43 protein-coding genes are annotated in these 41,353 nt (G+C 67.6%); 21 read left to right on the top strand and 22 right to left on the bottom strand.

Features of this window, described 5'->3' with window-relative positions; genetic code table 11:
* The 4 genes from ACYQ1H_RS09930 to ACYQ1H_RS09915 all read left to right on the top strand — a co-directional run.
* On the top strand, positions 1–970 hold a 970-nt coding region (locus tag ACYQ1H_RS09930), incomplete at its 5' end, for a hypothetical protein (protein WP_460027894.1).
* 52 nt (positions 971–1,022) lie between these two features.
* Positions 1,023–2,441, top strand: coding sequence for a phosphatidylinositol-specific phospholipase C (locus ACYQ1H_RS09925; RefSeq protein ID WP_460027893.1), 1,419 nt, complete (start codon positions 1,023–1,025; stop codon positions 2,439–2,441).
* A 228-nt stretch (positions 2,442–2,669) separates the two neighbouring features.
* The gene (locus ACYQ1H_RS09920; protein ID WP_460027892.1) at positions 2,670–4,535 is read left to right on the top strand and encodes an MAC/perforin domain-containing protein; all 1,866 of its coding nucleotides are present in this window, start codon (positions 2,670–2,672) and stop codon (positions 4,533–4,535) included.
* A 98-nt stretch (positions 4,536–4,633) separates the two neighbouring features.
* On the top strand, positions 4,634–6,070 hold the full coding sequence (locus ACYQ1H_RS09915) for a metallophosphoesterase (RefSeq protein ID WP_460027891.1): 1,437 nt from the start codon (positions 4,634–4,636) through the stop codon (positions 6,068–6,070).
* 127 nt (positions 6,071–6,197) lie between these two features.
* On the opposite strand, the gene ACYQ1H_RS09910 is transcribed toward ACYQ1H_RS09915, so the two are convergent.
* Together ACYQ1H_RS09910 and ACYQ1H_RS09905 are read right to left on the bottom strand one after the other, a co-directional pair.
* Positions 6,198–7,217 (bottom strand): NAD(P)/FAD-dependent oxidoreductase, encoded by a 1,020-nt coding sequence (locus ACYQ1H_RS09910; RefSeq protein ID WP_460027890.1) that lies wholly within the window; start codon positions 7,215–7,217, stop codon positions 6,198–6,200.
* A gap of 9 nt (positions 7,218–7,226) precedes the next feature.
* Positions 7,227–8,240, bottom strand: a complete 1,014-nt coding sequence (locus ACYQ1H_RS09905) for a tryptophan--tRNA ligase (protein WP_460027889.1) — start codon at positions 8,238–8,240, stop codon at positions 7,227–7,229.
* Positions 8,241–8,451: 211 nt separating this feature from the next.
* Between ACYQ1H_RS09905 and ACYQ1H_RS09900 the strand changes: the two genes are divergently transcribed.
* The 3 genes from ACYQ1H_RS09900 to ACYQ1H_RS09890 are packed head-to-tail and all read left to right on the top strand — an operon-like array spanning position 8,452 to position 9,668.
* On the top strand, positions 8,452–8,748 hold the full coding sequence (locus ACYQ1H_RS09900) for a hypothetical protein (RefSeq protein WP_460027888.1): 297 nt from the start codon (positions 8,452–8,454) through the stop codon (positions 8,746–8,748).
* Between the two features lie 41 nt (positions 8,749–8,789).
* Entirely contained in the window at positions 8,790–9,194 is a 405-nt protein-coding gene (locus tag ACYQ1H_RS09895; RefSeq protein ID WP_460027887.1) for a 6-pyruvoyl trahydropterin synthase family protein, read from the top strand.
* A 9-nt stretch (positions 9,195–9,203) separates the two neighbouring features.
* Complete coding sequence (locus ACYQ1H_RS09890; RefSeq protein ID WP_460027886.1) at positions 9,204–9,668, top strand: DUF1249 domain-containing protein; 465 nt, start codon at positions 9,204–9,206, stop codon at positions 9,666–9,668.
* A 48-nt stretch (positions 9,669–9,716) separates the two neighbouring features.
* Here the strand turns inward: ACYQ1H_RS09890 and ACYQ1H_RS09885 are convergent, their stop codons facing one another.
* Genes ACYQ1H_RS09885 through ACYQ1H_RS09870 form a run of 4 tightly spaced genes read right to left on the bottom strand, consistent with a single transcriptional unit; the run spans position 9,717 to position 11,924 of the window.
* The gene (locus ACYQ1H_RS09885) at positions 9,717–10,295 is read right to left on the bottom strand and encodes a CPBP family intramembrane glutamic endopeptidase (RefSeq protein WP_460027885.1); all 579 of its coding nucleotides are present in this window, start codon (positions 10,293–10,295) and stop codon (positions 9,717–9,719) included.
* Positions 10,286–10,792: a CYTH domain-containing protein gene (locus ACYQ1H_RS09880; protein WP_460027884.1), complete on the bottom strand. Its 507-nt coding sequence runs from the start codon at positions 10,790–10,792 to the stop codon at positions 10,286–10,288. The genes ACYQ1H_RS09885 and ACYQ1H_RS09880 overlap by 10 nt, the downstream gene beginning before the upstream one ends.
* On the bottom strand, positions 10,789–10,974 hold the full coding sequence (locus ACYQ1H_RS09875; RefSeq protein WP_460027883.1) for a hypothetical protein: 186 nt from the start codon (positions 10,972–10,974) through the stop codon (positions 10,789–10,791). The genes ACYQ1H_RS09880 and ACYQ1H_RS09875 overlap by 4 nt, the downstream gene beginning before the upstream one ends.
* A 17-nt stretch (positions 10,975–10,991) precedes the next feature.
* Positions 10,992–11,924 (bottom strand): substrate binding domain-containing protein, encoded by a 933-nt coding sequence (locus tag ACYQ1H_RS09870; protein WP_460027882.1) that lies wholly within the window; start codon positions 11,922–11,924, stop codon positions 10,992–10,994.
* Between the two features lie 126 nt (positions 11,925–12,050).
* Between ACYQ1H_RS09870 and ACYQ1H_RS09865 the strand changes: the two genes are divergently transcribed.
* From ACYQ1H_RS09865 to ACYQ1H_RS09845, 5 genes are all read left to right on the top strand, one after another.
* Complete coding sequence (locus ACYQ1H_RS09865) at positions 12,051–12,515, top strand: YybH family protein (RefSeq protein WP_460027881.1); 465 nt, start codon at positions 12,051–12,053, stop codon at positions 12,513–12,515.
* 358 nt (positions 12,516–12,873) lie between these two features.
* On the top strand, positions 12,874–13,455 hold the full coding sequence (locus ACYQ1H_RS09860; RefSeq protein WP_460027880.1) for a superoxide dismutase: 582 nt from the start codon (positions 12,874–12,876) through the stop codon (positions 13,453–13,455).
* A gap of 191 nt (positions 13,456–13,646) precedes the next feature.
* Entirely contained in the window at positions 13,647–14,066 is a 420-nt protein-coding gene (locus ACYQ1H_RS09855; RefSeq protein WP_460027879.1) for an exosortase system-associated protein, TIGR04073 family, read from the top strand.
* Positions 14,067–14,087: 21 nt separating this feature from the next.
* The gene (locus tag ACYQ1H_RS09850) at positions 14,088–16,700 is read left to right on the top strand and encodes a PAS domain S-box protein (protein ID WP_460027878.1); all 2,613 of its coding nucleotides are present in this window, start codon (positions 14,088–14,090) and stop codon (positions 16,698–16,700) included.
* A 70-nt stretch (positions 16,701–16,770) separates the two neighbouring features.
* The gene (locus ACYQ1H_RS09845) at positions 16,771–17,112 is read left to right on the top strand and encodes a c-type cytochrome (protein WP_460027877.1); all 342 of its coding nucleotides are present in this window, start codon (positions 16,771–16,773) and stop codon (positions 17,110–17,112) included.
* A gap of 24 nt (positions 17,113–17,136) precedes the next feature.
* On the opposite strand, the gene nth is transcribed toward ACYQ1H_RS09845, so the two are convergent.
* Genes nth through dksA form a run of 9 tightly spaced genes read right to left on the bottom strand, consistent with a single transcriptional unit; the run spans position 17,137 to position 24,173 of the window.
* Positions 17,137–17,784 carry an endonuclease III gene (nth, locus tag ACYQ1H_RS09840; protein WP_460027876.1) on the bottom strand — a complete coding sequence of 216 codons (648 nt, stop codon included), beginning with the start codon at positions 17,782–17,784 and terminating at the stop codon, positions 17,137–17,139.
* Positions 17,781–18,494, bottom strand: coding sequence for an electron transport complex subunit E (locus ACYQ1H_RS09835; protein WP_460027875.1), 714 nt, complete (start codon positions 18,492–18,494; stop codon positions 17,781–17,783). The genes nth and ACYQ1H_RS09835 overlap by 4 nt, the downstream gene beginning before the upstream one ends.
* Positions 18,491–19,147 carry an electron transport complex subunit RsxG gene (rsxG, locus tag ACYQ1H_RS09830; protein WP_460027874.1) on the bottom strand — a complete coding sequence of 219 codons (657 nt, stop codon included), beginning with the start codon at positions 19,145–19,147 and terminating at the stop codon, positions 18,491–18,493. Before rsxG ends, ACYQ1H_RS09835 begins: the two co-directional genes overlap by 4 nt.
* Positions 19,144–20,154 carry an RnfABCDGE type electron transport complex subunit D gene (locus ACYQ1H_RS09825; protein ID WP_460027873.1) on the bottom strand — a complete coding sequence of 337 codons (1,011 nt, stop codon included), beginning with the start codon at positions 20,152–20,154 and terminating at the stop codon, positions 19,144–19,146. The genes rsxG and ACYQ1H_RS09825 overlap by 4 nt, the downstream gene beginning before the upstream one ends.
* The gene (gene rsxC / locus ACYQ1H_RS09820) at positions 20,141–21,691 is read right to left on the bottom strand and encodes an electron transport complex subunit RsxC (RefSeq protein WP_460027872.1); all 1,551 of its coding nucleotides are present in this window, start codon (positions 21,689–21,691) and stop codon (positions 20,141–20,143) included. The genes ACYQ1H_RS09825 and rsxC overlap by 14 nt, the downstream gene beginning before the upstream one ends.
* Complete coding sequence (rsxB, locus tag ACYQ1H_RS09815; protein WP_460027871.1) at positions 21,688–22,215, bottom strand: electron transport complex subunit RsxB; 528 nt, start codon at positions 22,213–22,215, stop codon at positions 21,688–21,690. The genes rsxC and rsxB overlap by 4 nt, the downstream gene beginning before the upstream one ends.
* 5 nt (positions 22,216–22,220) lie before the next feature.
* Positions 22,221–22,802 (bottom strand): electron transport complex subunit RsxA, encoded by a 582-nt coding sequence (rsxA, locus tag ACYQ1H_RS09810; RefSeq protein ID WP_460027870.1) that lies wholly within the window; start codon positions 22,800–22,802, stop codon positions 22,221–22,223.
* A complete protein-coding gene (gene gluQRS, locus ACYQ1H_RS09805; protein ID WP_460027869.1) occupies positions 22,799–23,722 on the bottom strand; it encodes a tRNA glutamyl-Q(34) synthetase GluQRS in 924 nt (307 codons plus the stop codon). The genes rsxA and gluQRS overlap by 4 nt, the downstream gene beginning before the upstream one ends.
* A 10-nt stretch (positions 23,723–23,732) precedes the next feature.
* The gene (gene dksA, locus ACYQ1H_RS09800; protein WP_460027868.1) at positions 23,733–24,173 is read right to left on the bottom strand and encodes an RNA polymerase-binding protein DksA; all 441 of its coding nucleotides are present in this window, start codon (positions 24,171–24,173) and stop codon (positions 23,733–23,735) included.
* A 61-nt stretch (positions 24,174–24,234) separates the two neighbouring features.
* On the opposite strand from dksA, the gene ACYQ1H_RS09795 reads away from it, so the two are divergent.
* The 3 genes from ACYQ1H_RS09795 to ACYQ1H_RS09785 all read left to right on the top strand — a co-directional run bounded on the left by ACYQ1H_RS09795 (position 24,235) and on the right by ACYQ1H_RS09785 (position 26,198).
* Entirely contained in the window at positions 24,235–25,476 is a 1,242-nt protein-coding gene (locus ACYQ1H_RS09795; protein WP_460027867.1) for an aminotransferase class I/II-fold pyridoxal phosphate-dependent enzyme, read from the top strand.
* A gap of 84 nt (positions 25,477–25,560) precedes the next feature.
* Complete coding sequence (locus ACYQ1H_RS09790) at positions 25,561–25,692, top strand: hypothetical protein (protein WP_460027866.1); 132 nt, start codon at positions 25,561–25,563, stop codon at positions 25,690–25,692.
* On the top strand, positions 25,689–26,198 hold the full coding sequence (locus tag ACYQ1H_RS09785) for an FKBP-type peptidyl-prolyl cis-trans isomerase (RefSeq protein ID WP_460027865.1): 510 nt from the start codon (positions 25,689–25,691) through the stop codon (positions 26,196–26,198). The genes ACYQ1H_RS09790 and ACYQ1H_RS09785 overlap by 4 nt, the downstream gene beginning before the upstream one ends.
* Positions 26,199–26,264: 66 nt before the next feature.
* Here ACYQ1H_RS09785 and ACYQ1H_RS09780 read toward each other — a convergent pair whose 3' ends face one another.
* Genes ACYQ1H_RS09780 through ACYQ1H_RS09770 form a run of 3 tightly spaced genes read right to left on the bottom strand, consistent with a single transcriptional unit; the run spans position 26,265 to position 30,063 of the window.
* Complete coding sequence (locus tag ACYQ1H_RS09780) at positions 26,265–26,666, bottom strand: hypothetical protein (protein WP_460027864.1); 402 nt, start codon at positions 26,664–26,666, stop codon at positions 26,265–26,267.
* 32 nt (positions 26,667–26,698) lie between these two features.
* Complete coding sequence (gene lplT, locus ACYQ1H_RS09775; protein WP_460027863.1) at positions 26,699–27,910, bottom strand: lysophospholipid transporter LplT; 1,212 nt, start codon at positions 27,908–27,910, stop codon at positions 26,699–26,701.
* The gene (locus ACYQ1H_RS09770; RefSeq protein ID WP_460027862.1) at positions 27,907–30,063 is read right to left on the bottom strand and encodes an AMP-binding protein; all 2,157 of its coding nucleotides are present in this window, start codon (positions 30,061–30,063) and stop codon (positions 27,907–27,909) included. The genes lplT and ACYQ1H_RS09770 overlap by 4 nt, the downstream gene beginning before the upstream one ends.
* A gap of 55 nt (positions 30,064–30,118) precedes the next feature.
* On the opposite strand from ACYQ1H_RS09770, the gene ACYQ1H_RS09765 reads away from it, so the two are divergent.
* A complete protein-coding gene (locus tag ACYQ1H_RS09765) occupies positions 30,119–31,114 on the top strand; it encodes an alpha/beta hydrolase (RefSeq protein WP_460027861.1) in 996 nt (331 codons plus the stop codon).
* Between the two features lie 69 nt (positions 31,115–31,183).
* Here the strand turns inward: ACYQ1H_RS09765 and ACYQ1H_RS09760 are convergent, their stop codons facing one another.
* The 4 genes from ACYQ1H_RS09760 to ACYQ1H_RS09745 form a co-directional block, all read right to left on the bottom strand.
* Positions 31,184–31,378 (bottom strand): hypothetical protein, encoded by a 195-nt coding sequence (locus ACYQ1H_RS09760; RefSeq protein WP_460027860.1) that lies wholly within the window; start codon positions 31,376–31,378, stop codon positions 31,184–31,186.
* A gap of 162 nt (positions 31,379–31,540) precedes the next feature.
* Positions 31,541–32,215: an HvfX family Cu-binding RiPP maturation protein gene (locus ACYQ1H_RS09755; RefSeq protein ID WP_460027859.1), complete on the bottom strand. Its 675-nt coding sequence runs from the start codon at positions 32,213–32,215 to the stop codon at positions 31,541–31,543.
* Positions 32,216–32,372: 157 nt separating this feature from the next.
* On the bottom strand, positions 32,373–32,795 hold the full coding sequence (locus tag ACYQ1H_RS09750; protein ID WP_460027858.1) for an RDD family protein: 423 nt from the start codon (positions 32,793–32,795) through the stop codon (positions 32,373–32,375).
* Between the two features lie 146 nt (positions 32,796–32,941).
* Positions 32,942–33,880 carry a LysR family transcriptional regulator gene (locus ACYQ1H_RS09745; RefSeq protein ID WP_460027857.1) on the bottom strand — a complete coding sequence of 313 codons (939 nt, stop codon included), beginning with the start codon at positions 33,878–33,880 and terminating at the stop codon, positions 32,942–32,944.
* 173 nt (positions 33,881–34,053) lie between these two features.
* On the opposite strand from ACYQ1H_RS09745, the gene ACYQ1H_RS09740 reads away from it, so the two are divergent.
* From ACYQ1H_RS09740 to ACYQ1H_RS09720, 5 genes are read left to right on the top strand one after another with little or no spacing between them, the layout of a single operon-like run.
* Positions 34,054–35,652, top strand: a complete 1,599-nt coding sequence (locus tag ACYQ1H_RS09740; RefSeq protein ID WP_460027856.1) for a proton-conducting transporter transmembrane domain-containing protein — start codon at positions 34,054–34,056, stop codon at positions 35,650–35,652.
* A gap of 15 nt (positions 35,653–35,667) precedes the next feature.
* Positions 35,668–38,268, top strand: coding sequence for a YbcC family protein (locus tag ACYQ1H_RS09735; RefSeq protein WP_460027855.1), 2,601 nt, complete (start codon positions 35,668–35,670; stop codon positions 38,266–38,268).
* Positions 38,269–38,280: 12 nt separating this feature from the next.
* Positions 38,281–39,234 carry a sulfate adenylyltransferase subunit CysD gene (gene cysD, locus ACYQ1H_RS09730; RefSeq protein WP_460027854.1) on the top strand — a complete coding sequence of 318 codons (954 nt, stop codon included), beginning with the start codon at positions 38,281–38,283 and terminating at the stop codon, positions 39,232–39,234.
* Positions 39,234–40,607, top strand: a complete 1,374-nt coding sequence (locus ACYQ1H_RS09725) for a sulfate adenylyltransferase subunit 1 (RefSeq protein WP_460027853.1) — start codon at positions 39,234–39,236, stop codon at positions 40,605–40,607. The genes cysD and ACYQ1H_RS09725 overlap by 1 nt, the downstream gene beginning before the upstream one ends.
* Before the next feature lie 37 nt (positions 40,608–40,644).
* Positions 40,645–40,995, top strand: a complete 351-nt coding sequence (locus ACYQ1H_RS09720) for a hypothetical protein (protein WP_460027852.1) — start codon at positions 40,645–40,647, stop codon at positions 40,993–40,995.
* Positions 40,996–41,353 lie beyond the last annotated feature (358 nt).

The following is a 41,353-nucleotide window of genomic DNA, read 5'->3' as shown; positions in this document are numbered from 1 at the left end:
CTTGCAGGATTTCTACTCGCATAGCAATTATGCGGATCTCAACATGAATTGGCCGCTCTCCTGGGAAAGCATTCCAGGCCTTGGCCTGGAAAAAACCCCCGAGTTCTGGAATCTTGGCCTGGATACCCCGGACTTGCCCGTGCTTCCGGATGAACGCTTGTCCAGTGGTTGCTACCCGGATGGTTCATGCGCCAAGCAAAGCCGATCGAATCATGAGCAGAACAACAAGGACAAGTCCGATATCAATCTCATCACCGGCAAGGTAACCAATCCCAGGACGCCCCGTGGCCAGCTGGAGTATTTCGGCATCAGCAACGCCCAGCGCGCCGTCGACCTGGCCATACAGCAGACACGCATCGCCTGGGCCAATCTGCAGGCGGAGATCATCCGCAAGGAAGGTGCCGAGCGGGGCGCCAGGATCATCTGCGCGATCGCCAGTGATCGCCCAAACGATTGTGGAAAAACCCGGGCCCAGCTCAACTCGGCTATGCCGGTCGCGCAGCCCGAGTCGCCTTCGGAGGTCGAGAAGCCGTTTGAATGGGTGATCAAGGCTTATCAGGAAGCGGCCTCGCAGCTGGAGCAGAGCCGGCAAACGGGTGCGCCGGTGGCCGAGTACACGCCAAGCATCGCCACGACCGCCGAGTCGGCCAAGGCGAACTGGAAGAGTTGTGGGACGCTCGTCGTCGATCCACGCCCCGTGGAGGTCGGTGACGACACGGATCCCCGTCTGGTGGTGACCAACTTGCGGGTGAGGGGCAGCAGCTGCCAAGCGGCAGCCCGCATGGTCAAGACCAAGCGTCTGTCCAATACCCAGCTGGGCAAGGGCATCAAGTCACCCCTGCAATGTATTGCCATCCCGGATGTGGAAACCCCGCCGAGTGAAGATGCGCTGGTTGTGTGCAGGAACAGAAAGGAAACCATTGAAATCATGTTCACCCCGGATTGTCCCGACGGTGAGTGTGGGCTTTGAGCACAGCTGATTGCCGCTATTGGAAAACCGGATTTGCCTGATTAGTAAGATAATGATGAAGAAAAAAACTTTGGCCCTGGCACTGGTCATGCTCTCGATGTCGGAACTGGCCTTGGGTGCATCCCAGAAAACTATCCTCTGCGTGCGCAACCGAACGGCCCAGGCTCATGAGCTGGATGTGACCGGTATCGACAATTTCGATTGGGATGGCACATCGCGCCCCGACAACAACTTCAGGGGACAGCGCATCGATCCCGGCGAGACGCGCTGTAACCGCGAAGAAGTCAATGCCTACAGCAACCCTGCCTTCACCTTCCTGGTCGATGGGGATCCCACCCGCATGATGCTCTTGGGGCGTGCGTGGTTTGCCTTTCAATCGAGCAATAATCCCAATGCCCTGTACGGCGACAGGATGACCGATACGCACCCGCAGATTCTCCTCGAGGGTTACGCCTGCAATAACGACCCTGCCTGTCGGCTCTTCGAGATCCGGCAGGATGTGGCACCCAGCACCGCCTGGATGGGACAGCTGCCGGATGCCACCCGCCTGAACCAGATCACCATCCCCGGAACACACGATTCGGCTGCCTACCAGGGCAACGATTGGGCCGGCTGGCCGTTCTATATCGCCCAGTACATGGGCCTGGGTGATCGTTCCAGCCAGAGGTCCGATGATTTCAGGGGCGCACCGCAAATGTCGATTTACGAGCAGCTGATGGCGGGTGTGCGCTTCCTCGATCTGCGGGGGCGACGCGTCAAGGGGGGATGCGCCCTGCATCATGGCGCTTACTATCTCAATCAGGGTTGCGGGGAATTCCTGGATACCGTCTACGGATTCTTGCGCACTCATCCAACCGAAACGGTCGTGATTTCCGTCAAGGAAGAAGATACCCCGATGGATGAGAGTTTGCCTTTCGAAGAGACGATCAAGCGCTATATCGACCAGAATCCGGAGTATTGGTATGTCGGCAACGGGATTCCTTCCCTGGGCGTCAACACAACCCGCACACGGCTGGCGGTGGAGGACGGTAACACCAACGTTCGCGGTCGCATCGTGCTGATTCGCCGTTATGATGCGCCGCTCACCCAGTACGGGATCGATGCGTTCCGTGGCTGGCCGGACAATGGCGTCGGCATTACCCGAAGTGGACACTTCTATGTCCAGGACGGTTACAAGAATTATCTGGCAAACGACAAGTGGGGGCTGTTTGCAAGTGCTTCCGAGTCGGCAAGGGTTGCCGATGTCAAGGATGCCTCGGCTCCCTGGTACCTGAATTTCTCAAGCGGCTATTTTGGCATCCCGAATCCCTATAATTTCTCGAAAAACCTCAACTTCAGGGTCAGGGACTTTTACACCATCAACCACAGAACGGGCCACTTCGGCACGGTCATCATGGACTTCATGACACCGGAACTGGCCAGGACGCTGTATTCCACCAATTTTGCGCCCGGCTGGGGCAGGCGCAATTGAGTGGCCGGGGTGCCTGGCAAGTGCCGGAGCCATCGCGGTCAGGATGACATGAGGGGACATCAAGTACCTGTTCTCCTGATGTTGCCGGGAACGATAAAGTGCCGTCAGGCATTCCTGGTTCGGCAGGCGAGCTCTCGGCGGGACTCTTTCGAGGCACCCCTTTCTCACCGGCAGCCCGCTCAGGGGGGCTGCCGGTACCTCTACCCACATTCCTGAGGGGGCGGACTCATGCGATTCGTCAGCCGGTTTGCGACGGTGGCAGGGCTTTCAGTCATTCTGACGGCGCAAGCCGCCGCGGTGGCTCCGCCTTGCCCGGAGGGGCTCTGTCCCGGCCTCGGCAAGGCGTTTTATCTCCCCGTGACCAATCTCCTGGATGCCAAGGCCAACAGTGGCGGTCGAGCGGTCTTCAAGGACACCCGTATCGGCAGCTGTGCTACCCAGGTCGATCATCAGGAGGGCTTTCGCAGCTTTCGCACCCATGAGAGCGCCAGCCAGCTGACCGAGTCGCTGAACAACACTGTCGAGATCAAGGCCGGTTTCCCGGTGCAGCAGGTGAATATCGGTGGCACGGTCAATGCCACCACCGGACATCAATCGGTGCAGACCGAGGATTTCAAGTCGGTGGTTCTGGACATTGCCTCGGTCAACCTGCTGATTGATTTCGATCAATCCAGCCGCTGTCTGTTTCCGGACAATCTCGACCCCAACTTTCAGGCGGCTTTCGAGGCGCTGGCCCTGCCCAGCCCGGAACAGGCTGGCGAATCCTTCACCTGGGCCGGCTATACGCAATTTCTGCAGAACTGGGGTTCGCATGTGCAGGTGCAGCAGCAGATCGGCAGCCGGGTGCAGCAATGGGTGAGCAGCAAGACCGGCAGCACCGTCTCGACCGATACGCTCAAGGCGAAGGCCTGTTTCGATCTGGAGGGTTTCACGGGCGGCTGGAGCGCCAGGCCCTGCGCCATCATCGATGCCGGCAAGCGCTATGAAGCCTCGACCCAGGACACCAACAATCAGCGTTATATCGCCGGCGGCACGGCCGCGACCCGCACGGCGCTGCTGAGAGATTTCAACGAGAAAAATCTGCAGGATTTCATCGATGCCGCCCACCTGGGCGATCAGCCCGTCGCTTACCGCTACCTGCCGCTCTGGTCGGTGCTGCAGGAGGTGTATCGGGCGCCCTGCGGCCAGGCCGGCAAGGATTCGGCTGCTTGCAAGAACCTGCAGCGGGCGGTGGCGTTGCAAGCGGCCTACGAGGGTTTTGGCGCCTACGCCTGCAACAGGCAGGTCGACGGCCGCAATGCCATCATTCAAACGCTACGCGCACAGGGTCCGGACAGCCTGGGCATCTATTATTTCGCCTGCCATCAATCCAAGGCCGGCTGCCGGGAGAACAGCGATTGCAAGGTGTATCCCGGCGAACTCGCCTTTCAGTGCTACTGTGAGGGGCCCGGCTGCATCGACGCCAGCGCCATCAGCGGAATCCTCCAACGCCGCAATTTCGTGCGCGGCGAGGCGGAATACGACTATTGGGATTCCGACAAGGGCGTGAATGCCTCTTGCCAGGACAAGATCCTCAGCTGCAACTGCGACGAGGGCTGGTCCGGCGGTCCGCTGGCCCGCGACATCTGGGATCAGGCGCTGAGCGGCACCGGCGCGAGGGTTGCCTCAGGCCGCACCGCGGCATCGGCAAGCACGGCAAGTGCCATCCAGCCGGCGGAGGTCGAGCCGTCCGAGCCGAACTTCTACACACTGCATGTCGACGTCGGCACCCAGGAAATCCTCACGCCCGCGGAGGCGCGCCGGGCTGAAAAGGCGGCGCAACGGGCCGAAGCGCTGGGCGATACCAGACATAACCGGGTCTGGAGCGAACCGGCGGGTATCGACTGCCCGGGCCTGTGCGAGGCGGCTTTCCCCAGGGGCATCACGATCACCCTGCGCTACGAGGAAAACCTCGACCATCAATTCGTCGAGTGGACCGGCACGGCTTGCTATAAACGCACCAACCAGCAAGCCACCCGCGGCAAGACCTGCCTGATCGAAAGCATGGGCGAGGAAAAGCGCGTGGGCGCGGTGTTCAGGATCGCACCGAAATGAAGAGCTGGTTCGCACGGCGCCAACCGTTTTCGTCTCTCCCTAACGCCTGGCTGTCCCGGGCAATATCGCCCCAAGAAACACCACCCGCAGAGCCGCATATGTCCACCGTCCTGGAACGCATGACTCGAATCTCCCTGTTCACGATCGCCGCTATCGTGTTGGCCCCACAGGGCACAGCGACCGCCGATGCGCGGGTCGATAACGTCTTTGTTGCCTATACGCTGGTAGCGCCAGTGGCGCAGGTGCCCTCCGGCTTGCTGGCCAGGGCGGTCGTTCCTGCCGGGGGCACCTGTCCTGTCTTGCGGGTGAAAAAAGGCAGCGGTGGGAGCACGGCCTGGTTCAAGGTGCCGATGTCCGAGCGCAGGCCGCCCGATACCACCTATCCCGCCTTTTCCGCCGTACGGGTCTGCGAGGCGGCCATACCGAGACACTCGCTGGCAGCAAGGGTGTTGGGCCGGGATATCCCTGCGCACATGCCGTCTCGCATCAGGCGGCTGGCGGTACTGGGCGACACCGGTTGTCGGGTGGGGCAGCAGGATTGCAGCAATCCCGACAGGTGGCCATTGGCCAGGACGGCCGAACGTATTGCCGAGGGCAAGCCACATGTGGTCCTGTTCCTGGGGGACTTCTTCTACCGTGAGAAACCATGCCCGGCCGATCAGTGGCAATGGTGCGGTTCGACGCCGGAACCGATCGAAGGACCGGCGCCTGATTTCTTCAAGTTCTCTGATACGGATTACAGCTGGCTGGCCGACGTCTTCATACCGATGCGCCCATTGCTTGCGGCGGCCCCTCTGGTGGTGGTGCGCGGCAATCATGAGGCGTGCAGCCGTGGCGGCAACGGTTATTTCCTCTTCTTCGACCCGCGCCGGGATACGGCCAATGTCTGCGCGCCGAGCGTCACCGGCGGTCCCGTGCCGGTCAACAGCATTACGCCCAGCTGGTCTGCCGACCTGAAGATTCGTCCCGACTGGCGGCTGCGCCTGGCAATCGTCGATTCCGCCAGCCCGGAAAAGCGTGGTGATTATGATGTCGTTTCCTATGGCATCAACTGGGCCGAGGCCTACCGTCCCTTCTTCGCCCAGGCAGCCGGCTTCACGGCACCGCAAGCGGATGTCGAGTCCTGGTTGCTGACCCACCGGCCGGTCTTCGGCATCGCTCATGAAACCGCGCCCGATCTCTGTCTTGGCGCGGCATCCTGCACCCTTTGGACGTCCGTCCCCAACCAGTCGGCCGCCTATGGGCTGCTGGACAACTACAGCCTGATACTGTCCAGTCATATTCATCTTGCGCAAAGCACGCAAATACCCGGACAGCCGCCTCAGCTGGTGCTTGGGAATGGCGGTACCCACCTTGAAGCGGAGGTCGATTATTCGCTCCCGCTGGCGGGCGGGCCGCTGACGGGGGTCAAGGATCTGCCGGCCTGGGTGACGCAGCCTTATCCCACGGCTACCTCGAGCTGGACGGACGTCCGCTTCGGTTACGCCATGCTCCATCCCGGCAAGCGCAGGGGGAATGGCGATGGCAGCACATGACCCCGGAGGGCAGTGTATTCGCCCAATGCGAGCAGGCCGGGAGATCGCTCGACTGCGCTTCCCAGGTGGCCCATCCGGAACCGTGGGGTGTTTGGCGGGGGCGGCCGATCAGGCTGCTGACGACTCCCTAGAAGATATAGGGATGCGCCGCGCTGAAGCCATGGACCTTGGCGCGCGGCTGGAAGACCGGTGGCTGCCAGGGATCGGCGGTCTGGCCGCTGAGGAACCGGGCCAGCCAGAGGGCCTGCTGGCGGATGGGCATGACGTAGGCATAGATGCGGCCATCGGCGCATTCGGCGGCGTCGCCGAGGGCGTGGATGGCCGGGTCCGTGGTGCGCAGGTAGCCGTCGACGCGGATGCCGCGCCCGATCGCGAGGCCGGCGGCCTCGGCCAGCGCCGTGCGCGGCTTGAAGCCGGTGGCGACGAGGATGCCGTCGAATTCGCCCATGTGCTCATCGGCCAGCCGGATGGCCAACTGGTCGCCGTCCGCCTCGAAGGCTTCGGCACCGGCATTCAGGCGTACCTCGATGCCCAGGCCTTGCAGCACCGTCAGCAGGGTGGCGGAATCCTCCTCCACCAGCTGGCGTTCCATGAGGCGTGGCAGGGCATGGAACAGCACCACCTGGTCGCCGGCCTTGGCGAGATCGGAGCCGACCTCGCAGCCGATCAGCCCGCCGCCGATGACGGCCCAGCGTGGCGTCCTGCCGCCGGCCAGGATGCCCGCGCGCTCCCGGCGCAGGGCGATGAGGTCGTCCAGGCTGTTGATGACCCGGAAATGCTGTTCGGACCCGCGAAACGGCGGCGGCACGAAGGCGTCCGAACCGGGCGCCAGCACCAGTCGGTCATAGCCGATGGATGCTGGCTGGCCATCCTGGCGGCAGGCGACCGATCTGGACGCCCGGTCGATGGACAGGACCTCGATGCCGGCACGCACCTCGATGCCCTCGGCCCGGAGGGCGTCGAAGGATTTCAGGACAATCCTGGTTTCCACATCGTCCCGTGAAAAGCCGTGGGAAAGCATGGGGCGCGAATAGTAGCCATGCGTTTCCCGGGTCAGCACGGTCAGCCGGGTGTCGGGGGACAGCTTGTGCAGTTCCTCGGCCAGGAGAATGCCGGCCATGCCGGAGCCGATGATGACGATGTGCATGCGGGTGCCTCAGCCGAGTGGACGAATGCCGATGCTGGCGCGGATTTCCTTCATGAACGGACCGCTGTAGGCGCGGGCCTTGGCCGCACCTTCCTGCAGCACCTCCTCGATTTTCCCGGGCGCTTCCAGCAGCGCCTCGTAGCGCTCGCGAGCGGCCTTGAGATGGTCGTTGAGGTATTCGAACAGGATGCCCTTCATCTCGCCCCAGCCGATGCCCTCGGCATAGCGGACGCGGATGGCGGCGGTTTCCTCGGGCCGGGCGAAGGCCTTGTAGAGGCTGAACAGGGTGCAGCTATCGGGATCCTTGGGCTCACCCGGCTCCTGCGAGTTGGTCTTGATCTTGTTGATGAGCTTGCGGAACTTCTTCTCCTCCAGGAACAGCGGAATGGTGTTGTCGTAGCTCTTGCTCATCTTGCGTCCATCCAGGCCGAGCAGGGTGGCGGTGTCCTCGCTGATGACGGCCTCGGGGATGACGAAGTGCTCGCCATAGATATGGTTGAAGCGGCCGGCGATGTCGCGCGCCATCTCGATGTGCTGGACCTGATCGCGGCCGACCGGCACCCGGTGGGCGTTGAACATCAGGATGTCGGCGGCCATCAACACCGGATAATTGAACAGGCCCATGGTGACGCCCTTGTCCGGGTCGCTCTCGCCGCTGTCCTGGTTCGCCTGTACGGCGGCCTTGTAGGCATGGGCGCGGTTCATCAGGCCCTTGGCGGTGACGCAGTTGAGTAGCCAGGCCAGTTCGGCAATTTCCGGCACGTCGGACTGGCGGTAGAAAACGGCGTTGGCGGTATCCAGTCCCAGGGCCAGCCAGGTGGCGGCGATTTCCAGCGTCGATTGCCGCACCCGCTCGGGGTCCTGGCACTTGATGAGGGCGTGATAATCGGCCAGGAAATAGAAGGGCAGCACATCATGCCGATGGCTGGCCTCGATGGCCGGGCGGATGGCGCCGACGTAGTTGCCAAGGTGGGGCGTACCGGTGGTGGTGATGCCGGTCAGGACATGCAGTTTGCTGCTCATGAATGCGATGGTCTGGACGTGAGCGATGGGTGAATCGTCAGGGGAACGGTCGGTCCCCGGCCAGCGTCGAACAATAGCACAGGGCCTGTTGCGGGCGAAGAGCGCGGGTTGCGGTCTGGCGCCAGAGGCAAGTCTGGTCCGCCCCAGGCGGAGACCCGGCGCCGGGTCTGCATTACAATTGAGCGCTTTGATGTCCGTCCGGAGAACCCCTGTGAACCATGAGTTCCCCGCCAGTCCGGGGGAAATGCCCCTGAACAGCGAGGTGACCTACCGTCCCATTGCCGAAGCCGCTGCCAGCAGTGGCCAGGGCATCGCCCTCAGTGGCGACGGCATCCGCTTCCGTGGCCCCCGGGCACTGAAGCCGGGCACGGCGGCCGAAGTGCGTATCGCCCCCGTCCGCGGTCTGTCGCCGCCGCTCACGGCCTATATCGAGGTCAGCCGCTGCGATGCCGAGCCCGGCGGCGAATTCCGGATCGCCGGGGTCATCAAGGGCATTCGCAGCGAGTGACGCCCGTCCTGCCCGGATCTTCCTCCAGTTTGTCTTTTCCCATGTACACCATCACCAAGGACGTCTATTTCTGCTACGGGCACCGTCTCATGGCGCATCCCGGCAAATGCCGCCATCTGCATGGCCACAGCGTGAAGGCGGCGATCACCGTGGCCGCGCCGGCGCTGAACGAACAGGGCATGGTGTGCGATTTCGCCGACATCAGCGCCGTGGCGCACCGCTACATCGATACCGTGCTGGATCACAACCTGTTGCTGCATCGCGACGATCCGCTGGTGCCGGCGCTGGAACAGGCCGGCGAGCGCTTCCTGCTGCTGGAAGAACACCCGACGGCGGAATGCCTTGCCCGCATGATCTACGAGGAAGTGAAGGCGCAGGGCCTGAATGTGCAGCGGGTCTCCCTGTGGGAGACGACCAGCGCCTGTGCCAGCTACGCCGAGCCCTGACGCCGGTCCATGAGCGTTTTCAATCCGGTCGAGAAATCCCTGTGCCTGCATCAGCTGTGCGAAGCGAACTACGCCCGCCTGTGCCGCCTGGTGCCGGATCTCGCGCGGCGCGAGCGGGCGGCCGTCGCCACCGCGCAGGGCAAGCCGGCCCTCTACCTGCGGGTGGTGGAACGTTCGCCCTTCACGCTGGTGGTGGAACTGACCCATGACTTTGCCGCGGGTTACGAGGCCGGGATGGAGCCGGCCGTGCGGCTGCGTGTCTGCCTCGACGCGCGGACCGTGGAGATGCTCAACGACGCCGCCCGGCCGCGGGTCCATGAGGCGCTCAGCGGCGATCCGCTGCCGGAGGCGGTACTGGACTACAAGTGGTCGCTGAATTACTTCCTGTCCCGCTGGCTCGACCATTGCTTGACCAGCCGTTACCGCTTCGGCAGCGAAGTCCGGGAAACCGAGGCGCGGCTGGCCTCGGCCTGACGGTCATCGCCGGGGCAGGGACTGGCTCCGCCGCCTGACCGGCGGGACTTATGCCGCTCGCTGCCGCCGCCAGGCGCTGGCCACGGCGACGAAGGCCAGAAAGTCGTAGAGGGCGTGGATCAGGATGGGGGTCAGCAGGTTGCGTTCCGGTCCGACGTCCAGCATCAGGCCCAGGTAGAGTCCGCACACCCCGGCCAGCAGCGCGTAGACCGGCGTGATCCAGTGGACCAGGGCGAAGGCAAGGTTGCTGAAGACGAGCCCGCCCAGCCAGCCCCAGTCGAGCTCCAGCCAGGGTTGCAGCAGCCCGCGGAACAGGATTTCCTCGGTGATGCCGGCCAGGAGTCCCAGGTAGAGCAGTTCCGGTCCGCTGCACGCAGCCAGCAAGGGTCCCATCTTGTCGATCAGGAAACGCCGGATCTCGCGGGTGGCATCCAGCCGGTCGGACAGCAGGAACAGACCATAGAGCGGCAATGTGCCGAGGGCGCCCCAGAACAGACCGGTCGCGTCGACGCGCAGCGCCGCCACGGGGTCGATGTCCAGCAACCCGCCGAGCGCGTAGGCCAGCACCACCAGGCCCAGTTCGAAGACGCTGGCCAGCCAGAGGAACTGTCCCCGGGTCAGTCGCATGCGGATGGCGGGTCGCGCCAGTCGCGATAGGGATGGGAGGCCAAGCAGGTGTTGTAGTAGCGCGGGTCGTGGGTAACTTCCTCGCCGACCCAGGCGGGTTTCTCGAAGGGCTCGTCAGGATCGTCCAGCTCGATTTCGGCGACCACGAGGCCGGCGTTAGCACCTTCGAAAACGTCCACCTCCCAGGTATGCCCGCCCACATCGACCAGATGCCGGGTTTTTTCGATCAGCGGCTTGCAGGTGAGGGTATCGAGCATGCGGTGCGCATCCGCCAGCGGGATGGGGTAGTCGAACTCGAGCCGCTGCGCGCCGATGGTGACGCCCTTGAGGTTCAGCCAGGCGCTGTCTCCGGCGATGCGCACACGCACCGAGCAGTGCTGCTCGTGGTTGAGATAGCCCTGGCGCATGCGGGTGGCGCATCTGGCCTCGGTCCGCCAGGCCTCCGAGCGCACCAGGAACTTGCGCTCGATTTCCAGATGGGAGCGGTTACCGTTCACCAGCCCAGCAGTTTCCGCCGCAGACGGCTGATCGGGGCCTCGAAATAGAGCAGGCCGGCGATGCTGAGGATGACCACCGCCGCCAGGTAGCGTCCGGCGACCAGGGTGCCCATGCCGGCCAGCAGGGCGAACAGTGTCAGCATTTCCTTGAAGGCGAGCAGCAAGGCGTCTCTCTCGTTCATCGCGCCATTCTCCGGCATCAGGCTTCTTGCAACTGGTCCTGGGCCCACTCTTCCCAGTAGGGCTTCGGGTGGAAGCGTTCATGCAGGAAATCCACGAAGGTCCGCACCTTGGCCGACAGGTGCTTGCGGTGCGGATAGACGGCGTGGATTTCCAGCGGGGCGGGCACGTATTCCGTCAGCACCGCCTGCAGGCGGTTCCTGCGGATGTCCTGCCCGACCATGTAGGTCGGCAGTATGACCAGTCCCAGACCGCTGAGTGCCGCGATACGCAGGGCATCGGCGACGTTGGCCTGCATGGTGCCGCCGACCTTGATCACGGTGGTCTCGCCGCCGGGAATGTTGAACTGCCAGTGATCGCGCGGCGCCATGCTCATGTTGATCAGGCAGTTGTGCTGGCGCAGTTCCTCCGGCGTCCTCGGCACCCCATGCCGGCTGAAATAGGCCGGCGATCCGCAGACCACCCGCTGCGAGGTGCCGAGCGAGCGCGCGATCAGGCTGGAATCCTGCAACTCGTCGAGCTGGATGGCCAGGTCGTAGCCCTCCTCGATCAGGTCGATGCTGCCGGTCTGCAGGCTCAGCTCCACGTGCACGTCGGGGTAGACCTCCATGTAGGCGCCGATGGCGGGGGCCAGGTGATAGGAGCCGAAAAAGGGGGTGGCGCAGACCTTGAGCAGGCCGCGTGGCTCGGTCTGCAAGCGGGTGACGGCGAGCTCCATCTCTTCCATGTCGTCGAGAATTTGCCGGCAGCGCTCCAGGTAGACCGCGCCCACTTCCGTGAGGTTGAGGTTGCGGGTGGTGCGGTTCAGCAGCCGGATGCCCAGGCCGTTTTCCAGCTGCATGACGTGTTTTGTCGCCATGGCGCGCGACAGGCCCAGTTCCTTGGCCGCGGCGGCAAAGCTGCCGGCCTTGGCAACCTTGCTGAAGACCAGCATGCTTGTCAGTTTATCCATCTCGACAGGTCAGACTATTGTTGTTGTTTATAGAAACAATCAGCAATCTTTATTGGATATTGTAAACCGATAGTGTTGTCATGTACCACGACCTCGACCCGAGGTCGACACCGATGGAGGTTTACCATGCAGCGTACTTTAGGACTATTACTTGCTTTAGTCACTATCGCAGGGGCTGCCCGGGCCGAGACCGAGCCGGCCGCCCGCCAGATCGCGGAGGCGGCGGCGGCGCAGTGGAATGCGGCATTCGCGCAGGGCCGTGTCGAGGATGTGCTGTCCCTGTATGCCGACGATGCCCTGCTGTTGCAGCCCAACGGCACGGTTGCCCACGGGGCCGGCCAGATCCGCGATTTCTGGCAGCAGCTCATGCGGCAGGGCGCCTATGCCATGGACGTGCTCGACGTCCGGCGCGAGCTCGACGACACGATCGTCACCCGGATCCGGTTCTCGGATGTCAAGAGCATGCCGAGTGTCCGCCCGCAGACGATGAAGTACCGCTACGGCGGCGTCATCTACAGCGTGCTCAGGCAACAGTCCGATGGCCGCTGGAAGGCCGAGGTGCAGCGCTGGGACCGCGACCGCAATATCTGAGGTCACTCCCCGCTGTGTATTCGACACGTCCGATCATGATGGATGAGCCATGAACGACCGACGGATTGCGGCCCTTGGTCGCCGACGAGACGAGAGCTTCCCCTGGAAGCTCTTTTTTTGCCCGGCGGTCCGGTGTCGCGGCGCCATGCGCGCGGGCCCGGGATCGGCGCCAGCTTCCCGGCCCGCGGCCCGCGGCCCGATGTCCGGGGCGTCCGGCCCGGTAACCGTCATGCTGCCCGACTTTGCCCGTCCGGCCACGGATGGTAGACTGATTCCATAGCAATTCACTAGGGATTGCGTCATCAACCCTGCCGGCGATCGCCGGCGGTATTCAATCGACGATCGAGATGGAGTTTGCATGAAGCACGAGCTGCCCCCCTTGCCCTACGAGAAAACCGCACTGGAGCCTTTCATCACCGCGGAGACGCTGGAATACCACTACGGCAAGCACCACCAGGCCTACGTCACCAACCTCAACAACCTGATTGTCGGTACCGAGTTCGAGGATCTCCCGCTCGAGGAGATTGTCCGCAAGTCCTCCGGCGGTATCTTCAACAACGCCGCCCAGGTCTGGAACCACACCTTCTACTGGAGCTGCATGAAGCCGAACGGTGGCGGTCAGCCGACCGGCGCGCTGGCCGAGGCCATCGACAAGGCCTTCGGCTCCTTCGATGCGTTCAAGGAAGCGTTCACCAAGTGCGCCGTCACCACCTTCGGTTCCGGCTGGGCCTGGCTGGTCAGGAATGCCGACGGCAGTCTGGCGCTGGTGAGCACCGGCAACGCCGGCTGCCCGCTGACCAGTGGCCAGACGCCGCTGCTGACCTGCGATGTCTGGGAGCACGCCTACTACATCGTCTACCGCAACGCGCGTCCCAAGTACGTGGAGGATTTCTTCGGCGTCATCAACTGGGACTTCGTCGCTGCCAATTTCGCTGGCTGAGCCGGCGTCCGCGGACGCTCGCAAAGCCGCCGGGCGCCCTGCGTGCCCGGCGGCTTTTTTCTGTGCCGCGATCGGGCGTCCGGCCCCTTCCGCCGGCCGGGTTTCGAGATTCGTCCCGATATCAAGCATAATTGCCCGCCGGCGTATCCCCGTGTTGCGCCTTTCCCGTCCACCACCATGGAGTCGACCGCGTGCGCACCTGGATTTCCCGTTTGCCCCTGCTGCTGGCCCTGGGCATGGGCCAGCCCGCCCTGGCCGAGGAGGCCACCTATGGCGAGATGGTCCGCACCAAGCTGGCCTCGGGCATTACCAACATGGCTTTCGGGCTGGCCGAATTGCCCAAGAACGTCATCAACACCTCGAACGAGGTGAACGTGCTGCTGGGTGCCACCGGCGGGGTCCTCAAGGGCACCTTGCACACCCTCGGCCGTCTCCTGGCCGGAACCCTGGATTTCATCACCTTCCCGGTACCGTCGCAGCCGATCACCCATCCCGCCTACCCGTGGCAGCAGTTCGGCACCGATACCACCTACGGACCCTTCTTCGACATGAGCCGCAAGCTGCCCGAGGAGCGGACCCGCCTGCCGGCGGCAGCGCCGAGGGCGCCCTGACCGGCGGGCGGTAACCGTCCCATGGCGCAGGTCTCGGCCCCTCCGGCGGCCGTCGGGCTGGATGCACTGACCCGGGCGCTGCTGTCCATCAGCGACACGCTGCTGTTCGTGCTCGACGAGCAGGGTCGTCTGCTGGCCGCCAGCAGCAGCGCATGCCAGCGACTGGGCCTGGCGGATCACCCGGTGCCGGGCGAAGACCTGCTGGGGCGGCTGGGCTTCGCGGCCCAACGGCTGGCCGCCGAACATTTCGACGCCGCCGGGCCCCGCTGCCTGGGCGAGATCGAACTGACCCTGCCCGACGGCGAGCGCGCCAGGTTCCAGGCCCGTCTGGCGCGCAACGCCGGCCCCGGCGCCTGGCGCTGGCTGCTGGCGCTGGAGGACGAGGATGCCCAGTTCTGCGATGTGGAAGCGCATTTCCGCGCCATTGTCGACACCATCACCGACAGCGTCATCGTCATCGACGAGCACGGCATCATCCAGCTCGTCAACCCGGCCGTTACCCAGTTGTTCGGCTACCGTCGCGAGGAACTGATCGGCCACAGCATCAACATGCTCATGCCGTCGCCGGAGCATGACCGTCACGACGGCTACCTGCGCCGCTATTGCGCCACCGGCGAGCCGCACATCATCGGCGAAGGCCGCGAGGTTGTCGCCCTGCGCAAGGATGGCCGGCGGTTGCCCATCTATCTGGCGGTCGGCGAACTCGGCCACGATGGCCCGCACCGTTTCGTCGGCATCATCCACGACCTGAGCCCGCGCCGGCAGGCCGAGGAACGCCTGATCCTTTTGTCCAGCGCGGTGGAGCAGGCGCCGGCCGGCATTCTCATCACCAGTCTCAAGGGCGAGATCGAATACCTCAACGCCGGCTTTACCCGGCTGACCGGCTACACCGCCGAGGAGGTCATCGGCCGCAACCTGTTTGCCGCCAATTCCGTGCTGCCCGCCATCGCCGGCAATGCCTCGCTGTGCTGGCGGCTGCTGTCGGTGCGGGAATGGTGCGGCGAGCTGGCCGACCGCCGCAAGACCGGCGAGGCCTACTGGGCCTCAGTGACGTTTTCCCCGATCCAGGACAAGCAGGGCGTGGCCATGCGGCTGCTGGGGCGCTTTCAGGACATCACCCAGCAGAAGCGCGACCAGGAGGCACTGGCCGAGAGCGAGGAACGCTTCAGCGAGGTGGCCCGGATGGTCGGCGAGTGGCTGTGGGAACAGGATGCGGCGGGCTTCTACACCTACAGCAGCGACGCGGTCGAGGACATCCTCGGCTATCCGCCCGAGGCCATCATCGGCAAGCATTATCTCGACCTCCTGACCGAGGCCGACCGCCACCTCTGGTCCAGCACCCTGCCGCCGGCCGAGCGCGTCAAGGGGCCCTTCAAGCGGCTCATCAACCACTACCGCCATCGCGACGGCCACGAGGTCTTCACCGAATCCTCCGGCGTGCCGATCGCCGACGACAAGGGTGAAACCCAGCGCTGGCGGGGCGTTGACATGGACATCACCGAGCGCAAGCGCAGCGAGGACGCCCTGCGCCTGCGCGAGCGCGCCATCGAGGCCGCCAGCGTCGGCATCGCCATCGCCGACGCGCGCACTCCGTACTTCCCCAACATCTACGTCAACTCGGCCCTGTGCCGGATCACCGGCTACGACGAGAGCGAGCTGCTCGGCAACAGCCTCCGTCTCCTGCAGGGACGTGGCACCGATGCCGCCGCCCGCGAGAAGATCCGCCAAGCGCTCGACAGCGGCGGTTCCTGCGAGGTCATCATCCGCAACTACCGCAAGGACGGCACCGGCTTCTGGAACGAACTGCTGCTGTCGCCCGTGCATGACGAGCAGGGCGTCCTGACCCACTACATCGGCATCATCGCCGATGTCAGCGAGCGCCGCCGCGCCGAGGACGAACGCCACGAACTGGAAATCGCCCGCCAGATCCAGATGTCCCTGCTGCCGAAAGCGCCCCTGCGGCTGTCTGATGTCGAGGTGGCCGGGGTCTGCGTGCCGGCGGCGCAGGTCGGCGGCGACTACTACGACTATTTCCAGCACGGCGACTGCATCGATGTCGTCATCGCCGACGTGTCCGGCCACAGCGTCGGCGCCGCCCTGATCATGGCCGAGATGCGCAGCACCCTGAAGGCGGAACTGCGCCGCACCCACGCCGAGCTCGACAGCACCGCCCAGCTGCTGGGCGCGCTCAACGAGGTCCTGCACGCCGATCTCAGCGGCGCGGACCTGTTCATCACCATGTTCTACCTGCGTTACAACCGCAAGACCCGGCGTCTGCGCTACGCCAGCGCTGGCCACAACCCGCCCTTGCTGCTGCGCGCCTCGGCCCCGACCTGCATCGGCCTCGATGCCGAAGGCCTGGTGCTCGGGGTCAATCGCCAGGTCCGCTTTCTCGAGGAGGAGATGCAGCTGGAGCCGGGCGACCGGCTGCTGCTCTATACCGACGGCGTCACCGAGATGCAGAACAGCCACTGCGAGTTCTTCGGTTGCAAGCGCCTGTGCAATGCCTTCTCCGGTCTGCGGCAGCAGACGGCCGCCACCACCCTGGAGAGCCTGCTCGATCAGCTGCGCGAATTCCGTTCCGCCAAGGTATTCATGGACGACATCAGCATGGTGGCCATGAATGTATTCTGAGCTGGTGCCGGCGCACCCCGCGCGGCGGCCACCCGTCCCGCCCCTGCTTCCCGTAACCCTGTCGAAAGCCATGGCTGTCCGCTCACTTGTCCTGCTGTTCGTCTCCCTGCTGGCCGGCTGTTCCGGCGGTTCGCCGGATGCCGGGCATTATCAGCCCGATTACAACCGCGGTCTGACGCTCTACAACGCCCAGTGCGGTTCCTGCCACGAGGACGGCCGGCTCAACGCGCCCTCGATACACGACCAGGAGGAATGGGATCCCGGCACCTTGAGCCGGCCCGGCGTGATGCGCCAGCACCTGGCGATGAACTGGCTGTCCGCGGTGCGTTCCGCCCCGCTGTCCGAGTACGACGAGGCGGACGTGCTGTTCTATCTGCAGCAGGAGCTCGGCAAGGCCGAATCGAGCTACTGAGTGGTGACCGGCCGGCGCCGGCCCTCAGGGCGGGGCGGCGCCGGCGGTCTTGTCGGGATACTCGCACAGATCGCCGATCGGGCAGCTGCCGCAGCGTGGCTTGCGGGCCGTGCAGGTGTAGCGCCCATGCAGGATCAGCAGATGGTGCGCGTCGCGCAGGAACGCCCTGGGGGTGGTGCGCGCCAGCCGCTGCTCGACGGCCAGGACGGTCTTGCCCGGCGCCAGCCGCGTGCGATTGGCGACGCGGAAGATGTGGGTGTCGACGGCGATGGTCGGTTCGCCGAAGGCGGTGTTGAGCATCACGTTGGCCGTCTTGCGGCCCACCCCCGGCAGCGCCTCCAGGGCCTCGCGGGTGCGTGGCACCTCGCCGCCGTGCCGCTCCAGCAGCTGCTGGCAGAGGGCCACGATATGCCGGGCCTTGCTGTTGAACAGACCGATGCTGTTGATGTAGGACTTCAGGCCCTCCTCGCCCAGCGCCAGGATGGCCGCCGGTGTCCTGGCCACCGGGAACAGCCGGCGCGTGGCCTTGTTGACACCCTTGTCGGTGGCCTGCGCCGACAGCACCACCGCGATCAGCAGCTCGAACGGGGTCTCGTATTCCAGCTCGGTGGTCGGCTCCGGAATCACGGCGGCCAGCCGCTCGAAGATCTGCCGGCGTTTGTCCGCGTTCATGGCTGCTCCCGATCAGCGGGGAAAGGCGCCTCGACCAGCCGCACCCGCGCCCGGGGCGTCGTCGCCTGACGAGCGGCGTCGAGGCGATTCTTCAGCGCCAGCATCAGCCCCAGCCCGAAGAAGGCGCCGGGCGGCAGCAGGGCCAGCAGGAAGCCGCCGTAGCCGGATATGACCTCGACGGTCCAGCCGGCGGCCCCGGGGCCGAACAGCTGCTCGGCGCCCGCCAGCAGCCGGCCGGTACCGAGCAGCTCCCGCAGACCGCCCAGCAGCGCGATCACCAGCAGGAAGCCCAGCCCCATGAACAGCCCGTCCAGCAGGGCATGGGTCACCGGCTGTCGCGAGGCGTAGGTTTCGATGCGGGCCAGGATCGCGCAATTGGTGACGATGAGCGGGATGAACAACCCCAGTGTCCGGTGCAGTTCGGGAAAGCCGGCCTGCATGACCAGATCGACGGCGGTGACGATCGCCGCCATCAGCAGCACGAACAGCGGCAGCCGGATCGCCGGCAGGACGCTGCCGCGCAGCGCCGAGACCAGGCCGTTGGACAGCACCAGAGTGGCGGTGGTCGCGAGCCCCAGCGCCAGGCCGTTGATCAGCGTGGTGCTGACGGCCAGCAAGGGGCAGAGTCCCAACAGGGCTACCAGCCCGGGGTTGCGGGACCAGAGACCCTCACGGGCCAGTTCGCGCAGGACGGCGGGGGAGGGTGTCATGGCGGTGTCGCTCCGGTGGCAGGGATGGGGACGGGAAAAATGGCCTCGCGGTCGCGCGCGAATACGGCCAGGGCCTCCCGCAGCGCCCTGACGACGGCCCGCGGAGTGATGGTGGCGCCGGCGAACTGGTCGAAGTCACCGCCGTCGCGGCGTACCGCCCAGCGCCCGGGCGGCGGGTCCTGCAGCGAACGGCCGGCGAAGCGGCCAATCCAGTCCGACTTGCCGATCTCAATGCCGTCGCCGAGGCCGGGCGTCTCCCGGTGCTCCAGCACGCGTGCGCCGGCCAGTCGTCCGTCCGGGCGGATCGCCACCAGCAGGCGGATCGCGCCGCTGTAACCGTCGGGCGCCGTCACCGGCAGGACCGCAGCCACCGGCTCGCCCCGCTGGCGCAGGCGATAGACCGTGACCGGGCCGGTCTGTCCCAGCCGCGCATCCCGGATGAACCCGGTATCGCGCAGCGGATCGTTATCCCAGGTGTCGGTGGGCATCAGGCTTGCCAGCGTGTCGCGCAGCCGGGCTTCGGCATGGGCCGCGATGCGGTCGGCGGTCAGCGCCTGCAAAAGCCACAGCGCCCCCATCGCCAGCAGTCCCAGGCCGCCCAGTTGCCAGGCCGGCTGCCGGGTTATCCGCTCGATCAGCCAGGCGCGGTTCACCGGTCGTGCCCGTAGACCCGTGGGCGGGTCCAGTGGTCCAGCGTCGGTGCCGCGAAATTCATCAGCAGCACGGCGAAGGCGATGCCGTCGGGATAGCCGCCGAAGGTCCGGATGACGTATGCCAGCAGCCCGATGCCGGCCCCATGCAGCAGTCGCCCGCGCGGTGTCGCAGGCGCGCTGACCGGGTCGGTGGCGATGAAGAAGGCGGCCAGCAGCGTACCGCCGCCCAGCAGGTGGAACAGCGGCGACGGATAGCGGGCGTCATCGGCCAGATAGCTGGCCAGGGCGCAGAGCGCGAGCATGGCCAGCATGGCGGCCGGCAAGCGACCGTCAAGTATCCGCCGCCGCCACAGCCACAGGCCGCCGGCCAGGTAGGCGAGATTGCTCCAGGCCCAGGGCATCAGGCCGGCCAGGCTGTCGTCGCGCCGGGGCAGCGCGCCACGGCTGAGTTCGGTGCGCAGGACATCCAGCGGCGTCGCCCGCGCCAGCGCGTCCAGCTTCTCGCCGCCGAACTGGCCGAACACCGCCGCCAGACCCCGATCCATGCCGGCCGCGGATGGCAGCCAGTCCAGCGGCACGGGCCAGCGGGTCATCTCGCGCGGGAAGGCGATCAGCAGCACCGCGTAGCCCAACATGGCCGGATTGAAGGGGTTGCAGCCCAGTCCGCCGTACACCTGCTTGCCGAACAGCACCGCGAACAGGGTGCCGACCACGATGACCCAGGCCGGGGCCAGGCAAGGGATGGCGAGCGCCAGCAGCACGCCTGTCACGCTGACGCTGAGGTCGCCGAGCGCCGGCCGGAGCGGCCGCCCGCGCAGCCGCAGGGCGGCGGCCTCGGCCAGCCAGGCGGTCGCCAGGGCCAGGACGATCTGCACCAGCACGGCGGGACCGAAGAACCCGCACTGCACGGCCAGCCCCGGCACCAGCGCCAGCAGCACGGCGCCCATGACGCCACGCACGCTGCCGGTGCCGGGCGGCGTGGCGATGATGGTTTCAGCGGTTGTCATCGGTGTCCTCCGGGGCTGGCGCGGTTCCGGCACGTTTCTGCCGGGCACGGGCCAGAGCCGCCTGGATGTTCGGCGAGCCGCCCTGTGCCAGCTGCGAACGCCGCCGCTGGGTCGCCTGCTCGCGTTCGGCCTGTTCCCGGGCTTTGCGCGCCAGCCGGGCCTCGTGGCGTTGCCGGGCCTGCTCCGCCCGTGCCCGCGCCAGCCGTTCGGCGTGCAGGGCTGCCTTCCCCCGGCGGAAGTGCGCGACCAGGGGAATATGGCTGGGGCAGACGGCATCGCAGAGGCCGCACTCGATGCAGTCCAGCACGGCGCGCCCGGCATCCGGTCGCTGGCGGCCACCCGACAGGATCCTGAAGAGTTCCTCCGGCAGCAGCCGGGCGGGGCAGACCTCGGTGCAGGCACCGCAGCGGATGCAGGGTTCGGGTGCATGGACCGCCGGCAGTTCGCCCGGTGCGGCGACCAGCACCGCGTTGACCGAGGGACTGACCGGCACGGCATCCGATGCCGCCGGATAGCCGGTCAACGGTCCGCCGATCAGCAGCCGCTCGACCGGCCCGGCCGGCCCGCCGCAGGCCGCGATCAGGTGGGCCAGCGGCGTGCCGAAACGCACCTCCAGGTTCTGTGGCTGGCGAACGCCGCCACCCGCGACCGTGACGATGCGCGAGACCGGGATCTCGCCCAGCACGGCGGCGCGCTGCAGTGCGGCGCAGGTGGCGGCGTTCAGCGACAGGATGCCGAGGTCGGCGGGCCGGCCGGCGGCGGGAATCTCGCGGCCCGTCAGGGTCTGGATCAGCTGGCGTTCGCTGCCGGCCGGGTAGCGTGCCGGCACGACCGCCACCCGCAGCTGCCGGAGTCCCAGCCGGTCCAGGGTTTGTTCGAGGCTGGCCAGCGCCTCGGGCATGTCCGCCTCGACCGCGATCACGGCCAGCTCCACGCCGAAACAGCGCTGCAGCAGCGCCGCGCCGCGCGCCACCGCCTCGGCGCGCTCCCGCAGCAACCGGTCGTCGCAGCTGAGGTAGGGTTCGCACTCGACGCCGTTGACGATCAGGGTGTGCGCTCCTGCCGGATTCGCCGCCAGCTTGGCCGCGGTCGGGAATACCGCCCCGCCATGGCCGGTGATGCCGGCGTCCTGGGCGCGCCGGATCAGCGCCTCCCGCGTGCAGCGCTGCGGGTCCAGCGGCGGCAGGGGCGGGGCCGGCCTGTCCTCGCCGTCGGCGGCGAGGACCAGGCAGGGGCCCTCCGGTGCTTCGCGGAAGGGCTGCGGATGCTGGACGATGGCGACGAGGGTGCCGGAGGTGGCGGCGTGGATCGGCGGGTCCAGAGGATGGCTGCCGCCGGCCAGCCGGTCGCCGCGCCGGACGGTATCGCCGGGGGCGACGCAAGGTTTGGCGAGGTTGCCATCACGCTGGCGCAGCGGGTAGACCAGCCGCCCGGGCAGGCCGGCCGTGCCGATCGGGCGGGCGTTCGCCGGCGCCTTGCGCGGTTGCAAGTGGCAGCCACCCGGGAAACGCCCCGCCAGCGGATGACGCCGGCTCATGGCGACATTCCCCCGTCGCGCCAGGCCGGCGCGGCGCCGAGCGGACGCATCTCGATGCAGTCGACCGGACAGGCCGGCACGCACAGGTCGCAGCCGGTGCATTCGGCGGCGATGACGGTGTGCAGGAACTTCGGCGCACCGACGATGGCGTCCACCGGGCAGGCCGGCAGGCACAGCGCGCAACCGATGCAGCGGGTTTCGTCGATGAAGGCCACCGCCGGCGGCTGTTCCGGCCCGAAGGCCGGGTCCAGCGGTTTCGGTTCGCGGCCCAGCAGCTCGGCCAGCCCGGCGACGCAGCGGTCGCCACCCGGCGGGCACTGGTTGATGTCGGCCTCGCCGCGGGCGATGGCATCGGCGTAGGGCCGGCAGCCGGGATAGCCGCACTGGCCGCACTGGATCTGCGGCAGCAATGCGTTGATGCGTTCGCCCAGCGGATTGTCCACGATCCGCAGCCGCTGTTCCGACCAGCCCAGCAGCAGACCGACCACCGCCAGAAGCAGGCCGAGGGCAAGCACCGCGAGCATCCGCCTCAGCTCCGGACCAGGCCGGCAAAGCCCATGAAGGCGACCGCCACGATGCCGGCCGTGATCAGGCCGATGGCGTTGCCGCGGAACGGCGCCGGCACGTCGGCCGTCTCCAGGCGTTCCCGCAGCCCGGCGAACAGGACCAGCACCAGGGTGAAGCCCAGCGCGGCGCCGAGCCCGTAGCAAAGAGATTCCAGCGCGTCATGGGCGGCCTGCGCGTTCAGCAGGGCCACGCCCAGCACGGCGCAATTGGTGGTGATCAGCGGCAGATAGATGCCCATGGCCTGATGCAGCAGCGGGTGGAAACGTCGCAGCAATTGCTCGGTCAGCTGCACCAGGCCGGCGATGAGGACGATGAAGGCGATGGTTCTGAGATAGCCGGCATCGAGCGGCACCAGCAGGTAGCGGTTCACCGCGTGGCTGAGCACGGCCGCCAGGGTCAGCACGAAGGTCGTCGCCAGCCCCATGCCGAGGGCCGTCTGCCGTCGCCGGGAAACGCCCATGAGCGGGCAGAGCCCGAGAAACTTGGCGACCACCAGGTTGTTGACCAGCAGGGTGCCAAGCAGGATGGTCAGGTAATGCGTCATGGGTCCAGGGCGGTTTCATCGACCACGATCGGTCCGATACCCCGCAGCCGCTCGAGCCGCCAGTTCGCCACCGCCCACGCCAGGATCTCGCCGGGCGGGGCGGCCAGCAGCCCGGCGGGCAACGGCTGCCGCAGCCAGGTCAACAGGTGGGCCAGCAGGCGTCCGGGGCGACGGGTCTCGGCCTCCGGCGACAGTCGGCGCTTGCTCAGCTTGCGGCCTTCGGCATCGACCAGCAGCGGCGTGTGCACATAATCGGGCGTCGGCAGGTCGAGCAGCTGTTGCAGGCAGATCTGCCGCGGTGTGGCAGCCAGCAGGTCCTGGCCGCGCAGGATGGTCGTCACGCCTTGTTCGGCGTCGTCGACGACCGTGGCCAGATGGTAGGCAAAGGCGCCGTCACGGCGGAACAGCACGAAATCGCCGACCTCCCGGGCCAGCGACTGGCGCACGCGGCCCTGCACGTGATCCTCGAAGGCATAGCTGGCATCCGGCACCATCAGTCGCAGCGCCTGCGGGCCGGTACCGCCAGCCGCGGGCCGCTGCCGGCAGGTGCCGGGATAGATGCCGGACAGCTCGCGCCGCGAGCAGCGGCAGGCATAGAGCCAGCCCCCGGCCTGCAGCCGTTCCAGTGCCTCCCGGTAGCGTTCCAGGCGCCGGCTCTGGTACAGCGGTGCGCCGTCCCAGTGCAGGCCCAGTGCTTCAAGGCTGGCCAGGATCCGGTCGACCGCGCCGGGACGGGTCCGGTAGGGGTCGAGGTCGTCGATGCGCAGGCGCCACTCGCCGCCCTGCGCGCGGGCATCCAGGTAGCTGGCCAACGCCGTGAGCAGGGAGCCCAGGTGCAGGGGACCGCTGGGCGACGGGGCGAAGCGCCCCCGATAGAGGGAGGTGGGGGAGGGCGGGCCGCAATGCGCGCCTTCCGGCATGTCGGATGGCCTAGCCGAGCTGGCGCTCGCGCAGTTCGTCGAGGGTCTTGCAGTCGATGCACTGCGTGGCGGTCGGACGCGCTTCCAGGCGCCGCAGGCCGATTTCGATGCCGCAGGTCTCGCAGTAGCCGTAGTCGCCCCGCTCCAGGTTCTGCAGCGATTCGTCGATCTTCTTGATCAGCTTGCGTTCGCGGTCGCGGGTGCGCAGCTCCAGGCTGAATTCGGATTCCTGGGTGGCGCGGTCGTTGGGATCGGGGAAGTTGGCCGCGTCGTCCTGCATGTGATGCACGGTGCGGTCGACCTCGCTCATCAGCTCCGCCTTCCAGTTGTTCAGAATCTTGCGGAAGTGCTCGACCTGCGCCTCGTTCATGTACTCTTCGCCTTCCGACAGCTGATAAGGTTCGAAGGTAAACGGCGTTGAAAGAGTCTCAGGTTTGTTGTGGCTGGACATTCAAAACTCCTGCTACCGGTATCCGAAAAAATCCGGCAAGTATAGGCAGAAATTGGTGTCAATGGAAATCAGGGCGCCCGGCCCGGGCCGGGCGATCCGGCCGGTGCGCCGGGGCCATCCGGCGGACGGTGGCGTGATGACGGGCGCGCTGCGCATGGCGGCGATCCGCCCCTTTCACGTCATGGAAATCCTCGCCCGCGCCAGGACGCTGGAGGCGCAGGGACGCGATATCGTCCACATGGAAATCGGCGAGCCGGATTTTCCGACGCCGCCGCGGATCATCGCGGCGGCGGAGCGTGCCTTGCGGGACGGCGATGTCACGTACACCCCGGCCGCCGGCCTGCCGGAACTGCGGCTGGCGATCGCCGGGCACTACCGCGACCGCCATGGTCTCGATCTCGATCCCCGGCGGATTTTCGTGACCCCGGGCGCGTCGGGCGCCCTGCTGCTGGCTCTGGGCATCTTGGTCAACCCCGGCGATGCGGTGGCCCATGCCGATCCCGGCTACCCCTGCTATCCCAATTTCATCCGCCTGTTCGACGCCGTGCCCGAGGCGATCGCCGTGGATGGCGCTGAGGACTTCAACCTGTCCGCCGGGCTGCTGGCGGCGCCCCGGGACCGGCATCTGGCCGGCCTCATCGTGGCGTCGCCGGCCAACCCCACCGGCGCCATCCTCGCGCCGGATGCGCTTCAGGCGCTGGTATCCGCCATGGCGTCCGAGGGCGGTTTCGTGATCGCCGACGAGATCTACCAGGGGCTGGAATACGGTGTCGCGGCCGAGACGGCGCTGCGCTGTTCGGATCAGGTTTTCGTCATCAACAGCTTCTCCAAGTATTTCGGCATGACCGGTTGGCGCCTGGGCTGGGCGGTGGTGCCGCACTGGGCCATCGACGCGGCCGAGCGGCTGGCGCAGAACCTGTTCATCTCCGCGCCCACCCTCTCGCAGCGGGCGGCGCTGGCGGCCTTTGAGCCGGACAACCTGGCCGAGCTGGAGCGTCGCCGGGAGGTGTTCGCCCGGCGGCGCGACCGGCTGCTGCAGGGTCTGGCGGGGCTCGGCCTGCGGATTCCGGTGCGTCCCGACGGCGCTTTCTATGTCTACGCGGATGCCGGCGCACTGACCGCGGATAGCCACGGCTTCGCCCTGCGACTCCTGGAGGCGGCGGGCGTGGCGGTGACGCCGGGGCTGGATTTCGGCCGCCATCGACCCGAGCGCTACCTGCGTTTCTGCTATACGGCGGCGGAGGCGCGCATCCAGACCGGGCTGGACCGGCTCGCCGACTTCATCCGCCGCGGCGTGGCGTGAGCCATGCGTCCGGCGTCCCCGTCAGGCACGGCCTGGCCGGCTGGGGTATGATGCCGGCCCTTTGCGATTTCCCCGTTGCGCCTCATGCCGTCTCGACCGAAACCCGCGCCGCTGAACTGGCGCACGCTGCTGCGCCTGCTGGCTGCCGTGGCGGTGCTGGAGCTGGGCTTCTTCCTGCTGCGTCTGGGCGCCTCGGGCTGGAATCCCCTGCCATGACCCGCATCCCTCAGGAGAACCGCATGACTCGCGCCCATGGAACCTCACTCAAAACCCTTGTCCTGGCCGCGACGCTGGCCGCTCTCGGGCTCGGCGGCTGTGCCCGGCAGTCCGAGAACCTCGAGCAGGTCAGGCAGCAGAGCGCCGCGTTCCTGGCCGAGAATGCCGCCAGGCCCGGGGTCACGACGACCCCCAGCGGACTCCAGTATCAGGTCCTGCGCGAGGGCAGCGGGGCGATGCCGGGCCCGACCGATACCGTGACCGTCAACTATCGGGGCACCCTGATCGACGGCAAGGAATTCGACAGCGGGGAGAACATCCACTTCCCCTTGAACCGGGTCATCCCGGGGTGGACCGAGGGCTTGCAGCTGATGAAGGAGGGCGCCCGCTACCGCTTCTTCATTCCCGCCGATCTGGCCTATGGCGAGCGCGGCGCCGGCGGCATGATTCCGCCGCATGCGGCGCTGGTGTTCGAGGTGGATCTGATCAAGGTCGGCCAGCCCTGAGCCAGGCCCTGCCGCTCCCCCGGGGCGGCGTTGCCGTGGGCCGGCCACGGGAGCCGGCAGGCTCTCTCAGGGGATGAGATCCTCGACGGTCTGCGAGGCCTCCTCGCAGGCCGGCACCGCATCGATCAGGTCGAGCTTCAGCTGCAGGCCGACGTTCTCGCCGGACAGGGTTTCCGACACCAGTTCGTTGAGCGGTTCGCAGACGCGCACCATCTTCTTCTCGGCAGCCTCCAGCCGGGTGATCTCGTCGGTGTCCTCGTCCTTGCGCTCGTCGCCGACCTCGATCAGTTCCCCCATCACCTGGTTGTGAAAGCGGAACACATGCTCGACGTAGCGGGCGAATTCCTCCTGCGTCATCACGATTTCCTCGCCCGAGGGCTTGTGCGTCGTGATGGTCGTGCAGGCCGCCAGGAGGCAGAGGCAGCCTCCGCCGGCGGTGCGCATCATCCTGTAAACCCGGTTCCTCATGGGGGAAATCTTACACGCATGCGGTGCGGGACTCAGCCATCCGTCAACGGTGTTCTCGGCAGGCGCAGCGCGACGATCACGGTTGCCAGCCAGACCAGCCCGCCCAGCACCAGAATGGTCGCCACCGGTCCCGCGCCATGGCCGGCGGCGATCGAGTAGATGCCCATGCCGAGCAGGATGGCGCTGTTCTGGAAGAAGTTCTGCACCGCCACGGCACCGCCGCTGCCCACCCCGCCATGGCCGATTTCCTGGACTGCGGCATTCAGTGGCACCACGAACATGCCGCCGCACAGGCCGATGCAGAACAGGGCCACCTTGGCGGTGAGCACATCGGTGACCAGGGCCAGCAGCACGAACAGGGTGCCCATGGCATAGGCCGCGAAGCGGGTTCTCCGCACCCGGTCGAGCGGGATCAGGCGCGGCACCAGACCGGCGCCGACGACGATGCCGATGGCCATGAAGAAGGTCAGGTCGGCGATGGCGGAGGCCGAGGTGGCGCCCAGCGCCTCCGGCGCCCAGGCGACCAGCACCACCCGCAGGGTGGCGGCGGCGGCCCAGAACAGGCTCAGCGCCAGCAGGATGAACCGCGCCCGCAGGGACCCCAGCAGGGCGCGCATCCAGGCCATGAGGTTGCCCCAGGCCGAGCGTCCGTTGGCCGGGGATGGCACCACCCGGCCGGGCAGCAGGAAGGTGGCCAGCCCGGAAATCAGGTACAGGCCGATGACGGTCGCCAGCGCGAGGCCGGCGGAGCGGTCGGCCAGCCGCGCGCCGCCCACCGTCCCGAACAGGATGGCGGCGATGGTGGCACCCTCCACCCAGCCGTTGGCCCGCACCAGATTCTGCGTCGAGGTCAGTTCCGGGATGATGCCGTATTTCGCCGGCCCGTAGCTAGCGGCGCCGACGCCCACCAGGGCATAGCCCAGCAGGGGATCGATGCCGAAGAAGATGGCCAGGGCGCCCAGGCCCTTGACCAGGTTGGCGAAGAACAGGATGCGCGGCTTCGGGTAGCGGTCCGCCAGGGTGCCGACCCAGGGCGTCAAGGTGACATAGGCCACCAGGAAGGCGCTCTGCAGGGCCGGGATGTACCAGGCGCCGCGGTCCCCGGCCTTGAGGGTCATGGAAATGACGGTGAAGAGGATGGCATTGTCGCCGAAGGCCGAGAGGAACTGCGCGCCGACCAGGGTCAGCAGTCCCCGGTTCAGGGCGGGTTCTTCCCGCGTCCGGGGCTGGCGTAAGGCCGTCATGCGCCCAGCGCCTGCTGGACCAGGCGGTTAAGGGCCGGGTAATTCACCTTGCCGGAGCCCAGCAGCGGCAGTTCCTTCGCGTACAGGATCTCGCGCGGCGCGTACAGTTCGCTGTAGCCCTGTGCCTGTGCGGCGCGCGCGAATTCGGCCCGCTGGGCCTCGCGATGCTGGGTGACCAGCAGGATGCGTTCGCCCTTGCGTTCGTCATCCTGGGCCACCGCGGCATGCAGGCAGCCTGGCCAGAGCCGCGTGGCGATTTCCTCGACGGCGGTCAGGGAGACCATTTCCCCGCCGATCTTGGCGAAACGCTTGACCCGGCCGCAGATGGTGACGAAGCCGTCGGCGTCGATGCGGACGATGTCGCCGGTGTCGTACCAGCCGGGCCCGTAGCGGGAAACGGGGGGCTCCAGCACGCCGGGATTGTTCGGGTGCAGGTATCCCAGCATGACGTTGGGGCCATGGACATGCAGGCGGCTGCCCTCGCCGACCCCGGGCACTTCCTCCAGTTGCCAGTCGATGCCGGGCATGAAGCGGCCGACGGTGCCCTCGCGGTAGAACATCGGCGTGTTGGCGGCGAGGATGGGGGAGGTTTCCGTCGCGCCGTAGCCTTCCAGCACCCGCAGGCCGAACTTGTCCACCCACAGCCGGCGCGTGTCGTCCTGGAGCTTCTCGGCACCGGCGAACACGTAGCGGACGCTGTAGAAGTCGTAGGGATGGGCATGCCTGGCGTAACCGGCCAGGAAGGTGTTGGTGCCGAACAGGATGGTCGCGTTCAGGTCGTAGGCGATCTCGGGAATGATGCGGTAATGCAGGGGCGACGGGTACAGAAAGGTGCGCATGCCATACAGCAGCGGCAGCAGGGTGCCGGCCGTGAGTCCGAAGGCATGGAACATCGGCAGGGCGTTGAGGATGGTGTCCTGCGCGTTCAGGTCCAGCCGTGCGGCCAGCTGTTCGCGGTTGGACAGCAGGTTGCCGTGCGACAGCACCACGCCCTTGGGCGCCCCCTCGGAGCCGGAAGTGAACAGGATGACGGCGGGCTCGCCGGCCTGCTGGCGGTCGCGCTGGCGGTACCACAGCGCGGCCGTGAGGGAGCCCAGCATGGCCCGCAGCTTGTCCGCCCGGGTCACCGAGGCGCCCAGCTCCTCCAGGAACACCACCCGGTGTTCCGCCGCCAGGGCTTCCACCGTGGCCTCCAGCCTGGCATTGACGACGAAGCGGCGCGAGGTGACGAAGGTCTGGATCCGGGCGGTGCGGAAGGCCGAGGCCAGATTGTGCAGGCCGGCGCTGAAGTTCAGCATCGCCGGCACTCGGCCATGCAGTTGCAGGCCCAGCAGCAGGGCGACCGTGGCATTGGTGTTCGGCAGCAGGATGCCCACGGCCTCTCCCGGCTGGGTCATCGGCGCCAGCTTCCGGCCCAGGGCCAGGGTCAGCGCGATCAGCCGGTTGTAGCTCAGGGGCTTGCGCTGCACGTCCTCCAGCAGCCGATGCCCGCCGCCGTGGATGCGGCGCGCATCCAGCAGGGCCGCGAACAGGGTCTGCCGGTGGTTGCCGGTCTCGAACATCATGTCGCTCATGATGTCGGTCAGCATCAGGCCCATGCGCTGGCGGCGGTCGTGGGCATCCGCGCCGCGCGGGTGCATGAGGTCGCGCGGCGGCAGGATGTTCAGCGTGATGGGCGGAAACCAGCGCAGCCGCACCACGCCGTGCAGGCGCGAGAGCGGGGTATATTGGCCGCCGTCGATGCGGATCGGCAGGACCGCCGCGCCGGAGCGCTCGGCCACCACGGCCGCGCCGTCGTAGACTTTCATCAGCGCGCCGGTCACCGTGATGCGGCCCTCGGGGAAGATGACCGCCTTGCGGTCTTCCCGCAGGTAATGGGTCAGCGACTTGATCGACAGGGGTTGCAGCGGGTCCATGGGAAACACCCGGGCGAAGCGCAGCGCCGGGCGTACCCACCATTGGCGGGCGATATCGGTGTTGATGGCGAAGGTGATCTCGTCCGGCAGGAAGGCCCACAGCAGGATGGGATCCAGATAGGAGGTGTGGTTGGCGACGATCAGGACGCGGTCACCGGCCAGCGCATAGTTCTCCATGCCGATGAGTTTGACCCTGAACAGCATCGTCAGCAGCCACCGAACGATTTTTTTCATCATGCCGCGCTTTCCTCCCGCAAGTCGCATAGCTTACCAGCCGGGGCCGGCCGGTAGCGTGGCCGCGGCGAGCGGCGGTTGCTGGCGTCGCCTCGGCGCCGCGCTGTTCGCCCTGCTGCTCGCAGGCTGCGCCGGCGTGCCGGTCCAGCCGCCGCGGGGAGCGGACCAGGCGCGGCTGGCACGCTCGCATTTCGTCACCCCGGACGGGGCCGTGCTGCCGGTGCGCAGCTGGCAGCCCGGCCGCGGGGCGCCGCGCGCCATCGTCATCGCCGTGCATGGCTTCAACGACTACAGCCGCGCCTTCGCGTCGCCCGGACAGTACCTGAGCCAGCGCGGCATCGCCCTGATCGCCTACGACCAGCGCGGTTTCGGCAACGCGCCCGGGCGCGGGCGCTGGGCCGGCGAGGCCGCCTATGCCGGCGATCTGCTGGCCCTGATCCGGCAGGTCCGCCGGCAGCAGCCGGGGGTGCCGGTCTACGTCCTGGGGGAGAGCATGGGCGGGGCCGTCGCCATGGTGGCCCTGACCCGTCCCGATGCACCCGGGGTGGCGGGGCTGATCCTCTCGGCGCCGGCGGTCTGGTCGCGCGAGCACATGCCCTGGTACCAGCGTCTGGTTCTGGCGCTGGCATCCTCCACCCTGCCGGCGCTGGAAGTGACCGGCAGCGGCCTGAACATCCAGGCGTCCGACAACATCGAGATGCTGCGCGGGCTGGGACGCGATCCGCTGGTGATCAAGTCGACCCGCGTCGACGCCCTCGAAGGGCTGGTCGACCTCATGGACAGCGCCCAGGCAAGGGCCGGCCAGCTGCGCGTGCCGGTGCTGGTGCTGTACGGCGCCCGTGACCAGGTCATCCCGGCCGCGCCGCTCGGGGCCGCCCTGGCCAGACTGCCACGGCTGCCCGGCAACCGCAGTGTCGTCTATGCCGGGGGCTATCACCTGCTGCTCCGGGACCTGCGGGCGGACCTGCCGCTGGGCGACATCGCGCGCTGGATTGACCGCGGCGGCCGGCCGGTCGAGCGGATGGCGCTGGCGCCGGAGCGCCTGTCGCCCTGACGCGGGTGACGGGGCTATCAGGCCCCGCGTTCCGCTCGCCCCTCCTTCCCGGGTATCCCGTTCCTGCCGTCAGTCGTCGGTTTCGCCGATCTCGAAATCCACGGTTTCGTCCTGCAACAGCTCGATGGCCAGGCGCAGTTCCTGAACCGCCAGCGCCAGGCGGACGCGGTCCAGCGCTTCGGGGCCCTCCATCAGGCCGGTGATGATCCGCGCGCCGGACAGGGCGTGCTCGCGCGCCTCGTCCAGCAGGTAGTGACTGTTCATGCGTTGCTCCCGTTGAGGATTTGGATAGCCTGGATTCCGGGTGTCAGGGACAGCGGTCCCGGCCCATGGCCAGCAGCTGGTCCGTGGCTGAAAACCCTGTCCCTGTCGCTTCCCCGGCCGTGCGGTCGACGGGATCGCATCAGGTTCCTGCGAGGCGCGCCGTCAACTCCCAAGATAGCGCCGCCGCAGCCAGTCATCCACGCTGACATGGCGGCCGCCGCCCATGAACAGCAGCGCCAGCAGCATCACGAAGTAGGTGGCGGCGAACTCGATGCCGTTGTTGAGGACGACGAAGTCGCCGTTGGCGGTGAGCCAGCTGTAGTCGCCATGCTGCTTCAGCAGCTCCCGCGCCTTGGCCAGCCGCTCGATGGCGCCCTGGGTCCGCTCGCTGGCGAACAGGCCGCTGCCGGTGGCGATGGCCAGCCAGCCGTTTTCCCAGTGCGCGGAAAAGGCCGCCACCAGCATGGTGAACATCAGCGGCAGGCTGGTCCAGCGCACGGCGAAGCCGAACAGCAGGCACAGCGCACCCAGCGTCTCGGTGCTGGCGGCCAGGAACGCCAGCAGTCCCGGCCATGGCAGGCCGAGTCCCCATTCGGCATTGCCGAACCAGGCGACGGTCGGTTCGAAATGGGCGAATTTCCGCGTGCCGGCCATCCAGAACACCGGCGCCAGATACAGCCGCAGCAGCAGGGGCGCGAGGAAGTCCAGCCCCTGCAACCTGTCCATCTGCCGCTGGCAGCGCTGGCCGCGTTCGATCCAGCGCTGCCGCCAGGCGATGCCGGCGGGGGATGCCAGGTAAGCCCGCAGGGACTCCAGCCAGGCGGTCGGTCCGTTCATGAGACCCTCCTCGATAGGCGGTGGATGGCGGCATGCGGGATGGCATGAGGCCGGCCCGGAAGGCCGCGGACGGGGTGCACTCTACGCCGCGGGATGCCGGTTTCGCAAGGAAGCCCTCCGGGACCGGCGGGGTGGGGATGCCGGCGCCGGGGGCGCCTCATGGCCGGTTGCCGGATCGTGGCCTGGCGACCTCCCGGATCACGACCGTACCGGCCAGCTTGTCGTGAAGCCCCTGCTTGCGGCGGTCGAAGGCGATCCACAGATAGCCAAGCCCCACGGGCAACAGGGACAGGAGGTAACCGAAATAGCGGACGATGTCCTGTCGCGTGCCAGGTTCGCCGCCCGTGCGGGCATCCACGATCCGGGCGCGGATGGCCATCTTGCCCAGCGTCGCCTGCTTGCGGCGCCAGAAGACGATCACCGCCACCGCCGGAAAGACCCAGTTGATCAGCACGTCCGCCGGCCCGAGGATCAGCTTCCCGCTGGTCAGCATGGCATCCCCGTAGATGGCGTACATCAGGGGGATGGTCCACAGCGAGAACAGCACCAGGTCGATGAGGGAGGCCCAGAGACGGAGCAAGAATCCGGCATATGCGGTTCCGGGGGGCAGGGGAGGGGGCGGCATGGCTTCCAGGCGGTCATGCGAATCAGGGAAGGCGCGGTGATGCGGCTGGCACAAGGGAGATGTCCGGTCCCGGCGGCGCGAGCCGTCCATGCGGGCCGGCATCATATCCCATCCGCCGCGGCATCTGCCGGTTGCCGGGGATCGGCGGACGGGGCCGGACTCGCGCTCATCACCCGTGCCAGCAGCTCGCGGATGACGGCGTTCGGGAAGCGTCGCCCGGGAACGATGGCGTAGAAGCGTTCGCGCAGGTCGGGAATCCGGCAGCGCTCGACCAGGGCACCGCTGCGCAGTTCGTCGAGCACGACCACCGGCGGCACCAGCGCCAGCTGGCCGGAGTCCCGCGCCAGCAGGCGCAGCATGGCCATGTCGTCGACCTCGGCCACCACCCGGGGCCGGATGCCGGCCTGCTCCAGCAGGAAGTCGAAGGCCGTGCGGATTTCGCTCTCGATGCTGGGCAGCAGCAGCGGTGTCTCCCGCAGATCCTCGGGGAAGCGCAGCGGGGCGGTTGCCGGCGCCGGGCGGCTGACCAGGCTGACCGGCTGCTCCTCGACGAGGTGGCAGTGCCAGTTGGCCTCGGCATCGCGCGGCAGGGGGCGGTTGGACAGCACCAGGTCGATGGTGTGGGTGTGCAGCTGCCGGAGCAGCTCGGGCAGGCTGCCGGAGCGCAGCACCAGCTCGATGTCGGCGCGGTCCAGCAGCGGCCGGACCAGCTCCATCTGGAAGTTGCGCGAGAGGGTCGCCACCGCGCCGATCCGCACCAGCTGCCGCTGGGCCGTCTGGCCCTGCATCAGGCTGATCAGCTCGTCGCCGGTGCGGAAGATGGCGTTGGCGTAGTCCAGCGCGATGCGCCCGGCCTCCGTCAGCAGCAACCGCTTGCCCTCCCGCTCGAACAGTTTCTGTCCCAGCGACGCTTCCAGCTGCCGCAGCTGGATGCTCAGTGCCGACTGGGAGACATGCAGCCGCTCCGCCGCCCGCGTGAGGTGGCCCTCGTTGGCGATCATCCAGAAGTAGCGCAGGTGGTGATAGTTGAGCTGGGCCATGAATTCATTCAATAAATAAAACGTAGATATTCAATACATATATTGGATGAAATATAGGGGCATTGCTAGCATCTTCCCACACCACCACCCAGGGAGATCGCCATGTTCACCGTCAGCCACCGCCAGCGTCCGATCGTCCATCTGTCCACCGGGCTCGCGCCGGAGGTGCGGCCATGAGCCTGCTGCTTGCCCTCCTGACCGCGGGTGGTCCCTTGCTGCTGCTGTCGACCGGGATCATGCCGGACGCCTGGTGCGATCGCCGGCCCGCGACCCTGCGGCGCCTGGTCACCGGCGCGGCGCATGCGGCCCTGCTGAGCAGCATCGCCGCCGTGGCCGGCTTCCTGATCCTGGGGCCGGTCGACCGCTCGCTCGGCGGCATCGAGATCTACCTCGACGCCCTGTCCGCCATCATGCTGTTGCTGGTCGCCGGCATCGGCACGGTGGTCATCCGCTACTCGCGCCGCTATCTGGATGGCGATCCGGGGCAGGGGCGCTTCTTCAGATGGCTGGCCCTGACCATCGGCTCGGTCCTGGTGCTGGTGATCTCGGGCAACCTGATCCAGTTCACGCTGGCCTGGATGGCGACCAGCCTGAGCCTGCACCGGCTGCTGCTGTTCTATCCCGAGCGGGCCGGCGCGCGACAGGCCGCGCACAAGAAATTCGTCATCAGCCGCCTCGGCGATCTGTGCCTGGCTGGTGCCATGCTGCTGATCTACGGCACCTTCGGCAGCCTGCACTTCGGCGAGATCTTCGCCGATGCCGAGCTGCATGCCCGCCATGTGGCGGAAGGGCTGTCGCCCTGGTCCGGCGGCGGGCTGTTCTGGGCCGCCCTGCTGCTGGTGTTCGGCGCGGTGCTGAAATCGGCGCAGCTTCCCTTCCACAGCTGGCTGCCGGAGGTGATGGAGACGCCCACGCCGGTATCCGCCCTGATGCATGCCGGCATCATCAACGCTGGCGGCTTCCTGATCGTGCGCATGAGCCCGGTGATGGTGCTCAGCCCCACCGCCCTGAACCTGCTGGCGACGATCGGCGCGGCGACCGCCCTGTTCGGCGCACTGGCCATGCTGACCCAGACCAGCATCAAGAAATCGCTGGCCTTTTCCACCGTCGGCCAGATGGGGTTCATGATGCTGCAATGCGGCCTGGGCGCCTTTTCCTCGGCGATCCTGCACATCGTCGCCCATGGCCTCTACAAGGCACACGCCTTCCTGTCCAGCGGCAGCATCATCGACATTGCCAAGGCGTCCTGGGTGCCGACCCCGCGCGCCAGCCGCCATCCCGGCGAGCTGCCGCTGGCCTTCGCCGCCGCCCTGGCCATTACCTGGTTCACAGCCACGCTGCTGGACGTGACCCTGGCCGAGGAGCCCGGCATCGTGCTGCTGGGCGCGATCCTGCAGATCGCCCTGACCTACCTGCTCTGGAACAGCCTGGCCGGCCAGATCGGCCTGGCGCAGATTCTGCGGGGGCTGAGCCTGGCCATCCTGGTCGGCGCCAGCTACTTCAGCCTGCAGGTCGCCTTCGCCCACCTGCTGCAAGGCACGGTGACCAGCATCGTCCCGGCGCGCGGCCTGTTCGACTGGCTGCTGCCGGTCGCCGTGCTGGTCGCTTTCATGGGCGTCCTGCTGATGCAGGTGCGCTTCCCCGGCGATGCCGCCGGCCGTCTCTGGCAGGCCGCCTACGTGCATGTCCACAACGGGTTCTACGTCAGCACGCTGGCCAACCGGCTGTTGCAGCGCTTCTGGCCCGCGCCCCGTCACCCGCAATCACCTTGAGCCACAGGAGTCGCCATGTCCGTCGTCACCCCCCTGTTCAAAGTCGCCCATCCCGGCCAGCCCGGCTGGATCCAGCCCACCTGGCAGGCGCATGGCCGTCTGCCTCGGGCCTGGCTGGAACACGCCGTCGGCGAAGCGACGCGCCGTATCGCGCCCCTCTGGCCGCTGCGGCATTTCGTCGCCGTGAACCCCTTCCTGGGGCTGGCCGACCATGATTTCCGTTCGGCCTGCGAGCTGATCGGCCGGGTCGGTCATGGCGACATGCTGATGCCGCCGCGCTTCTACGCCGAGCAGCTTGCCCGGGGCCGGATCACCGACGCCGACCTGGCCCAGGCGCTCGACGGCCTCGATCCGCCGGCCAGTGGTTCGCGCACGCCCGCCACGCTCCGCCTGCATCTCCAGCTCCTGTGCGAGGTGGAAACCGCGGCGCATGCGGGCAGCGGCCAGCGGGTGCTGACGGTGGCCGATTTCCTCGATGCCGGCAGCAGCAGCCGGTGGGCGGATTTCGTCACCGACGACATTTCCAAATGGTGCGCCGCTTGGTTCGACGAGGGCCAGTCGGCCTGGCGCATGCCCTGGCGCAGCCTGCCGCTGTACAACGCCTGGAAGCGTGCCGCCCGCTTCGACCGCAATCCGGAAATCGCCGGCCTGCCGGAATTCCGCAAGCTGGTCGCGGCGCTGCCGGAAACGCCGCTGGAGGCGCTGGCCTTCATGCTGGACGCGCTGGAGCCGGAGGGATCGTGCCTGGTCGATCTCCTGCACCGGCAACTGATGAGCGTGGCCGGCTGGGCCGGCTGGATCCGTCACGGCGAGCGGGAGGCGGCCCTGCGCGGCGAGGCCTGCGACCGGCTGCCCCATCTCCTGGCGATTCGCTTGGCCTACGACTACGCGCTGGCGCAGCGGCTGCTGAGTGCCGACGGCCTGCGCGACTGGCGCCATGCGCTGCTCGGCGACGCCGGCGAGCGGCAACGCGAACGGGAGCGGCTCGAGCTGTTGCATGTCTTGCACCTGGCCTACGAATTGCATGGGCAGGCCGACCTGGTGACGCGGCTCGGGCGCGGCGCGGCCAAGGTGGCCGCGGAGCCGTCGTCGGCGACGCGCAAGGCGGCGCAGGCGGTGTTCTGCATCGACGTGCGTTCGGAGGTGTTCCGCCGCGCGCTGGAGACCACCTCGCCCGAGCTGGAGACCCTGGGCTTCGCCGGCTTCTTCGGCTTCCCGATCGAGTACATCCCCCTGGGCCATCACCGTGGCGCCGCCCAATGCCCGGTGCTGATCGCGCCCCGCCATCGCATCCGCGAGAGCGTGGCGGGCGCCGATGTCACCGAGCTGCGCGGCATCCTGCACCGGCGCTGGCTGCGCAAGCGGCTGAACCGGCTGTGGAAGTCGTTCAAGACCTCGGCGGTCTCGTGTTTTTCCTACGTCGAGATCGCCGGGCTCCTGTTCGGCGTCAAGCTGGTGACCGACAGCCTGGGCCTGACCCGGCCAGTGGCCCGGCCCGGCGAGGCCGGACTCGACCCGCAGGTGGCGCGGCGGATTCGCCCCCTGGTCGCGCGCCAGCGTGGCCGGCTGATGGCGAAGACCCCGGTGGTGGAAACCGGCATCGCGCTCAACGACCGCATCGAGCTGGCCGCCAATGCCTTGCGCGGCATGGGCCTGAACCAGGATTTCGCGCGCCTGGTCCTGCTGTGCGGGCATGGCAGCAGCACGGTCAACAACCCCTATGGCTCCGGGCTCGACTGTGGCGCCTGCGGCGGCCACAGCGGCGAGGCCAATGCCCGGGTCGCGGCCATGGTGCTGAACGATCCCCAGGTGCGCGCCGGCCTGCGTGCTCGCGGGCTGTGCGTTCCGGATGACACCTGGTTCCTTGCCGGGCTGCACGACACGACCCTGGACACGGTCACCCTGTTCGATGCGGACGAATTGCCCGGGCACCTGGCGCGCGACCTGGCGCGCTTGCAGGGCTGGCTGGCCCGGGCCGGCGGGCTGGCGCGACAGGAGCGGGCCGCGAGCCTGGGACTGGCCGGTCTCCGGCCGGATGCGCTGACCAGCGCCGTGGAGACCCGCAGCCATGACTGGTCGGAAGTCCGTCCCGAATGGGGCCTGGCCGGCAACGCCGCCTTCATCGCCGCGCCGCGCGAGCGTACCCGCGGAATTGCGCTGGCGGGCCGGGCCTTCCTGCACGAGTACGACCATCGCCACGATCCCGACGGCGCCATCCTCGGCCTGATCATGACCGCGCCGATGGTGGTGGCGAGCTGGATCAACCTCCAGTACTACGGCTCCACGGTCGACAACCGGCTGTTCGGCAGTGGCAACAAGGTGCTGCACAACGTGGTCGGCGCCTTCGGCGTGCTGGAGGGCAATGGCGGCGACCTGCGGGTCGGCCTGCCCTGGCAGTCGCTGCATGACGGCCACGACTACCGCCATGAGCCCAGACGGCTGACGGTGCTGATCGAGGCACCGGCTGCCGCCATCGAGCGGGTGCTGGAGCAGCACGCCGAGGTCCGGCAACTGGTCGAACATGGCTGGCTGCACCTGCTGCGGATCGCGTCCGAGGATGGCCGCTGCCACCGCTATCGGCGCATCGGTCACTGGCAACCCCTACCCACACCTTGAGAGGAGCACGACATGCAGACTCCCATCGCCCGCCGCCCGCACGGCGATCGTCCCGTGTCGGCCTGGCATCACGCCCTGGATCAGCTCGACCTGCTGGAAGCGGAGGCCATCTTCATCCTGCGCGAGGTGGCGGCCGAGTGCCGCCACCCGGCGCTGCTGTTCTCCGGCGGCAAGGATTCGGCCGTGCTCCTGCACCTGGCCTGGAAGGCCTGGTACCCGGAACGGCTGGGCTGTCCGCTGCTGCACATCGACACCGGCCACAACTACCCGGAGGTCATCGCCTACCGCGACCGCATGGTGCGGCGCTACGGCGCCACCCTGCACGTGCGTGGCGTGGAGGACTCGATCCGCCGCGGCACGGTGCGGCTGTGCGATCCGCTGGAGTCGCGCAACGCGCACCAGTCGGTGACGCTGATGGAAGCCATCGCCGAGTTCGGCTTCGACGCCTGCCTGGGCGGTGCCCGCCGCGACGAGGAAAAGGCCCGCGCCAAGGAACGGGTGTTCAGCGTGCGCGACGAGTTCGGCCAGTGGGAACCCAAGGTGCAGCGGCCGGAGCTGTGGTCGCTCTACAACACCGGCGTCGCACCGGGTGGGCACCTGCGCGTGTTTCCGATTTCCAACTGGACCGAGCTGGATGTCTGGCGCTATCTCCAGCGCGAGCGCATCCCGCTGCCGGAGCTTTACTTCGCCCACTTCCGCGAGGTGGTCCGGCGCGGCGACGTGCTGGCGCCGGTCACCGAACTGACGCCGGCCCGGCCCGGCGAAACCGTGGAGCGGGTCATGTGCCGGTTCCGCACCGTGGGCGACATCTCCTGCACCGCACCGGTGGAGTCCTCGGCCAGCTCGCTGGAGGCGATCATCGCCGAGACCGCCGAATGCCGGATCACCGAACGCGGCGCCACCCGGCTGGACGACCGGGCCGCCGAGGCCGCCATGGAACTGCGCAAGAAAGAGGGGTACTTCTGATGAACGTCGTCGCCATCCATTCCCACGGTTCCGGCCAGCCCGGACACGCGCCCGCCTCCGGGCTGCTGCGGTTCATCACCGCCGGCAGCGTCGATGACGGCAAGAGCACGCTGATCGGTCGCCTGCTGCATGACACCGGCAACGTCGCCAGCGACCAGATCGAGGCCATCCGCGCCAGCTCGGCGCGGCGCGGTTTCGACGGGCTCGATCTCTCGCTGCTGACCGATGGCCTCCAGGCCGAGCGCGAGCAGGGCATCACCATCGATGTCGCCTACCGCTATTTCGCCACCGCGCGGCGCAAGTTCATCATTGGCGACGCGCCGGGTCACGAGCAGTACACCCGCAACATGGTGACGGCGGCCTCGACCGCCGATCTCGCCATCCTCATGGTCGACGCCGGCAAGGGCGTGGTCACCCAGACCCGCCGTCATGCCTACCTGGCGCACCTGCTGGGCATCCGGGAGCTGGTACTGGCGGTCAACAAGATGGACCGGGTGGACTGGAGCCCGTCGGTCTTCAATGACATCGTCGCCGATTTCGCCCGCTTCGCGGCCTGGCTGGGCTGCGAGGCGCCGCTGGCGATTCCGCTGTCGGCGCTGGGCGGCGACAACGTGGTGACGCGCAGCCTGGCGACGCCCTGGTATCGCGGCCCGACCCTGCTCGAATGCCTGCACGAGGCGCCGGCCCGACGCGACGTGACCGATGGACCGCTGCGGTTCCCGGTGCAGCGGGTGGTGCGCGTGATGCTGGGCAATGCGGCCACGACGGCTCCCGGTGGCGAGGCGTCCGACCCGGTGCCGGCGGATTTCCGTGGCTATCAGGGCACGCTGGCGGGGGGCGAACTGCGGGTTGGCGACAGCGTGCGGGTCCTGCCCTCGGGCCGCGTCACCCGGGTCGGCTCGATCCGGCTGGCGGGTCGCGCGCTGGAGCAGGCCACGGCGGACCAGGCGGTGGTCATCGGCCTCGAGGACGAGATCGACCTTTCGCGCGGCGACATGCTGGTCGATCCGGACCGGTCGGCCGAGAGCCGGCGCGAACTGACGGCGGATATCTGCTGGCTGGCCGAGGAGCCCCTGCAACCGGGGCGCAAATACCTGATCAAACACACCACCCGCAACGTGTCCGGCCTGTTCACGGCACTTGAGTACCGCACCGATGTCAATACCCTGGCGCACGAGCCAGGGCCGACGACGGCACACATGAACGACATCCTGCGGGTATGCCTGCGCCTGCAGCAGCCGCTGTTCGTCGACCCCTATGCCGGCAACCGGACCACCGGCAGCTTCATCGTCATCGACCCGGCCACCCGCGCCACGCTGGCGGCCGGCATCGTGGCGGAAGCCGGTGCCGACCGGGCAGGCGGTGAGACCTGACACCCGTACCACCCTGAACAGGAAGGAGGATAGCGACATGCGACACATGACCCACCTGGCGCTGGCCCTGGCGCTCGGCGCCTGCGCCACCGGCAATGTCCCCAAGCCCCACGACTGGGCGCTGGAAGTGCAGACGGCCGAAACCCGCGATGCCCACAACCGGCTGGCCGAGCATTACGAGGATGTGGCCCGCACCATGGATGCCGACGCCACCGAGGAGCGCGCCATGCTGGACAAGTACATTGCCTCGCCACACAAGTACGGCAAGCAGATTCTCGACATCAAGGCCCGTTCCCAGGCCATGATCCACGATTTCGAGCTGGCTGCCGCCGAGAGCCGCAAGATGGCGGCCTATCATCGCCAGCTCGCCAGCAGCGCGACACCGTGACCCGAGGCATGCCGCCGCCGCCTCCAGCCAGGCGGTGAACATCTGCGCGGTATGGCGGGAGAGGTCGAAGGCTTCCTGCAGGGCATGCTTGAGCATCAGCGACAGCCCGCTGGCGGCAACATAGAGCAGCTTGAGGACCAGCAGGAGGATCGCGTCCGGAAACAGGATGAGCATGGCGATGCTCACTAGCAGGGCCATGCGTTTCCGCTCGCTGGGCTGTCTGCCGAGCCTGGGGGCAAGGTTCCGGGGTCTTTCGCCGGTGGGCAAATTCGGCATCGTGCACCTTCCTCGTGGTCGTGGCGGCGCTCCGGCCCCGATGTCCGGGGCCGCGCCGGCGGGCCTGGCCAGATGATGCTAG

Source organism: Methyloparacoccus murrellii, from assembly GCF_054657115.1.
Note: the sequence above shows the minus strand (reverse complement) of the source record. Positions and strands in the feature narration are given on the sequence as shown.

Bases quoted from the DNA above. Each gene is read 5' to 3' on its own strand.
- ACYQ1H_RS09795 (WP_460027867.1), top strand. From the start codon at position 24,235: ATGGAAATCAGGGCGCCCGGCCCGGGCCGGGCGATCCGGCCGGTGCGC.
- lplT (WP_460027863.1), bottom strand. From the start codon at position 27,910: ATGACGGCCTTACGCCAGCCCCGGACGCGGGAAGAACCCGCCCTGAAC.
- ACYQ1H_RS09875 (WP_460027883.1), bottom strand. From the start codon at position 10,974: ATGAACGAGAGAGACGCCTTGCTGCTCGCCTTCAAGGAAATGCTGACA.
- ACYQ1H_RS09870 (WP_460027882.1), bottom strand. From the start codon at position 11,924: ATGGATAAACTGACAAGCATGCTGGTCTTCAGCAAGGTTGCCAAGGCC.
- ACYQ1H_RS09910 (WP_460027890.1), bottom strand. From the start codon at position 7,217: ATGCACATCGTCATCATCGGCTCCGGCATGGCCGGCATTCTCCTGGCC.
- ACYQ1H_RS09785 (WP_460027865.1), top strand. From the start codon at position 25,689: ATGACCCGCATCCCTCAGGAGAACCGCATGACTCGCGCCCATGGAACC.
- ACYQ1H_RS09905 (WP_460027889.1), bottom strand. From the start codon at position 8,240: ATGAGCAGCAAACTGCATGTCCTGACCGGCATCACCACCACCGGTACG.
- ACYQ1H_RS09860 (WP_460027880.1), top strand. From the start codon at position 12,874: ATGAAGCACGAGCTGCCCCCCTTGCCCTACGAGAAAACCGCACTGGAG.
- ACYQ1H_RS09895 (WP_460027887.1), top strand. From the start codon at position 8,790: ATGTACACCATCACCAAGGACGTCTATTTCTGCTACGGGCACCGTCTC.
- ACYQ1H_RS09915 (WP_460027891.1), top strand. From the start codon at position 4,634: ATGTCCACCGTCCTGGAACGCATGACTCGAATCTCCCTGTTCACGATC.
- ACYQ1H_RS09835 (WP_460027875.1), bottom strand. From the start codon at position 18,494: ATGACACCCTCCCCCGCCGTCCTGCGCGAACTGGCCCGTGAGGGTCTC.
- ACYQ1H_RS09845 (WP_460027877.1), top strand. From the start codon at position 16,771: ATGGCTGTCCGCTCACTTGTCCTGCTGTTCGTCTCCCTGCTGGCCGGC.
- ACYQ1H_RS09780 (WP_460027864.1), bottom strand. From the start codon at position 26,666: ATGAGGAACCGGGTTTACAGGATGATGCGCACCGCCGGCGGAGGCTGC.
- gluQRS (WP_460027869.1), bottom strand. From the start codon at position 23,722: ATGCCGGAAGGCGCGCATTGCGGCCCGCCCTCCCCCACCTCCCTCTAT.
- ACYQ1H_RS09755 (WP_460027859.1), bottom strand. From the start codon at position 32,215: ATGAACGGACCGACCGCCTGGCTGGAGTCCCTGCGGGCTTACCTGGCA.
- rsxC (WP_460027872.1), bottom strand. From the start codon at position 21,691: ATGAGCCGGCGTCATCCGCTGGCGGGGCGTTTCCCGGGTGGCTGCCAC.
- rsxA (WP_460027870.1), bottom strand. From the start codon at position 22,802: ATGACGCATTACCTGACCATCCTGCTTGGCACCCTGCTGGTCAACAAC.
- ACYQ1H_RS09760 (WP_460027860.1), bottom strand. From the start codon at position 31,378: ATGAACAGTCACTACCTGCTGGACGAGGCGCGCGAGCACGCCCTGTCC.
- ACYQ1H_RS09865 (WP_460027881.1), top strand. From the start codon at position 12,051: ATGCAGCGTACTTTAGGACTATTACTTGCTTTAGTCACTATCGCAGGG.
- ACYQ1H_RS09745 (WP_460027857.1), bottom strand. From the start codon at position 33,880: ATGGCCCAGCTCAACTATCACCACCTGCGCTACTTCTGGATGATCGCC.
- ACYQ1H_RS09890 (WP_460027886.1), top strand. From the start codon at position 9,204: ATGAGCGTTTTCAATCCGGTCGAGAAATCCCTGTGCCTGCATCAGCTG.
- ACYQ1H_RS09925 (WP_460027893.1), top strand. From the start codon at position 1,023: ATGATGAAGAAAAAAACTTTGGCCCTGGCACTGGTCATGCTCTCGATG.
- ACYQ1H_RS09920 (WP_460027892.1), top strand. From the start codon at position 2,670: ATGCGATTCGTCAGCCGGTTTGCGACGGTGGCAGGGCTTTCAGTCATT.
- ACYQ1H_RS09735 (WP_460027855.1), top strand. From the start codon at position 35,668: ATGTCCGTCGTCACCCCCCTGTTCAAAGTCGCCCATCCCGGCCAGCCC.
- dksA (WP_460027868.1), bottom strand. From the start codon at position 24,173: ATGTCCAGCCACAACAAACCTGAGACTCTTTCAACGCCGTTTACCTTC.
- ACYQ1H_RS09720 (WP_460027852.1), top strand. From the start codon at position 40,645: ATGCGACACATGACCCACCTGGCGCTGGCCCTGGCGCTCGGCGCCTGC.
- cysD (WP_460027854.1), top strand. From the start codon at position 38,281: ATGCAGACTCCCATCGCCCGCCGCCCGCACGGCGATCGTCCCGTGTCG.
- rsxB (WP_460027871.1), bottom strand. From the start codon at position 22,215: ATGCTCGCGGTGCTTGCCCTCGGCCTGCTTCTGGCGGTGGTCGGTCTG.
- ACYQ1H_RS09850 (WP_460027878.1), top strand. From the start codon at position 14,088: ATGGCGCAGGTCTCGGCCCCTCCGGCGGCCGTCGGGCTGGATGCACTG.
- ACYQ1H_RS09770 (WP_460027862.1), bottom strand. From the start codon at position 30,063: ATGATGAAAAAAATCGTTCGGTGGCTGCTGACGATGCTGTTCAGGGTC.
- ACYQ1H_RS09825 (WP_460027873.1), bottom strand. From the start codon at position 20,154: ATGACAACCGCTGAAACCATCATCGCCACGCCGCCCGGCACCGGCAGC.
- ACYQ1H_RS09725 (WP_460027853.1), top strand. From the start codon at position 39,234: ATGAACGTCGTCGCCATCCATTCCCACGGTTCCGGCCAGCCCGGACAC.
- ACYQ1H_RS09790 (WP_460027866.1), top strand. From the start codon at position 25,561: ATGCCGTCTCGACCGAAACCCGCGCCGCTGAACTGGCGCACGCTGCTG.
- ACYQ1H_RS09740 (WP_460027856.1), top strand. From the start codon at position 34,054: ATGAGCCTGCTGCTTGCCCTCCTGACCGCGGGTGGTCCCTTGCTGCTG.
- ACYQ1H_RS09885 (WP_460027885.1), bottom strand. From the start codon at position 10,295: ATGCGACTGACCCGGGGACAGTTCCTCTGGCTGGCCAGCGTCTTCGAA.
- nth (WP_460027876.1), bottom strand. From the start codon at position 17,784: ATGAACGCGGACAAACGCCGGCAGATCTTCGAGCGGCTGGCCGCCGTG.